Origin of the sequence: Dermabacter sp. HSID17554 (assembly GCF_003989295.1) — a bacterium.
GTDB lineage: Bacteria > Actinomycetota > Actinomycetes > Actinomycetales > Dermabacteraceae > Dermabacter > Dermabacter vaginalis.
The window spans coordinates 461,106-518,776 of record NZ_RBLW01000001.1 but is presented as its reverse complement, the minus strand read 5'-3'; the positions used below and the strand labels follow the sequence as shown (position 1 = coordinate 518,776).

Sequence of the window (57,671 nt, the reverse complement as noted above, 5' to 3'; positions counted from 1 at the left end):
TGCACCCGCGGGCAAGTCTGGGTGACGGCGGCGGCTGATCCACGCCGACGGCCCCGCGGTGCTCGGCGGACCCGCTACGCCTGATCTCCGTCGATCCGGCCTCCGGGCTCATCCTGCCGAGTACGCCGCCGCGTGGAACGGAGGTTTACGGGAACGGGGTACCTCACCATGTCGACAACGCGTTCACGGCGGAGCAGGAAGTCGCTCTGCGACAGTTTCTTGCGACCGACGAGCGCCAGAACGATCCTCGACCAGCGTCAGGCTCAGCGGCCGGAGGGCCCTGAGGCTGTGGGGTCGTGGCTGGTCGTCACTTCGCCCCGCGGGATGCTGCCCGATCCGGACAACATGGCGTCTGCAGTGCGGAGATCGCTTGAGCGCGCTGGGACGGTTCATACACTCCGGCGAACCGTAGAAAACCGTCTGATCAGCGCTGGGACAGATCCTCGCCTGATTGAACCTGTGATGGGGCACACGAGCGTCATCGCGCACAAGGCGTACTGGTACCGAGGCCTCGACCCAGCTGGAGCGCTTGACGGAGTCGAGGGGAACGCGCACACGCAAGCGGAGTAAACCTGCCGTTTCGACGTCGTCGCAGAGCATTCCCGGCATTATGTCTGGTCAGCGCCCCCAGCAGGACTCGAACCTGCAACCTACGGATTAGAAGGCCGTTGCTCTATCCATTGAGCTATGGAGGCATGCCGCGTGGGCGGATCCAGTGTACCGGGAGCGGGCAGTGGAGCCGAATGCGCGGTGACTCTCCCTCCACAGTGCCGCCCTCTCCACACGGATCGAAGGGGCCCTTTCCGAGGGTGTGAACGAAGGGCATGCTCGTGGGTGAGCGCCGCAGCGGGCGGCGAACGATCCCAAGGGGGGAACTTCAATGAACGCAATCATGACAACGATCCAGGGCAACGCGACCGCGGATGCCACGATCTTCAAGTTTGATGGTGGCGGCTGCCGCACGTCGGTGACCGTTGCCGTGAATGATCGGTACTACGACGTGCAGGCGAAGGAATGGAAAGAGCGCAAGCCTGAATACGTGCGCGTGCAGGTGCGGCGCGAATCGCTTGCGAACAACGTTGTGCTATCGGTGAAGCGCGGCCAGCCGCTCCTGTGCACGGGCCGTCTCGTGACGCAGACGTGGGAGGACCGCGACGGCAATACTCGCACGGAGCTGCTTTTGCATGCCGATCACGTCGCCATCGATCTCACCTACGGAACCGCCCAGTACGCCAAGAGCGCGCCATCGTGGGTGGATGAAAACACCGGTGAGGTGCGCACCACGTCTCCCGATGTCGGGGGTGAGGCTGCTGAGAGTGGGTCGAATGAAGCTGCGCACGCTCAACTCGAGAATCACGAAGGAGTCAAGGGGGAGTTGAGCGAGAGCGATCTCGAGGAGCTCACCGAGGTGGCAGAACCCAGCTACGCCTGAACGCGGTGGGGGTGTCGGCTTCCGCACGTGCGCCATGCGGGCGTGCGGGGTCCGACGCTTGCCTGCTTCACACGTTTACTCGGTTTGCATATCGGCGCTCGCACCAGGTGAGTCGATGCCGAGACTCGCACAGAGGGAAGCGACGAGCTCGGGGATGAGATCCCGGCCAACGCGAAGTTCTTCGCCCTCCCGAGCAACGGCGCTGAAGGTTTCGCCCGTGGTCAAGGCGCCTGCGGCGACGAACACGGGTGCGGGTGCCGTGCCGGGGGAGCCATCGATCGCGCCGCGGATGCGGGCCTGAACGTAGCCTCCTTCGCAGCCTTCGGGCCACAGGGCATTGCGGAGCTCATCGGCGACGTCGGCGTGCTGGGTGCCGGTCTCGATGCTCGTGAGATGATGCGGGTCGCCGCTCGCGCGGTCGAGCGTTTCCTTGGGGAGGAGGCTCGAGAGCTCCGGGCGCTCGTCGAGAAGAGCCTCGGTCGTGAACAGGGCGAAGCGCGCAATGTGCTCGGGGGCAGGGGAGTCGTTCTCACGCGTGTGACGCACGAGTTCGAGGACCGCGGCGGCGAGCGCCCCTTCGGTTTCGCTGAGGTTGAGGTCTCGCGTTTCTGAATGCACGGCGCTGGCTCCTTACTGGGACAATAGTGACACTTGCCTCAAGATGGGGTGAGTACTCATCCCACGATAGTTCCCCACGATGTGAGTCGAGGTCGCCGTTGAGTTTCACGAATCCTTTCCCCGGTGCTGCCCAGCCGAGTCCCAAGCCCGCGGGGCCCACGAATGAGAAGGGCGCGAAGAAGGTTTCGCCTCTCACGATCACGATCGTCGTGATCGTGGCGCTCATCGTGGTGTTTGCGTGGTTTGCCGAGGTGGCAACGAGCTATATGTGGTTCGATCAGCTGGGCTTTAATGGCTTTCTCGTAAAGAAATGGGTCACGCAGGGGCTCCTGTTCCTTGCAGGGCTCGTGGCTGTAGCCGTGCCGATTTTCGTATGCCTGTGGGCGAGTCACAAATATCGACCGCAGGTCATGCCCCTCACGCGCGAAGACATCGCGATCGCGGGTTTTCGCGATGCTGTTGAACCGCTTCGGAAGATCATCACGATCGCCGCGCCCGTCGTTCTTGGCATTTTTGGAGGCCTCACGCTTTCGCGTCAGTGGCAAGAGATCCTCCTCATGCTCAACCAGGAGCCGTTCGGCAAAACCGATCCGGTGTTCCACAACGACATCGCGTTCTACGTGTTCACGCTTCCGGTGATTGAAACGGCGCTCGGGCTCGTGAATTTCGTGATCCTTGCGAGCGCGTTCGCGGCAGTACTCGGCCACTTCATTTACGGCGGTATTGAGTGGGATCAGAAGAAAGGGCTCAACCTCACTCGTGCGGCGCGCACTCACGTGGGTGTCATCGCGATGGCCTACATGCTCGTACTCGCGGCGCAACACTGGTTTGAACGCTACGCGACCCTCACCGCCTCGCACGAAAAATTCGATGGCGCGGCCTACACCGACGTGCACGCGCTCATCCCCGGTAAGACCATCCTCGCGATCTCCGCGATCATCGTTGCGCTGGTGTTGCTTGCGTGGATCCTCAAGGGCAATTGGAAGCTGCCGGCCGCCGCGGCGGGACTTATTGTTCTCTCCACGGTCGCCGTTGGAATGGTGTACCCCTACCTCATCCAGACCTTCCAGGTGGAGCCCAACGAACGTAACCTCGAAAAGCCATTCATTGAAGAGAACATGGCGGCCACCCGTGCCGCATACGGCCTCGAAGAAGTCAATGAAGTCTCGTACCGTGCGAAGTCCGCAGCAACCTCGGGGCAGTTGCGTGAGGACGCCGCAACCACGGCGCAGATCCGCCTTCTCGATCCCGCGGTAGTTTCGCCGACCTTCGGTCAGCGCGAAGCGAACCGCCGCTACTGGGGTTTTGAAAACACTTTGAGCGTGGATCGTTACGACATCGATGGGCAAAAGCAAGACACCGTGATCGGCGTGCGCGAGCTTCGGCCCGATAAGCTCGAGCTCTCCTCGCAGTCGTGGGTCAACCAGCACGTCGTGTACACACACGGCTTCGGCGTAGCTGCTGCCTACGGCAACCAGCGCCGTCCTGATGGTGAGCCCGCCTTCTTCCAGTCCGGCGTGCCGGGCTCGGGCAAGCTCGGTGAGTTCCAGGAGCGCGTGTACTTCGGGCGCCACTCGCCGAGCTACTCGATCGTGGGTGCCCCAGAGGGTGCCGACCCGCAAGAGTTCGACTACCAGTCCGGAACGGACGGCGACGATCAGGGCCGTCAGGTGTCCAACACCTACACGGGCAACGGTGGCCCGAGCGTCGGCAACTTCTTCAATCGCATGCTGTTCGCGATTAAATTCCGCGAGTTCAACATTCTGATCTCGAGCTACGTGAACGAGGAGTCGCAGATTCTTTACGATCGCGATCCGCAGCAGCGAGTGAAAACCGTCGCGCCGTTCCTCTCCCTCGACACCGAGATGTATCCGGCGGTCGTGGATGGCAAGCTGAAGTGGGTCATCGATGCCTACACCACGAGCGACCGCTACCCGTACGCGCAAGCGACGAACTTCGATCAAGTCGTCACCGATTCGAAGGTCAATGGTGCGGATACCGCGGGTCTGCGCGAGCGCCGCGTGAACTATGTGCGCAATTCCGTGAAAGCCACCGTCGATGCCTTTGATGGCAGCGTGACGCTGTATGCGTGGGACACGGAGGACCCGATTCTCCAAGCGTGGGAGAGTGCCTTCCCGAATTCCGTGAAGCCCTCGAGCGAAATCTCGGGAGACCTCATGAGCCATCTGCGCTACCCGGCGGATTACTTCAAGGTGCAGCGGTCGATTCTTGGCAAGTACCACATCGATAAGGCTGAAGACTTTTACGTGGGCCAGGACTTCTGGCAAACCACTCCGGACCCCACTCAGGCGCGTGACGATGAGAGCGGCTCCGCACCGCTACAGGCTCCGCACTACCTCACGATGCAGATGCCTGACGAAAGCGAACCTCAGTTCACGCTTTCCTCGAGCTATATCCCGGAATCCGGTCAGGACGTTCTCACAGGTCTGCTTGCCGTGAACTCTGAAACAGGAGCGAAAGAGGGCAACCCCGCGAAGGACTACGGCAAACTCACGCTCCTTGTGCTCCCGAGTTCGAATCCCGTGAGCGCGCCTAGGCAGGTGCAAAACACCTTTAACTCGAACCCGCAGGTCTCCAACGAACTTAACCTGCTACGCCAGGGCAATTCGAAGGTCATCAACGGCAACCTTCTCACGCTCCCGGTTGGCGGCGGTTTGCTGTACGTGCAGCCTGTCTATGTGATGAGCTCGAGCTCGGGCGGCGGCACGTCCTATCCACTCCTGCGCAAGGTTCTCGTGAGCTTTGGCGACAAGGTGGGGTATGCCGACACGCTCGATGAGGCTCTCGACGCTGTTTTCGGTGGCGACTCGGGTGCGAGTGCGGGCGACGCCGAGGTTCCCACGACCGGTGAAGCCAAAGCCGTTGAGGATGCGGTCTCGGATCCTCATGCCGGTGGGGACGCCGGTGGTGATCCCCAACCTCAGCCGAGTGAGAAGCCTAGTGAATCTCCAGCGCCGCCGACGCCCGAAGGCGGTTCGGGCGATCCCAGAGCCGATCTCGATGCCGCGCTCAAGGATCTTGATGCGGCGTGGAACGATGCCGAGAAGGCACGCGCCGAGGGTGACTGGGCGAAGTACGGCGAAGCGCAAGAGCGCCTGAAGGACGCCATCGAGCGTGCAGATGCCGCTAATTCGCAGCTTGCCGGAGGTGGCAATTAGCGAAGGAACGGGAGTGTGAACGGGGCGTGAACGTGAACTACGAAACGTTTCGGCGCTGAAAACTAGACTCCTCGGGGGAGGCCTACTAAGTTAGAGATCACCGACGCGGGGTGGAGCAGTTCGGTAGCTCGCCGGGCTCATAACCCGGAGGTCGTAGGTTCAAATCCTGCCCCCGCTACGAGTAGCGGCCCTCATGAGTATCAAGCTCATGGGGGCCGCTTTTTCATGCCCACTCACTCACTCAGGGTGGAGAAAAACGACATGCCAGACCTCAAGGCGGCTTTCCTGCTCTATTTTGTCCACCTTTTGTCCACCCTGAAACCGGATGAGGGCGTCCGGTAGGGGGGCAGTTGCGAGTAGCGGTTCCGGGAACACTCCGGGGCGAGATCTCCCGTGGAAGTGAGGTGGCGTGAGGAGCTGAGGAGTACACTCATGAGCGGCGAGGACGCACGCACATGGCGTTATCCACCACGCCGAGCGCGCGGTTCCTTGCTAACCCACTGTCGCTTGTGAAGGAAAGAAAAGAATCGTGTCGTCGGTTTTTCGTACTCGTCCCATCCGCCGCCGCACCGCCCTCGTTGGCCTTTCGGCCGGTGCAGTCGCCGGCCTGGCCGCTTGCTCGAACTCGGGTGATGGCAAGAACAACGGCAAGGCCTCGGGTAAAGGCGGTCACGCACAGTCGTCGAGCGCACCTTCCGAGAAGTCTTCCGAGTGGACGAGTGCAGAGGCGTCCCTCATTGACATGACCGAGGCGACACTCAATCCCGAGGCCGAAGGCAAAACTGTCACGACCCCGCGCTTCGCAAAAGCCCGCAACCTCACTCAAGCCACCGAGGTGGTGCGCAACCGACTTCTGCGTGAGGCGCACTGGGATGATACTGACAAGGTCGACATCAAGGCTTCGATCCTCGCAGCCGCGCAGAACGTGGTGGGGGTCGCGGTTCTTGGGAGCCTTGGCACTTCCGAAGCGAACGTGCCCTGCACGATCTGGTACGACGCTCGCAAGAAGCAGTCGTTCGCCCCGACCGCCCTTATCGAGGCCGCGAAGTGGGGGGACTTTGCGAAAGCCGTGCACGATGCGGCTGCTGAAGCGAAGCTTGACCCGAGTGCCGTGGACCACGCACTGATCGAGAAGAGTGCCCCCTACGGCAATGGCCCGGCAATGGCCTTTAACCCTGACGGAGAACTCGTGCTCGCGTTCCGAGCGGGTGCGGCGGGCAGCGATCCCGCACGGCTCGTCATTGACGCGGAGGCTTTCCTCTCCGATCTCGGTAAACTCGCGAAGGACGCGAGCGTGACCCCCGCCCAGTTCACGGGTGAGCCGAGCGAAGAGCTTGAGCACTTCACGCCTAAGCGCCATGTGGCAAAACCGATCGATTCGCCGAACCGACCGTCGGACGGTTCGGAAAACCAGAGTTCGGCGGCCTCGGATGGCGGCGGTGCCGACGCTACCCAGGGCCAAAGCGATTCCACCGAGGTTCCCGAGCCCACCCCCGGCGGGGCGGTGCGCCCGAGCACGGCGATTGGCTACGACGTGTTCCTCGAGCACTGCGTTGCTCTGACGTACGATGACGGCCCCGGCGCTCGCACTCCCGAGCTCCTTGACGTCTACAAGAAGGCGAAAGCGGCAACGACGTTCTTCGAAATGGGCAACAGCATCAAAGAGCACCGTAAGACGACTCTCATGGTTGCGGCAGCGGGCTTCGAGCTGGGCAACCACTCGGTCACTCACCCCGACCTCAAGCGCAAGTCGCGCGAGCGCGTGGAGAAGGAGGTCAACGAGAACTCTGATCTTCTCGCGGAGGTCACGGGCTTCGAGCCGCTTCTCTTCCGCCCGCCGTATGGCAGCCACAACGAAACCGTGGATGAAATTGTTGCCTCTCGCGGCATGGCGATCGTGCAGTGGGACGTCGACACTCTCGACTGGAAAACGAAGGACACCGCGAAAACCATCACCGCGGCTGTTGAGGGCGCCGAAAAGTACACCGAGCCGATCGCTCTCATGCACGACATCCACGATGCGACCGTGGATGCGGCAGAGCAGATCCTCAGCCAGCTCAATGACGCCGGCTACATTCCCGTGACGGTGAGCGAACTGACCCTGAACACGGGTGGCCTCGAGGCCGGACACGCCTACTGTTCCGGCACCGGCAAAAAGCAGAACGGCTTCAACTGTAAGGGCTAACCCCTACGAGCCTTCGCGTGAGCGCCCGAGTGGCTGGTCAAGCACGTCGACGGAGAGGAACGCGCGGCGGAACTCTCGTCTGTTGAGTGTGACCCAGGCACCCGGGCGCCACGGGTTACGCAGCACGATCTCGCCGATATCGGGCTTCGCACCCACAACCGCCATGACATGCATCGGCGGGATAGCCCCCGACTGTCGCCCGCGCGAGAGCGCGGGGGAAAACATGTGGGTGGAGGCGACGACGGGCCGCCTCTGCGCGAGAAGATCCTCGACCTCGCCGGGGGAGGGCAGTACGAGCCGAGTCGACGCACTCACGCCGGTCAGCGCGGGAAATCCCCATTTCGCAAACCCCCGCGCGATCCATGCATACGACCCGGAGAATTCCGCGGCGCATGCTTTCTCGAGGATGCCCGGCCAGCCGGGGCCACCTCCTTCCTCAGTCGCGTAGGCGAAGCGTCCGCGTTCGTTGACCGGAAAGCGCATATTCACGCTGCGCCACGCCGGGGCTCCTTCCACGAACACACGCGCGAGCGCTTTGGACGACCCGGGCTGGACCTTGATGGCATTCGCAAAAAACTCGGGATCGACCGAGTGAATCGCGAGCATCGGCGCCATGAGCCAGCAATCGCCCAGGGCGCCCTGGCGCGGCCGGCGCGAGAAATTCAGAACACCGCTCCACGCTTCATAGCGGTCGGCGCGCGGCCCGAGTGGCGGCTCTCCGCTCTCGCGAACGTGCGGCGGAAAAAGTGTACTCAGCGTGCGGCGAATCAAGCGTCGGACCCCTTTCACGGAAAAGAAAAGCCCGGGCAGGAACGCAAAGCGCGCATGCCCGGGCCATTCGGGCGACTCATGCCACCCGGCTAGTGCATCAGTGCTTCTCGGCCTTCACGAGCTTCTGGCCCGTGCGGTCAAGCACGCCCGCAAACCATTCCTGGTCCACGTCGAAGGCCTTGTGGCCAGCGATGCGCTCGAACTCGATCGCGCGAAGCTGGTTGCCCTTCTCTTCATCGTGGCCGATCACGCCGGTGCCGCCCTCGAGGGCGACCTGCACGGCGAGGTCAGTCATCGACTTGATAAGGCGCAGATCATCGGCGTTGGCCTTCGCCGAACGAGCGAAGTAGCCGGACTTTTGCACCATGACCTTCTCGGCACCGAGGCGCTCCGCGAACTGCTTTGCAAACCACTGGCCGGGGTTGATCTTGTCGAGCTTGACGTGGCCGAAGGGGTCGCGCTCGACCTCTTCGCCCTTCGCCTCGAGCTCGGCGATGATCTCGGGGATGCCGGCACCCTCGGAGAGGAAGATGTTGACGCAGCCGACTTCATCCATGACCTTCTTGAGGCGTTCCGCTTCGCCTTCGATGTCGAGAGCAAGCTCCGGAAGGAACACGGCGTGGACGTCCCAGCGGCGCTCGTCGTGGCCGATCGACGGCAGCCACTGCTGCTTTGAGTGCCAGTCCTGGTAGTAGCGCGCGGCCTCGGCGGTCAGGTAACCGCATGCGCGGCCCATGATCTCGTGGATGATGAGCATGCGCGGGTTTGAGCCGTTCTCCGCAATGACATTCTGCGCGAAGAGGGAGGTCTGTTCGGCGGCGGTGCGAGCGCCAAGCGACTGGCGGATCGGAACGATGTCGTTGTCGATCGTCTTCGGAAGGCCCACGACCTGGAGCGGGTAGTTGTGATCGGCGAGGTACTTCGCGAGGTCAGCGGCGGTCGTGTTCGTGTCGTCGCCGCCGATCGTGTGGAGAACATCCACGCCATCGGCCTTGAGCTTGTTCGCGGCGACCTCGAGGGCATTTTCGCCTTCCTTGATGAGGCCGCGCTCCACGAGATTCTTCGTGTTCGTGAGCTTCACGCGCGAGTTGCCAATCGGCGAGCCGCCGTAGTTGTGCAGGAGATGCGCGTTCTTGCGGGCCTCATCGTCGATCACGATTTTTTCGCCGGAGAGCAGGCCCCAGTAGCCGTGCTTGTAGGCGATGATCTCGATCTCAGGGTTCAGCTCGTTGTAACGCTCGATCAGGCCGCCAACAGCGGACGAGAGGCACGGGGCGTAGCCGCCCGCAGTCAGGAGAGCAACGCGCTTGACGCTCATGAGGGTCCTTCCCAGGTGGTGTGATGCGCAGCGAAAGTGCCGCGCGTTTGCGCCCCCATCCTATCGTTTTCTCCCTTGCGACACCCGTGAAGGCGCCCCTAGTGAGAGGGGTGCAAAGCCTCGAGGATGGCGCTGTGAAGCGGCCCGTTGCTCGCGATAGCGCTCGTTCCGTAGGGGCCATCGACACCCTCGAGATCGGTGAAGCGCCCGCCTGCTTCGTGCACGATCGGAACGAGTGCCGCCATGTCATGAAGTGTGAGCGAGGGCTCGAGTGCGACGTCGATCCCGCCCTCGGCGAGGAGCATGTAGCTCCAAAAGTCGCCGAAGCCTCGCGTGCGCTCGACTCGCTGGAGGAGGTTCACAAATTCGCGCAGTCGCCCTGCGCGCGCCCAGCCCTCGAGACTTCCGTAGGAGAGCATGGCCTGCTCGAGTCGCGAGGTGGAGGACACGTGGATGCGCTGGGCGGAGGAGAGGCGCGGGCCCGTGAAGGCTCCGGTTCCGACGGTGGCCCACCACCGTCGATTCAACGCGGGCGAGGAGACGACGCCCGCGACAACCTCGCCATCCTCTTCCAGGGCGATGAGCGTGGCCCAGACCGGGAGGCCACGCGCGAAGTTTGCAGTGCCGTCGATGGGGTCGATGATCCATTTGCGGTGGCTCTCGCCGTGCGAGCCGAACTCTTCGCCGATGACCTGATCGCGGCTGCGGGCGCGCGAGAGCTGCGCGCGAACGAGCTCTTCGGCGGCACGGTCAGCATCGGTCACGATCGTGTGGTCGTCTTTGCGCTCGCGTGTGAGGTCCTCAGCTTTGAAGCGCGACATCGTGAGTTGATCGACGGAGTCGGCGAGAACGTGGGCGAGCCGAATGTCGTCCTGGTGTGCCGCGGCCATGAGAGATTCTCCTTAGCTGGGGTGGGCTGTTAGAGGGCCCACGGATCGTTGGTGCGAAGTGTGTCGTTGAGGCGCCTGAAGCTCGCGAGCCTTGCGGGCCCGGCGCTTCCTGCGTGGCCGTCGGCAACGAGTGCGTCAAGCGCGCAGCCCTCGTCAGCCGAAGCGTGCGTGCAGCCGCGCGGGCACTCCTCCATGAGCGGTGCGAGATCCTCAAATGCCGATTCGAGTTCCTCGGGGCTTACATGCCCAAGGCCGAAGGAGCGCACGCCGGGTGTGTCGATCACCCAGCCGTTGCCTTCGGGCAGGCGCAGAGCGAGGGCTGAACTCGACGTGTGCCGCCCTCGGCCCGTGACCGCGTTGACGTGACCGGTTGCCCGTTCGGTTCCCGGAACGAGAGCGTTGATGAGCGTCGATTTTCCCACGCCTGAGTGGCCCACGAGCACGCTCAAGTGCCCGGAAAGACGCTCGCGAAGCGCCTCAATGCCGGCGATGGTGCCGTCGGAATTCATGTGCGTGGTGACGTGCTCAACGCCGAGCGGAGCGTACTTCTTGAGGAATCCGTGGGGATCGGCGAGATCGGCTTTTGTGAGGCACAGCAGGGGAGTGATCCCCGCGACGTACGCGGCCACGAGGCAGCGGTCGATCATGCCGCCGCGCGGTTCGGGGTGAGCGAGGGCCGTGACCATCACGAGGGTGTCGGCGTTTGCGACGAGGGGGCGCTCGGAAGCGTCGTCGTCATCGGCACTTCGGCGAAGGAAGCTCGTGCGATCCTCGACCTCGACGATGCGGGCAATCGTGTCGGTGCGCCCCGAAGTATCGCCCGTGAGGCGCACAAGGTCGCCAGGCACGATCGGTGTGCGAGCGAGGGCACGCGCACGCATCGCGGTCACGGGGCGCTCGTTCTCGGCGCCCTCGTCGGCGATCGTGCGCCAACGCCCACGATCGACTCCCACGACTCGCGCTGTGACCGCGTTCGTGTAGCTCGGGCGCTCTTTCGTGCGTGGCCGTGAGCCGCGACGGTTGGGGCGCGTGCGCACCGAGGATTCGTCAAAATCCTCGAAGTTGGAGAGATTTCCCGCGCGCCTCACCATGTGTTCCCCGCGGGGCGTCCCGTATGCAGCATCGAGGTCCACATTCCAACGAAATCGGGCAAGGTTTTGTTCGTCGTCTGGACGTTAACGACGCGCACTCCCGGGACCCGCAGGCCAATGATGGCACCGGAGGTCGCCATACGGTGGTCGTCGTAGGTCTCGAATACCGTTCCGGTGAGGGGGCCGGGAGTGATCTCGAGGAAATCTTCGCCCTCGTGCACGCTTGCGCCGAGCTTCGTGAGCTCCACGGCGAGCGCGTGGACGCGATCGGTTTCGTGCCCGCGTAGGTGCCCGATACCCCTGAGTCGGCTAGGAGAATCGGCGAGGGCGGCGAGGGCCGCGATCGTGGGGGTGAGTTCTCCGACGGCTGCCAGATCCACATCGATCCCACGAAGGGGCCCGGTACCCGAAAACTCGAGGTCGGAACCGACGCGCTCGACGTGCGCGCCCATGAGGGGGAGAATACGGCGGAATTCATCGCCTGGTTGTGTGGTGTGGTCGGGCCAATTCTCGATCGAGATCGTGCCGCCCGCCACGAGGGCCGCGGCAATGAAGGGGCCGGCGTTCGAGAGGTCGGGCTCCACCGTGACCGGAGCGGGGAGCTGAAGCTCGCCCGGCATGACGGTCCACTCGTGGTGGCCGCTCTCAATTTTGTGCTTCGCCTCGATGCCGCATTCGCGAAGGAGCGCGAGGGACATCTCGATGTGGGGGAGCGAGGGGAGGCGTTCACCGACGTGGCGAACGGTGAGGGGAGAAGCCGCGCGGACAGCTGCGAGGAGTAGTGCCGAGACGAACTGGCTCGAGCCGCTTGCGTCGATCGACACTGTTCCGCCTGGCAGGCCCGCGCCGCGCACGGTAAAGGGCAGGAAACCTTCTTCGCCGTGGCACGTCACTTCGACACCCTGCTGCCGAAGCGCGTCGATGAGCGCGGCCATAGGCCGCACGAGAGCGCCCTTATCGCCCGTGAACGTCACGGGGCGCCCAGTGAGGGCAGCGAGCGGCGGAACGAAGCGCATCACGGTTCCGGCGAGGCCGCAGTGCACCTCGATCGGCTCCAAGGCATCGTGGCCCTCGCCCCGAGTGTGCGGGAATGCAAGCGGCGTGACGGTGAGAGCCTCGTTCGTCGTGCTCACGCTTCCGCCAAGGGCGCCGAGCGCCTCGATCATGAGGTGGGAATCCCGCGAAGAAAGAGCCCCCACGAGTGCGGTGGACGTGCTCGCGAGAGAAGCGAGCACGAGCCACCGGTTCGTGAGGGACTTCGAGCCGGGGACGCTGACGTGGGCATCAATGGGCCCGTAGGCAACGGGCGCCGTCCACTGAACGTCAGACACAGAAAACCTCGAACTCAGGCAGCCTTCTTGATCTTCTTCGCGAGCGTGCGGTCGAGCTCGTCAAGGCTCTTCGAAGACTTCTTCTTGTTCTTCTTCGCCGCCTTTTCGAGTTCGCGCTGCTTTTCGGCGGCCGACTTCTGCGCGCGCTCAATGGCTTTATCAACGCGGTAGGCGAGCGAGGGCTTACCATCGGTGTCCACGACGGCGAGGAGAACGCCGCCGAGGAGGCCCAGGTCACCGGCAATGGCACGCAGTTCTTCGGTGCGCTCGGTACCCTTGAGCTCCCACACCCGCTTGCGGCCTGCGAGACCAACGGTGGTCGAGAGTAGGAGGGTCGCCGAGGCGAGGCGCGGCTTCTTGTTGAGCGCGAAGGCGGCGCCAGCAACGGCAGCGAGACCACCGGCGGCGCGAAGGATCGTTTCGGCATCCGTTGGGAGCGGGCTCTTCGAGACCTGCTCGTCGATGTCAGCGATCGTGACGGGAAGGGCATCGAGAACGCGATCCGGGCGGATAGCGGTTTGCACACCCTCGAAAATGAACGGTGCGGCGAGAAGGGGGCGTGCGATGCGGCGAACGAGGGACATGCTTTCCTCAGCTTCCTTTTTGAGGCCATGCGAATCGGAACACGCAAAGACTATCGCACCGCATGAAACTCCCACCTGAACAGCGTAGAGTCGAAAGTAATGAGCGAAAAAGAAGCGTTCCCCGCTCGGGGGAACCACGTGGAGGATGCGGTGGAGCGAGCCGAGCAAGGCGCCGCAGCGAATGTGGAGAGTACGCCGGATACGGCGCTCAGCCCTGAAGAGTTTGAACGTGAGGCGCTGAGCCACATCGATGCGCTTTATTCAGGCGCGCTGCGCCTTACGCGCCATCAGCACGATGCCGAGGATCTCGTGCAGGACACGTACGTGAGGGCCTTTCGCGCCTCCACGAGCTTCAAAGCGGGCACGAATATGCGTGCTTGGCTTTTCCGCATCATGCACAACGCCTTCATTTCGTCGTACCGCAAGGCGCAGCGCCGGCCCAAGGAATCCGGCGGGGAGCAAGTTGAGGATTGGCAACTGGCCCGCGCAGCCTCTCACGACAGCACGGGGCTTCGAAGCGCCGAAACGGAAGCTCTCGCTCTCCTTCCCGAGGGCGATATCCAAGACGCCCTCAACGACCTTCGCGAGGACTACCGCGAGGCGGTTTATCTCGCCGACGTTGAGGGGTTTTCCTACAAGGAAATCGCCGAGATTATGGGCACGCCGATTGGCACCGTGATGTCGCGCATCCACCGCGGGCGCGGGCTCTTGCGGGCCTCGCTCGAGCAGTATGCGCGCGAGCGCGGCTACTTGCGCGATGCGAGCGACGCCGATGGCGGGGATCAGAAAGCATGAGGGGAATAAAGCGTTCCTTAGGAGCGTTCAACTTCGTGGTGGGCGCCGTGAAGTTCGGCGTCGCGCCGACCGATCCGCGACCACAGAAAGGTGCCACTCGTGTGTGATCCAGCGCTTGAGCGACTCATGGCTCGGGTTGATCGCGCCCTCACGGGGCGGCTGAGTGACGCCGAAGCGGTCGAACTTGAAAGCCACCTTGGTGAATGCGCGGCGTGCGCGCGAGAGATCGAGCAGGCTCGCCTCGTGCGTCAGCTTCTGCGCTCCTCATGCTCGGGGCGGGCTTCCGAAGAGTTACGCGAGCGCGTTCGTGGCTCGGCACGCACCCTCACGTATCGCGAGGTGCGCGTGAGCTACGGCGCCAATGGGAGCGTGCGAAGCGAATCGATCGCCGTGACCCGCACGAGCGAGGGCCCTACGCGAACCTAGGGGAGAAACCCTTTCGGAGATCGCGCGAAAGAGCGACAAACACAGCGAAACGCCCGGCTGAATCATTCAGCCGGGCGTTTGTACGGAATTCGCGTGCCGAGCGCGTTGCTCAGGCGCTGGGGCGCTTACCGTGGTTCGCGCTGTTCTTCCTACGCGACTTGCGCTTGCGTCCGCGCTTGCTCATGGCACTCTCCTTTTCGTTCGGTTCGCGTGGCAATGCCCGCACCGAGGTGCAAAGGCAACCCCGGCATTCTCTCATACTTTGCGTGCGCGGTTGCGGGGCCCTCGTGGTGAGGGGATCAACATCACGCGCGTGGTGCCGCTACTGGACGGCGAGGAACGCCGAGAATTCGCCGTGCAGCACGAGCCACGTGATAAGCCCATAGCCCGTCTGCGAGGGCAGGTCACGCTCCGAACGCGCGACGTCAGCGAGGTACTGATCGTGGTGGGCGAGCGCCGCCGCCGGGTCAACGTAAGGGATGCGGCGTCGTGCACACACGTCGTGGAAGGCATGCGAGAGTTCGATGATTGCGTCGGTGCGGGCGCGATCCCTCGAAGGGGCGGGCCCCACGACGAACGCGGGAATCCTGAGGTGCCCGAGGCCGTCGAGCACGGTCGCGAGGTTGAGGCGCGAGCGCGCAATGCTGATCCCGGCATCGAGATCGGCGCGGCCCAGGGCGAGCACCACGCGGTGCTGCGTGTCGTCAATGTCGCCCGTGTTGTGCGTGTCAAGCAGGCGCGTCACGTCATTTTCCCAGCGCCGTGCGAGCGCCGCGGTGGTCTCACCCGGGATCGCAACGGCGTAGGAGTCCACGAGGTCACCCGAGCCATTGTGTTGCGCGAGGGCGCGAGTAAACCATCCCATCGCGCGCTGGTCGCCGGCGCCGGCAAGCATTTCGTCGCCGAGGGCAATCACGCGAACGCGCGGCTTGGTGGGGGCGGGGGAAGAAGTCACGTGCGTTTCCTTCGGTTGGCGTCGATGGCGGTTCTGGCGGTTCAAGGGGGGGTTCCGACGCTTGCCTACGCCTTGTGTGCGGCGCTTGGCTCGCGCGGTTTTCCCGTTACCTCTCGAGTGTGTCCTTGGAGAAGGCGCGCTCGAGAAGTTCGCGTTGCTCTGCGATGTGTCTTTTCATGGTACCCGCTGCGGGGCTCGCGGAGGCGGGGCGCGCGAGGACGTGGAGGCGGCAGGAGAGATCACGCGGGAGGTTCATCGCGAGATGGCCCCACGCGCCCTGGTTGAGGGGTTCTTCCTGCACCCACGTGAGCGGTGCGTCGCCGAACGGCGCAAGCGCGTCGCGCAGGGCGTCGCTGGGAAGGGGAGAGAGCTGCTCGAGGCGAACGATCGCCGTTTCTTCATCGCCGCGACTGTGTCGCTCCTTTTCGAGCTCCCAGTAGATCTTTCCGGAGCATAGGAGCACGCGAGTGACACGCTCTGGAGTGCGGTGCTGATCGGGAATGACCGGCATGAATGTGCCGGAGAGGAACTCCTCTACGCTGCTCGCGGCGGCTCTATTGCGCAGCATCGATTTGGGTGTGAGCACGATGAGGGGGCGTTTGCGGGGTCGCTTCGCCTGGCGCCTCAGCAAGTGGAAGTAGTTCGCTGGCGTCGAGGGCGCGGCGATCCGCATATTGCTTTCGGCGCACAGTTGGAGGAGACGCTCGGGGCGTGCGGAACTGTGGTCAGGTCCCTGGCCTTCGAAGCCGTGGGGGAGGAGTAGGGTCACGCCTGAACGCTGGCCCCACTTTTGTTCGCTACTGGCGATGAACTCATCGATGATCGTTTGCGCGCCGTTCGCGAAATCGCCAAACTGCGCTTCCCACAAGACGAGGGAGTCGAGCGCTTCCACCGAGTAGCCGTATTCGAAGCCTAGGGCCGCGAACTCGCTGAGCGACGAATCGAACACGCTGAAGGTTGCCTGGTGGCGGTCGAGATGTTGGAGAGGGGTCCACGTGTCCTGAGTTTTGCCGTCGATGAACACGGCGTGGCGTTGCGTGAAGGTTCCGCGCCGGGAGTCCTGACCGGCGAGGCGCACGGGGCGGCCCTCAACGAGGAGCGAGCCAAACGCGAGAATTTCACCGAAACCCCAGTCGATGCCGCCCGTGCGGCTCATCGCGATGCGTCGCGTGGCGAGCTGCGCGATCTTGGGGTGCGGCGTGAAGTCATCCGGATAGGCGGCGTGCGCATCGGCGATCTTTTCCAGGATTTTGCGCTCTACGCCCGTGTCGAACGCGGCTGCTTCGTGAGACGGCTCGGTCGCTTGCTGTGAGTCGGGAAGCTCGAGGCCACGCACGCTCGCCCCGTGCACGTCGGCGCCCGCGCGCGAGCCGGCAAACGCATTCTCGAGGTGGGAGTGGAAGTTTTCGACGACCCCTTGGAGTTCGTCGTCGGAGAGGTCGCCCCGCTCGAGAAGGGTCTGCGTGAACAGATTGCGCACGCTCGGTTTGTTCTCGATGATCTTGTACATGAGCGGCTGCGTCATCGAGGGGTCATCGCCCTCGTTGTGCCCGCGGCGGCGGTAGCACACCATGTCGATCACGATGTCGCGGTGGAATCGCTGGCGATACGCAAACGCGATTTCGGCGGCGCGCACGACGGCCTCGGGATCATCGCCGTTCACGTGGAAGATCGGCAGCTGCGTGCCCTTCGCGATATCAGTCGAATAGAACGAGCTGCGTGAGGAAGCCGGCGAGGTGGTGAATCCGATTTGGTTGTTGACCACCACGTGAATCGTGCCGCCCGTGCGGTACCCGCGAAGCTCGGAAAGGTTGAGAGTTTCGGTCACGACACCCTGACCGGCAAACGCCGCATCGCCGTGCACGAGGATCGGAAGGATGGGGAAGTCGAGCGTGCGGTTCGTGGAGCGGTCTTGCTTCGCGCGCACGATCCCTTCGAGAACGGGGTTGACGGCTTCGAGGTGGCTCGGGTTCGCCGCGAGGTACACCTTTGTGCTGTGGCCATCCCACGATGTGAACGAACCTTCGGTGCCGAGGTGGTACTTCACGTCGCCCGAACCGAGTTCGTCGACGTCCTCGGTACCTTCAAACTCCTGGAAGATTTGGGCGTGGCTTTTGCCCGCGAGGTTTGCGAGCACGTTGAGGCGCCCGCGGTGGGACATGCCGATGCACACTTCATCCATTCCAGCGCGCGCGGCGCCCGACATGACCGTGTCGAGAAGCGGAATCATGGCCTCGCCGCCCTCGAGCGAGAAGCGCCGCTGGCCCACGTATTTCGTTTGGAGGAACTGCTCGAACGCCTCCGCGGCATTCAAACGATCCATGATGTGGGTGAGCTCTTGCTTGGTGAATGGATCGCGCGGGCGCTCGATTTGCGCCTGGAACCAGAGGCGCTCTTCGGGGTCGGTGAGATGCATGTACTCAACGCCCGTTGTGCGTGAATACGCATCGCGAAGTTTCTCGATGATCTCGCGCAAGGTCGCGCGTTCGGTTCCGCCGAAGCCGCGCGTGGGGAATGTGCGGTCGAGGTCCCACAGGGTAAGCCCATAGGTGGAAACGTCGAGATCCGGGTGCTTGCGCTGGCGGTACTGGAGGGGGTCGATGTCCGCGACGAGGTGCCCGCGCGTGCGATACGCGTGGATGAGGTCCATGACGTGCGCGAACTTTTCCTGATCGGAGTCCTTGAGCGGGTTGTCGGGAACCCACTGGATCGGCTCGTAGGGGACGCGCATCGAGGTGAAGATCCGCTCGTAGAAGCCGTCGAGCCCCATGAGCTTGTTGGCCATGACGCGCAGAAACTCGCCAGAGGTCGCACCCTGGATCACGCGGTGGTCGTACGTCGAGGTGAGCGTCATGACCTTCGAAACGGCGAGTTGGGCGAGGGTTTCAGGGCTTGCTCCCTGGAAGGCCGCGGGGTAATTCATCGCGCCCACGCCCACGATCACGCCTTGGCCCTTCATGAGGCGCGGAACCGAGTGCACGGTGCCGATCCCCCCGGGATTCGTGAGCGATACCGTCGTGTCCTCGAAGTCGGCGATCGTGAGCTTCCCGCTCCTCGCGCGTTTGACGATCTTGTCGTATTCGCGGCGGAACTGCCGGAAGGTGAGGCGCTGCGCGCCTTTGATATTGGGAACGACGAGGCCTCGGCGACCGTCGGCCCTGCGAATATCGATCGCGAGGCCGAAGTTGATGTCCTCGCGCGTGAGCAACGTGGGCTTGCCCTCTCGCGTTTCGAAGCCGTTGTTCATATCGGTGACTTCGCTGATGGCCTCGACCATGGCGTAGCCAATGAGGTGGGTGAAGCTCACCTTGCCGTCACGCATGCGGCGGAGGTGCCCGTTGATGACCTCGCGATTGTCGAACATGAGTTTGACGGGGATATCGCGCACGCTTGTCGCGGTAGGGATTGTGAGCGATTCGTCCATGTTTTTGACGATCGCGGCGGCGGGGCCGCGCATGCGGCTCGGCTCGGGTTCGGTGGGTTCGAATGGGGCAAGGGCGGGGAGTTCGGTGGTCGGGGTGCGGGGGCGGTCCGACGCTGACGAGATTCCGCTGTGGCTATGGGTGACCATCGAATCTTTCTCGCGCGAGCACCGCTCGGCAGGTTCGGCGACGGGGGCGGGAGGCTCGGGCTCTGCCTGCGCTTCAGTGTGTTCGGCATCGTGCGCATCTTCGCGCCTCGGTGCGTTCGCCGTTCGCGGGTGCGAAGAGAAGTAGGCGGCCCACGATGGATCGACGCTACCGGGGTCCTTCTCGAACTGCGCGCGTAGCTCGTCCACGAGCCACTGATTCGGCCCGAAGGAATCGCCCGATGCTTGTTCGTGGGCCTCGTGCACGGACCATCGCCTCTTTCACTGTGGGAGAATGTTTACGCCCAAGACTAACCGAGCGCGTGCTCGTCACGTTGGGGGGTGTTCGGGAGCAGAACGCGGATCGTCGAGCTCGGGTCCGCAGAATCGCGCCCCGGATGGTCGATCACCTCGATCGTTCCGCCATGAAGCTCCACGGCCCAGCGCGCGATCGCGAGGCCCAGGCCTGTGCCGCCGCTCTGATCGGGAGTTCCGCCGCGTTCGAAACGTTCGAAAACGGCTTCGCGATCTGCTTCGGCGATGCCGGGGCCCTGGTCACGCACCTCGATGGCGATCGAACCTGTGTTCTTGAACTCCCACGCGCGCACATAGATTGTGCCGCCGCTCGGCGAATGGCGCGAGGCGTTGTCGAGCAGGTTCGCGATGACTTGGTGAATGCGCGCGGGATCGGCGGTCACGCTTAACTCTTGCGGCTGAACGTCGATCACGAAGCGCACGTCACGCTCTTGCACACGTGCGGCAAGTTGGGCGCTGTCCACGGCTTCGTGAAGAAACGGCGTGAGGGCAATGCGCTCGCGCTCAATATCCACGACTCCGGCCTCGAGCCGTGAGAGGTCGAGGAGATGGGTGACGAGCCGCGTGAGGCGTTCAGTCTCGCTGAGCGCAATCTCGAGACTCTCGGGCGTCGCGGGGGTTACGCCGTCGACCATGTTTTCCAGCTGGCCGCGCAGAGCCGCGACTGGGGTACGCAGCTCGTGGGAGACGTTTGCCACGAGGTCGCGGCGGAGCTCATCCGTGCGGGCAAGCTCGGCGGACATCGTATTAAAGGCTGACGCGAGCTGCCCCACCTCGTCGCGAGATTTTGTGGTGACGCGCCTGCCGTAATCTCCGAGTGCCATGGCCTTCGCGGCGACGGTCATTTCTCTCAGGGGCCGCGTCATGCCCCGCGCGAGGATCTGTGTCACGACGAGAGCGGCGAGCACCGTGAGCGGGATGAAGAGCAGGGGATTGAGTCCCGCAGCTGAACCGGCCCAGCCAAGGAGTGCGGCGACGAGCACGGATACGGCAACGATGACGCCCAGTTTGACCTTGAACGAGCCAAAGCGCTGAAGGGGCGATAAGTCGAGGGCCTGCGTCGGAACCCTCACGCGAGCTCACCTTCCGGAACCTCAAGGGCATACCCCACCCCGTGGACGGTTCTCACGAGGTCGCTCCCGAGCTTCCGGCGAAGCGCCTTGACGTGGGAATCCACCGTGCGGGTGCCGGTCGCATCCACCCAATCCCACACGTCTTCGAGGAGTTGTTCGCGCGTGAGCACCGTTCCGGGCGCGAGCGCGAGACATACGAGAAGGTCGTATTCGGTGGGCGTGAGGTGTGCTTCGTTTCCGCCGCGTGCGACGCGTCGCGAGTCGCGGTCGATCACGAGGTCCCCGAGCTCAATCTTCGAGGGTGCGTCCGCCTCCGGTGTGGCGGCGTTTCGGCGCACGCGCCGCACGAGGGCCTTGAGGCGTGCCACGAGTTCGCGCATCGAGAAGGGCTTGGTCATGTAGTCATCTGCCCCCACGCCGAGTCCCACAAGCATGTCGGATTCCTCGTCACGGGCAGTGAGCATGAGTACCCCGAACTCGCCGAGGCCCCTCACGCGGCGGCACACCTCGAGTCCATCGAAACCGGGAAGCATGACATCGAGGACGACCGCATCGGGTTTAAAGTTCTCGATTGTCGCGACCCCCGAAGGGCCATCGTGGGCGATCGCGACGGTCCAGCCTTCGGCGCTCAAGCGGTCGCTGATCGTGCGCGCGATCGTGCGCTCATCTTCCACAACGACGATTCTGGCGTGCGATTCCGCGGCGTTCGCGGGTGTGGGTGAAGTGCTCATCATGATCTCAACCCTATTGCGCAAAATCTCGTGCGGCTGTGAAGGAAACGTGCACTATAGTGGCGCGTACGATGAACGAAAACGATTCACCACCTCGAAGTTCCATGCCCCCTCACCTTCGCCGCTCGAGCGGTACCTCGGCTTTGACGCTCGCGGGTGGTGAGCGGGCATGATGACCTGGATCCTCCTCGGCGTGGGCCTTCTCCTGACCGCCGGAACGGCCATCTTCGTGGCCTCAGAATTCTCCCTCGTGGCGCTCGATAAACACACGGTGGAAAAGGCCGTGGCGCGTGGCGATAAGGGGGCGAAGGGCGTGATGAATGCCCTCACCCACCTCTCGACGAACCTGTCGGGTGCGCAGGTAGGCATCACCATCACCACGCTCATTTTTGGTTTTGCGGTCAAAGATCCGCTGACCAACGTGCTCTCGAGCCTGCTGTCGTTCACGGGGCTCGAGGCCTCGATTGTGTCCACGACCGCGCTTGCGCTGGCGATGGTGCTTTCCTACGGCTTTTCGGTCGTGTTCGGTGAACTCATCCCGAAGAACCTTGCAATCGCGGCGCCATTTGAGACGGCCAAGATTGTGGCACCGATGCAGCACGGCTTCACGATCGCACTCAAGCCGCTCATCATCATGTTTAACGCGACCGCGAACTTCTTCTTGCGCCTCCTCGGAGTTGAGCCGCAAGAAGAGCTCTCGGCGGCGCGCTCACCCGCCGAGCTCGATTCGCTCGTGCGCCACTCGGCTCAGGCAGGCACCCTTGATGAGGGCACCGCGGTGCTACTTTCCCGCACGCTTCAACTTGCGGACCGAACGGCTGCCGACGTCATGACGCATCGCGGAGCGATGATCAGCATCGATATGAGCGAGCCGGCGTCGGAAGTGCTCGCCCTCACCGCCGATTCTGGCAAATCGCGTTTTCCCGTGACCGACGAGAGTGAAGACGACGTTGTGGGGATCGTGCAGGCCCGCCAAGCGATCAAGCTCCCGCCCTCCGAGCGTTCGCGCACGCGCGTGGAGGAGATCATGAGCGAAGTTGTGCGCGTGCCTGAAACGGTGGGCCTCGACTCACTTCTCGAGGATCTGCGTGCCCAAGGCGCACAGCTCGCCGTGGTGATCGACGAGTACGGCGGCACGGCCGGAATCGTCACGCTCGAAGACGTGATTGAAGAGATCGTGGGCGAGGTTTCCGATGAACACGACACCGATGAACCCGAGCGCTTTGCCCAGGGCGGGGTGGACGAGTGGACGGTTTCGGGGCTCATGCGCCCCGATGAGATTCGCCGTGACATGGGGGTCATCATCCCCGAATCTCCCGACTATGAAACCCTCGGCGGTCTTATCATGGACCGCCTCGAGCGGCTCCCGGAGGTCGGTGACGTGGTGGAGGTGCCGGGCGTGCGCTTCGAGGTCGTGGACCTCGATGGCCGCCGCGTGGACACCGTAGACATGAAATTACTTTCCGACGAGGCGCGTGCGCGCACGGAAGACGAGGAGGAGGGCAGCAATGAGTGACCTCGCCGCACTTCTGATTGGTCTCGCGATGCTCGCGGGCAACGCGTACTTCGTGGGTGCTGAATTTGCCGTGATGAGCGTGCGCCGCAGCCAGCTTGAGCCGCTCGCGGCCGAAGGCAAGCCCGGTGCGAAAACCGCGCTGTGGGCGATTCAGCACGTGTCGCTCATGCTCGCCACCGCACAATTCGGGGTAACCGTGTGCTCGGTGACGCTCGGTGCGGTAGCCGAGCCCGCTATTGCCCATCTCATTGAGCCGATCTTCGAAAGCTTCGGTGTTCCCGAGGCGCTCGTGCATCCGATCTCGTTCACGATCGCGCTTCTCATTGCGAGCTACTTGCACGTGGTGCTTGGCGAGATGGTGCCGAAGAACCTCTCGATTGCGCTTCCGGTGGGGGCCGCTCGTCTTCTCGCGCCGCCCCTCGTGTGGCTCACAAAGATTTTGCGTCCCGTGATTTGGCTCCTTAACGCCACCGCAAATGCGGCGCTGCGCCTCCTCGGGGTAGAACCGCAGAACGAAGTGTCATCGCAGTTCACGGCAGAAGATATCGCCGCAATCGTGGACGAATCAGAACGCGAAGGGCTTCTTGACGACGAACAGGGGCTGCTCAAGGGGGCGATCCAGTTCTCCGACCATGTCGCGGGCGACGTCATGGTGCCCATGGAGGACGTGGTGACGGTCGGCTACGGCATCACTCCGCAGAAGTTCGAGGAGATCGTGGCGCGTACCGGATTCAGCCGTCTCGGTGTGAAGAATGACGCGGGAGACCTCGTGGGCTACCTGCACCTCAAGGACATGATCGTGCTTGATGGCGAAGACCCCTCGGTGTACACGACCCCGGTGAGCCCGGGCAAGGTTCGCGCGGTCGTCTCGGTGGCCGACGATGACGACGTAGAGGAGGTACTGCGCGCCATGCAGTACAACGGTGCGCACATGGCCCGCGTTGATTCCGCGAACCACAGGAGTGTGGGTGCGGTGTTCCTCGAAGACGTTCTCGAGGAGCTCGTGGGCGAGGTCAATGACGTTATGCAGCGCCAGCGCCTAGCCGGTGCTCGCCCCGCGGGCGCTCGAGCGTAGACCCCTCGGTAAAGAGACGTGACGCGCCACACACAGCAATGTGTGTGGCGCGTTGCTGTGTGGGTCGAACGCGCGCCTGGGAAGTGATGCGCGAGACGCAGACAGTAAAAATTCGGCAATCACTCGTTCAGGTGGGCCGATTGGGGCTGTTCGTGGGCCTACGTTAGTAGTGGTCCTAAAAGCGGAGCTTCCCCATCCGTGAGGGCCTGCGCGGCACCCCCGCGCGAGCACTGATCATCAACGTGGTAAAAGGACGAACACCGTGGCGAAGCATCGCGCAGCCGGAAGGGCTCAGATGAGGCCCCTCCAGCCAGCACAGGGGACCAGGCGCAACTCGGAGGCCGCGAGCTCGGCCGTCAAGGTTGGTGTCGTAGGCGCCCTCGCCACGGCGACGATCGCCGTTCCGCTTGCTGCTGCCGCTGCCGATCAGGGCACGGTTCTCCCGTCGAGCGTCGAGGCCACGTCGGAGGCCATCGCCCCACAACAACAGGAAGTTGCTGAGGAAACGGCGGCTGTGCAGAGCGCCGCGCTTCCCGCGGCCGTGCAGAGTGACCAGATCAGCTACGCGGATACCGCGATTGAGGGGAACCTCGAGGCCGAAGTCGAGCAGACCGAAGTTGAAGCCGCTGGCCTCGGTGAGGTCGCCGGCGATGGCGAGTGGCAAAAGCCCACACCCGGTGCCCCCATCACCTCCCCGTTTGGTTACCGCGTTCACCCCACCCTCGGGTACCGCAAGATGCACGACGGCGTTGACTTCGGCGCGAACTGCGGCACCCCCGTGTACGCCGCCGAGTCCGGCACCGCCGCGCTCGCCGGTTACAAGAGCTCCGCGAGCGGCAATGCCGTCGTGATCGAGCACGGCAACGGCGTGGAAACCGAGTACTACCACCTTTCATCCGTATCTGTGCGCGCTGGCGACACGGTTGAGAAGGGCCAGCAGGTGGGCAAGGTTGGCTCCACCGGCCGTTCAACGGGCTGCCATCTTCACTTTGGCCTCAAGAAGGGCGAGAGCCACGTCGATCCGATGTCGCTGTGGCGTTGAGCCCGGTCGTTCTCGGAGTCGAGTCCTCGTGCGATGAGACCGGCTTCGGAATTGTCAGTGAAGGAAAACTTCTAGGTCAGGGGCTTGCCTCGTCCGCGTCGAAACACGCGGAATTCGGGGGAGTGGTTCCTGAAATCGCCGCCCGTGCCCACCTCGATGCGGTTGTTCCCACCCTCCGGATCGCGCTGCAGGACGCTGGCCTTGAGCCGAAAGACATCACGCACGTGGCCGCAACGTCCGGCCCCGGCCTCGCCACCGCCGTGCACGTGGGGCTTGCGGCGGCGAAGTCGATTGCGTGGGCCCTCGATAAGCCTCTTTATGGCGTGCACCACCTCGCTGGGCACGCTGCCGCGGACACGCTCGAGCATGGCCCGCTTCCCGAGCACAGCATCATCCTGATCGTCTCGGGTGGGCACACGTCGATCCTCGAGGTCCGCGACCTCGTGCGTGACCCGATCGTGCACCTCGGTGACACGCTGGACGACGCCGCGGGCGAAGCATTCGATAAGGTCTCGCGTCTGCTGGGCCTCGGCTACCCGGGCGGCCCCGCAATTTCGAAGGCCGCACTCGAGGGGGACCGCGAAGCTTTCCGTTTCCCGCGCGCGATGCTTCGTGCGGGCGATCATCCGTACACATTCTCCTTCTCTGGCGTAAAAACGGCCGTGGCCCGTACCGTCGAGCAGATCGAGCGCACGGGCGCGGCCGTTCCCGTCGCGGATATTGCAGCCTCGTTCGAGGAAGCAGTTGTGGACGTGCTCGTGACCAAGGCCGTGAAGGCGTGCCAGGAGAAGAAGCTGAGCACCCTCGTCATCGTGGGAGGTGTCGCCGCGAACCGGCATCTTCGCCAGAAGGCGCAGGAGCAGTGCGACAAGCTCGGTATCGAGCTGCGCGTGCCACCACCGCATTTGTGCACGGACAACGGCGCGATGATCGCCGCCGTCGGCGATCTGCTTGTGCGCAGCGGCGCCGAGCCGAGCGGCCTCGGTATCGCGGCGGATCCGTCGGCAGTTCTTCACGGCGCCCAGTTGCCCGTTCCCGCCTAGCGCATCACGTTTCGCGCCCCCAAGGCGCGCCCCGTGCCTGATCTTGCTAAACTGGCACGGTTGCCCGCGTAGCTCAGTGGATAGAGCGTCTGCCTCCGGAGCAGAAGGTCGTAGGTTCGAATCCTGTCGCGGGCGCCATCCCCCTTATTTCGTCGTGCTAGATTGTCCCCCATGATGGAGACCGAGTGGGCACCGGCCCTGACAATCAACGGTGAAACCTCGTACGAGGCGAAGCGTGAGTGCAAAATCGGCTTCGAGCACACCCTCGAGCGCATGGACGGCGAGAATCTCCATTCGCTCGTGCTATGGCACTACCCGGCAGACGAGGAGTTTGCCAGCCCCGACTATCTTGACCAGTACCTTCAGTGCGCGGGCACTGCCGAGCGCCTCACCATCGAGTTTCGTTACACCAGATCCGACGGCACCTACGTGCACTTTGTTCTCTGTCGCGAAGAACCGGAGGGCGATGAAACTTCGGCGATCCACCCCCGCTACCCGAGCATCCAGGTTTATCCCGAAGACGTCTGGACCGCAGCAGAAGCCGCCCCCATCTTCGATTACTACGCCCGCGAGGTGATGATTCCCGATTGGGTGCTGGGGCGGGAGATTGACGTGTAAATCTCAAAGGCTTCCCGTGCTGAGCGACCCTTTGACACGGTCTTAGGGGGTCGCCGAGGCAGAAATGGGGGATGGCGACCGCTGGTCGGCTCGAATCCTGGCATGGACTCCCCAAGGGTTCCAATGGCCTGCGATTTCACCGCCGAAATGGCGGTTGATTTTCAGGGCGTTATGGCGAATCTGCGCCCCATGTGGTGTAGCTTCCGCGGGTCAGCTTCGCAGCACGCCTGAGGAGTTTTGCGTCGGCGCCGGCGCCGAATCTCTGCTAATATGATGCCAACAGTTCAGCCCGCCACGGCACCAGTCGTGAGTGGGCTGGATTTCTATCTGGCAGGAGGGCGGGCCTTGTGAGCAGGTCGCTTAAACCCGCGACGAGCATCGACCAGCAGATCGAGATTCTGCGTTCTCGGGGGATGCAAGTGGACGACGACTTGGCTCGCCAGTGGTTGGCCAACGTGTCTTACTACCGGCTTTCTGCTTATTGGTACCCGGCGAGGGTGCGAAAGGGGCGTCTTGCGCGTTCTGACTGTTTTCGGCCAGATGTGTCCTTTGCGGATGTCGTTGCACTATACGAAGCAGATCGAAAACTGCGAACTTTGGTCCATGACGGTATGGAGCGAGTCGAGGTAGCGTTGCGTGCCCGAGTAGGGGAAGTGCTGTGCGACCCCGATCCGGTGGGGTACACCGACCCGGCTCGCTTCCGTCCTTCTTTTGATCACGCTAGCTGGTTGAACGTCGCCAAAAAACGGATCGGACGCGCGCGAAAGCATAATGAAGCAATAAGTCATTACAGAGATCATTACGCCGCCCAGTATCCTTTCTGGGTGCTTGCTGAAGTTCTTGACTTCGCTGACATATCCAAGGCTTTTGAAGGTTTGGGCAGCAAAGATCAGCGCGAGGTTGCTGAGGCGCTGGGGTTCGTTTTCGAGACAGAATCCCTGTCAAAGAACCAACAGCGCAAGGTCAAAGCTCGATCACCGATGGTGTCGTGGTTTGAGCAGTTGACGATCGTCCGTAACATCTGTGCGCATCACGGACGTTTGTGGAACAGGTCCTTGACACCAGCGCCGACTGCGGCGTTGAGAATGCAGCCGCGGTTCAGTCAACTTCCGGAGGGGCAAAGTGAGCGGGTTTTTGGTGCACTAACCGTGATGGCGCACATTCTTCGTATTGTTTCGCCGGGGACTTCCTGGCCCGAAAGGGTCATGGAACTCCTACGCGAGGAGTTTCTTGTCAACCGAATCGTTTCAACGTCGGCGATGGGAATTCCGCGGATCCTAAAAAACTGAACGCATAGAACTGTTGAAGTGCACACGACCTGGGCGTCCCCCTGGAAGGGGGACGCCCAGATCTTTGGCAGCCATCCGGGCTAGTCGGCTTCCGTGGCGGGTGGACTAGTCGAGCGTTCGTGCTACCGGTCATGGGTACGCGTCCAACCAGTCCAACATGGCGCGATACCCCTCATCGAGCACGGGTTAGGGATGAGGCGTCACTAATGAGGGCGAATGCGGGGACTCGTCGCTATGAGAGAATTAAACCGTCAGCTGCATGAATTACGGGAACGGGCGATGACCGACACTTCTGAACTCCTCGATTCGATCACTCCGAAACAAACGGCAAAGGTGAACGTGTTGGAGAGGGCAGTGTGGCAAACTGCCGACGATTTCCTTCGCCTCATCGTTCCCGCAGAGAACTACGGTGATTACATCATCCCGTTCACGGTGCTGCGGCGCCTCGAGGGGCGGCTCGAGTCGACGAAGCCTCAGGTGCTTGAGCTTGTGAGGCGTGAGTCGGCGAAAGGGACGCTACCGCATATCGTTGCCCTCAAGATCGAGAATCAGTTTGGTCTTCGGTTTTGGAATACGTCGGGCCTTTCGCTTGAACGGCTTGCGGCGTCCGACGATGAGCTGAAGTCAGGCCTCAAGCAGTATCTCAACGCGTTTTCGGCGAACATCCTCGGGATTTGGGATGCCTTCGAGTTCGATAAGCTCATCGATTTCCTCGCTCGCAACGACCAACTGTGGAACATGGTGAGCCACTTCGCTTCGATCGATATGAGTGATGCTGCCCTCCAGGATCAAACGATGGGGGACATTTTCGAGAACCTCATGTACCGCTCGTTCGCCCGCAAGGCGAAGGATGCCGGTGAGTTTTATACCCCGCGTGACGCTGTGCGGCTCATGACCTCGATTCTGTTCACATCCGATGACACCGAGCTTGAGGAAAGCGGCATTATCCGTTCGGTTTACGATCCGACGGCTGGCACGTGCGGCATGCTCATTACGGCGCGCAACGCGCTTCGCCAGATCAACCCGGGCATCGACGTCGTGATCGCGGGCCAAGAACTCAAGGAATCGTCGTACGCACTCGGCAAATCAGACCTGCTCATGCAGGGGTTCAAAGATCCCGAGGTTCTCAAGTCCGGTAACTCCCTGACCAACGATCAGTACAAGGATCAAAAGTTCGATTACATCCTCGCGAATCCTCCCTACGGGTCGTCGTGGAAGGCGTTCCAGGGAAAAATCAAGGAGCTCCAGGAGCTGGGAGATCCTCGATTCTCGGAGGGCCTGCCGTCGGTGAGTGATGGGCAGATGCTCTTCCTCATGCACATTGCGCACAAGCTTGCGCCTGCGAACGGCCCGACCAAGGGCGGGCGAGCTGCGGTGGTCACGAATGGCTCACCGTTATTTACGGGCGATGCTGAGTCAGGACCGGACGGCATCCGTAAGTTCCTCATCGGCGCCGAGGGTGGAACCGACATTCTCGAGGCGATCATCGCACTGCCGAACGACATGTTCTACAACACCGGCATTGCCACCTACGTATGGATCCTGGATCGCAACAAGGAGCCGCGTAGACGCGGGAAGATCCAGTTTATTGACGCGACCGAGATGTATGCGCCGATGCGTAAAAATATGGGTCAAAAGCGCGTGGAGCTGAGCGAAACCAATATTCGTGAGATCACGAAGCTCTATAAAGATTTCGAACCTAACGAGCGTTCCATCATCGTGACTCCCGATGAGCTCACCTTCCGCGATGTCCCCATGTTCAAGGTGGCACGCTATTCGGTGTCCGTCACCGACGAGACCGTCGAGCAGGCACTCGACCACAAGTCGGCCTTCCCCGAACACGAAGCCGTGATCCGCGAGATGGCGGGCAAGACGTACAACGAGCTGCCGAAGGCACTGAAGGCCTCGGCGAAAAAGCACGGCGTAAAAATGGGCGCGCCACTTTTGAAGCACATCATGAGTACCCTCGCCGTTGTCGACGAAAGCGCTCCGCAGTCGCTCGATGAGAAGGGGCGCTCTGTGATCGATGCGTCCAGTAAGCTCACCGAGCGAATTCCCTATACCGAGAACGTCACCGAACACATGCAGCGCGAAGTGCTCCCGTTCGTGCCCGACATGGAGTGGGACGAAAGCGCCGCAAAAGTGGGCACCGAACTCCCACTCACTCGCCTGTTTTACAAGCCCGAGGAAACCCGCTCTCTCGAAGAGCTCGACGCCGCCATCGCGGCCTCCCTCGAGCGCATCTATGCGAAGTTCAAGGAGATGGAAGCTCATGAAAACTGATATTCCATATGGTGCGCTCGAAGAATGCAGGTTCCCTTTAGTCCCTTTAGGCGCGATCGCGCACTTCACCTCGGGATGGACTCCGTCTTCAAAGAACTCTGCTTTTTATAGCGGCGTTAACAAGTGGGCAACTATCGCAGACTTGAATTCTCACTATATCTCGGATACACGCCAGAGGATCTCTGATGTAGCTGTGCGCGAGGCTGGACATCCGAAGCTATCTAACCCGGGTGATCTACTTTTTTCCTTTAAGCTTTCTGTGGGGATGACTTCAATTGTTAGCTCCCCAATGTATACGAATGAAGCTATAGCTACTTTTCGGCCCTCGAGGTATTTGGATGCTGGTTTCGCTTATTATGCGTTTCCTGTTTTCCTCTCTGCGGCGGCTAGACCAAATATATACGGGGCGCCGTTGCTAAGTGCTAGCCTAATCTCCCGTGCCAGGGTGCCTCGGTTGTCGTTGATGGATCAGCGGCGGATCGCGGACTACCTCGACGAAGAGGTTCGCGAAATGGATGCTCTTGTTGTTGAGCTTGATAATCTAGTCGATGATTTAGTTACTCGGCGTGCTCGTTTGATTGAAAAGCACGTTGCTCAATACGTGTCAGAAGCCTCTAGAGAGCGTGGCGGTTATCCGAAACATTCATTAAAATTCTTAATTAGCGACCATTTTGCGGGTGAGTGGGGTGTGGAAGCTGGGCAAAATGAGGTCGATGTAACTTGTGTGCGTGTGGCAGATTTCAATCGCGGAACTTCATCAGTCAGTAAAAATATCCCTACAACCCGTTCTTACTCAACAAAGGTCCTGAAGCAAAAATGTCTGTCTTCAGGCGATCTACTATTAGAAAAGTCGGGTGGTGGAGCAAAAACCCCAGTTGGATCCGTGGTGTTATATAGAGGTTCCGGCGCGGCGATGTGTGCGAACTTTATCGAAGTCTTGCGATTGAAAAATGGTCAATCCAATAGGTTTTGGGCATATGTGTTACGCTCGAGTTTCGTTAGAGGGAATACCGTCCCGTGCATAAAGCAGACTACAGGTATCCAGAATCTCGATATCCAACTATTTTTTGACCAAAAGTTTGTCGTCCCGCCAGATAAAAAACAAAGAGAAATCGCGGACGAACTTGACCGTGAGACTGCCGAGATGGACTCCCTCATCAAGGAAGCAACGGAGCTCATCGAGAACCTTAAGGCGCGGAAAACGGCACTTATTACCGAAGTGGTGACGGGACGGAAGAAGGTTTAGGTCATGGTGAACCCGATTCATGAAGAAGCGATGGAGCTGACGATCTGCCGGTCGCTTGCTACTCAGGGATGGAGCTGGGATGAGGGCGCAAACGACCGCGGCTTTGATCCGGAACTCGGGCTGTTTCCCGGTGACGTGCTCCATTGGCTCTCCACGCAGTATCCGGACGAATACGAGCGGGCGATCCCGGCAGAAGCAAGCGAGGTCGAACGTAAGGCACGCGAAACGCGACTGCTTCGTCGACTTGCGAAAGAACTCGACAGGAAACCGCGACTCGACGGGATCACACGCAAGGTTGATGGTGGCCTGCTCGGCACGCTGCGCGACGGTTTCTCCTTCACTCAGGCAGACCGTGGAACCGTCATCTTTCCCGACATGGCAGGGTTCTTTCCTTACGACCCCGCAAAAACAGACGCCGTGGAAAAGGCCGAGGTGAACCGGCTGCGGGTGCTCCAACAAGTCCACTTCGAAAAAGGCAACGGCGGAGAAATCGACCTCGTTCTCCTCGTCAATGGCATCCCCGTCGTCACGATGGAACTCAAAACCGACAACACCCAGTCGATCGCCGACGCCGTTGCCCAATACCGCCGCGACCGCATCCCCAAGAAATCCTCCCGTCCTCTGTTGAATCCGGGGCGCTGCCTCGTGCACTTCGCCGTCTCCTCGAGCGAAGTCATGATGACCACTGAGCTCAAGGGCAAAGACACCGTGTTCCTGCCGTTCAACCAGGGCACCGAAGAAGGCCGGGCCGGAAACCCCGCCAACCCCAACGGGTACCGCGTTGCGTACCTGTGGGAAAAGGTACTCACCCCCGAATTGCTCTTGCGAATTATCAGGGACTACGCGCTGTGGGAGCCATCCTCCAAAGGCACTGACGGCCGGCTTATATTCCCGCGCTTCCACCAGTTGCGCTCCGTGGAGCGTGTCACCGACGATATGCGCCGCGGAGTAGCCGGCAAGCGGTACCTCATCCAGCACTCCGCCGGATCCGGCAAAACCAAAACCATCGCCTGGCTTGCGCACCGCGCCAACAAAATGCTCCACGGGGACGGCACGAAGCTGTTCGACTGTGTCATTGTCGTCACCGACCGCACCTCGCTCGACCGCAACGTTGCCGACGGGCTCTCGCTCCTCCAGGCCGCCGAAGGCATGGTCCAAAACATTACGAGCGACGACACCTCGAAATCCGAAAAACTCCGGCATTACCTCTCGCAGGGCAAACGGATCCTCTCCACCACGATTCAAACGTTCCCCGCGCTTGCACAGCTCATCGAGGATTCGCCGGCACTTCGTGGCCGCAGGTGGCTCTTGATCATTGACGAGGCTCACTCCTCCCAGCACGGCAAAGCCTCACGTTCCCTCCTCGAAACTCTCTCGGACCTCCCCGGTGACGTTGCGGAAGCAGCGCAGCGCGCAGCCGAAGAGGCCGCTGATGAGGGGGAGGCAAACGACGGCGGCCTTACGCGCGTCGAAAAGGACCGCCGCACGATGCTCGAAGATTCGGCCGTCGCGAAAGCCACCAACATCACGATCGTGGCGTTCACGGCGACACCCAAAGCGCGCACCCTCGCGGTCTTCGGTGAAAAAGATCCGGAGAACCCCGACCGGCGCTACCCCTTCGACCTGTATTCAATGGCGCAGGCCATCGACGAAAACTTCATCCTCGACGTTCTGCAGAACTACATCTCCCTTGACCTTTACGCGAGGATTGAAGACAAGCTTGGCCGCGAAGACGACGTGGTGCTGGGGGAGGCCACAGCCGCGCTCGTGCGGTTCGTGCGCTCACACGAAAAAACTATCCACGCCAAAGCAGAGGTGGCCGTCGAGCACTTCCACAACAATGTGCGGCCCCTCCTCGGCTCGACGGCCAAAGCGATGGTTGTGTGTGACGATCGAATGGGCGCTTATACATGGTTTAGGGCCGTGCAAGACGTCATCGCGAGCGATCCAAAGTATCGAGGCATGCAGGCCCTCGTCGCCTTCTCGCAGCCGCTGAATGTTTCCCGCGATCCGTATAACGAGCACGTCGTCACCGAGTCCTCGCTCAACAACGAGAACAGGTCCGACGGTTCCAGGCGTATGGAAACGACCGCGATGTTCGACGGGGACAGTTACAAGTTCCTCATCGTCGCCAACAAATTCGTCACCGGCTTCGACGAACCGCGCCTTTCCGCAATGTACGTCGATAAACCCCTTTCCGGAGTGCTCGCCGTGCAAACTCTCTCGAGGCTTAACCGCACGATGCCCTCGAAAAACAAAACGAAAACTTACGTCGTGGATTTCGTGAACTCTCCCGAAGCGATCCTCGGCGCGTTTCAGCCGTACTATTCCCAAGCCACGATCGACACGAGCGTGGACCCGAACGCGTTGCCTGACCTTGGCCGCCTGCTTGATTCTTCGCCGTTTTACGACCAAGAAGAGATGGAAGCAGTCGCGAACGTTGTGCTCGACCGCGACATCGATGTGAGGCGTAAGGACTCGTTGATCCAAGGCCGCCTCGGACCGGTTGTCACGAGGTGGACGGACATGTACCGGGCCGCGATCGCGAACGACGACGCAGAAAACAAGGCGATTGCCACCGACTTCCGCGCAAACCTCGTGAAATACGTGCATGCGTGGGACTTCCTCAGCCAGTTCATCGACTTCCAAGAAGTCACGCTCCACAAGCGCGCGGTGTTTGCCGACATCCTCGCGCGCAACCTCAAGCTCGGAACCCGCGGTACAGAAGACGACTTTGTGACTGGTGTGGACATCGTCGCGACCGCAGTCACAGGCGACGTTGATCGTGGGGAAGCGCTTGAGCTTGACATCGATCAGGCGCGCGCGCCGCTTCCCGTCCCGGGATTCGACGGGCGAGTGTCTTCTGGCGGTGAAGGCGACCCGCTGCAGGGAGCGTTTCAACAAGCGGTGGAACAGGTCAACGAACTGTTTGCGGCAGCCGGAATCGACATTTCGGATTCCACGAGCAGACGCAATGTTTATGCAGTGTGGGAAAAGCTCACGGGCGACGAGGAGGTCGAACAGCTCGCGAGTAAAAACTCCGAGAGCGCCCTCTCAAAGTCCCATACGATGCGTCGCAAAGTTGTCGAAGCACTGTTTGATATCGATAGCGATCAAGAACAATTTAGCCAGATGATGCAGGGTAGCGAAGACGCACTCGACGTCTTCGTTAAGGCCATGTCGCGCCTCGCCGCCGCCGCAAATGAGGACAAGAAAAACGGCATTGAGCCGCGAGAAGAGGAATCCACGGTCGAAAAGCGGCTTCGCGGACTCCTCGACGTTCTGCGTGAGAACACCGACGGCAGCATCGTGGAGGAAAAACTCGCGATGAAACTCGATCAAGCACTCAAAACACGCGGCAGCACCAACGTGTTCGAGATCCTCCGTGCCGAGTTCGTCGCGAACGCCCTGCCCGTCGACGGGGTGCTCTTCGAGCGCGCCGCCACGTACGCGATGCAGAACTACTAGGCGCCGGGCCCCACGCGAGAGGTGAAACCTTGAGGCCTAAAGTTTCACGAACGCTTCGGCGATGACACTTTAGGCCTCAAGTGTCATGACCGCCTTACTCCGCACGCTTCGCGAGCAGCTCGGCGAGCAGCTCCTTGACCGCTTCCGGATCGGCGATGCGGAAGCTCGCCGCGGTCTCGCCGGGGCCAACCTTGATCGTGAGGTCGCTACTGCCGGCGCGATTGAACACGGACTCGTCGGTGACATCGTCGCCGAGATAGAGCCAGGCGTCGCACGCGCACGCGCGAGCGAGAGCGTCGATCGCTTCGCCCTTCGTTGCGGGGATCACCGAGAATTCCACGACGGCCTTGCCGGGCGTGACCTTCGCGTGGCGGATCGAGCGGGCATACTCGAGGGCTTCCTCAGTGGCGTTCGCGGCGCCGCGGCCCTTCGCATTGCGCGTGTGGAGCACGGCGGCCGTGGGCTTCTTCTCCACTTCGGTGCCCGGGTACTTGCGGGAAATCCGCTCGAGAGCTGCGGTGATCGTGGCGAGCTGCGAGCGGCGCTCGTCCGTCATGGAGAGCGACGACGAATCGAGAATTCCCGCATCCATGCTCTCCGGAAGCGCGCCCACCTCCGCTCCGTGCGAACCGATGAGCACCACTGAGCTTGGCATTTCCGTGAGCGAATCGAGATCCTCAAGGGAGCGACCCGACACGAGCGCGACGTTGGTGCCATCGAGGCCTGAGAGGGATCGAAGCGCCTGAAGCGACTCGGGGACGGCACGCGCCTCATCGCGATTCGCGACGATCGGCGCGAGCACGCCGTCGAAATCCGAGGCAATGAGCACTCGCGGAGTCGTGGCGAAAGCCTCGAGTGCAGAATCGAGCTCGGCGCGCGGCGGGCAAGCGTCGGAACTGAGAGTGGGGCGGGAGGGACCCTTCCGGGCCTCTGCGCCCCGGTCCCCACCGACCCTCTCGAGTGCCTCGAGGAAATCCGACGCCCACCGCTGCACGTCGTGATCGAACACCTGGCGGCGCAGCGAACGCATGTTGTCTTGCTGCTCCTCCTCGCTCATGGCGAGCGCGTGAAGGATCGCCGACTTGAGCTCGTCAATGTCGTGCGGGTTCACGAGGGTTGCGGCGCGAAGCTCATCGGCCGCGCCCGTGAACTCCGAGAGCACGAGCACGCCGCGCTCATCGATGCGAGAGGCGATGTACTCCTTTGCCACGAGGTTCATGCCGTCGCGAAGGCTCGTCACGAGCACCACGTCCGCACACATGTAAAGCGCGGTCATATCGGTGCGGGGGAACGTGCGGTGCATATACGAGATGGCAGGGCGGCCGATCGGCGCGAAATCGCCGTTGAGGCGGCCGACGGTCAGCTCGATTTCATCGCGAAGCTGCTTGTACGCGTCGACCCTCTCGCGCGACGGGGTCGCGACCTGGATCATCGTGACGTCGTGAGGATCGATCGCGCCATCGTTGAGGAGCTCGCCGTACGCCTTGAGGCGGTGGCGGATACCCTTCGTGTAATCGAGACGATCCACGCCGAGCACGACCTTCTTCGGGTTGCCGAGCTGCTCGCGGATCTCCTTCGCGCGCGCGAGCACAGCCGGATCCTTCGTAAGCTCGTCGTACACGCTCACGTCGATCGAAATCGGGAAGCAACGCGCCTCGACGGTGCGGTCCTCTTCGAGACCGAGTCCGGGCACGACGATCTGATGCTCACTCGCGCGATAACCGAGGATTTGACGCACGCACGTGGTGAAGTTGATGGCATCGCGCTCGCGCTGGAAGCCGAGAAGATCAGCACCGAGCAGGCCGCGCAGAACCGAATCGCGCTTCGGCAGCTGCGCGAACAGCTCGAACGGCGGGAACGGAATGTGGTTGAACCAGCCGATCGTGACATCGGGGCGCAGGCTGCGGATCATTTCGGGAACGAGTTGCAGCTGATAGTCATGCACCCAAATCGTGCCGCCCTCGGCGGTCGCGGCGGCCGCGGCCTTCGCAAACTTGCGGTTTGCCTCGACGTACACGTCCCACCAAGTGCGGTGGAAGTTCGGGTCGGCGATCACGTCGTGGTAGAGCGGCCACAGCGTGTCGTTCGAGAATCCCTCGTAGTACTTCTCGACCTCTTCGGCCGTGAGGGCGACCGGAACGAGATGCATCGTGTCGATGTCGAACGGGGCGATGTCCTCATCGGCACCGCCGGCCCAGCCCACCCACGCGGCTGATTCAGCGTTGCGCATGACCGACTCCATCGCGGTCACGAGGCCGCCGGGGCTCGTCACCCACTCGGTCGAACCATCGGGGGCGGTTTTGCGATCGACAGGGAGGCGATTGGCAACGACGACGAGGGATGCGCGGGACATGATGCTCCTTTACCGAGGCACGTGCTTCACGCCTCGACGCTATCAATTGTGAATGGGTGCTCGCGTAAAGTCCCGCATCTTTCCACGTGGACACGTGCACGCCACGACGTGCCCACGACCTAGGGTTTTGCTCACCGAACGCCATCCACAAGCAAGGAGCCAGCATGCGCGCACACGAAGCGGGAGCCCTCCACGGAAACGACCTGGTTCCCCAGTGGCTGCCGTACCCGAGCGACGTTAACCACCTGATCGACGGGCTCTGGAGCATGAACACGACCCGGAATGCGAGAGGCGAAGTAGAGATCGCGGGAGTGGGGGTCGGCGAGATCAAGGAACGATTCGGCACGCCCACCTTCGTGATTGACGAAGAGGACTTCCGCTCGCGCGCCCGACTCTTTCGCGACACGTTCGAGCGGGCTTTCGCGCCGCTTTCCGGCGTGGACATGAGCTATGCGGGCAAGGCTTTTCTTTCGACCGCGGTGGCGCGCTGGGTGCATTCCGAAGGACTTGGCCTCGATGTGTGCTCCGGCGGGGAGCTCGCGATCGCGCTGCGCGCGGGGTCCGACGCTCGCCGGCTCACGTTCCACGGCAATAACAAGAGCGATGCGGAGCTCAAGTACGCGATCGAGGCCGGGGTGGGGCGCCTCGTGCTTGATTCTCTCGAAGAGATCGACCGCGTGAGCGCCCTCGCTGCGACGGCGGGGACATGCCAGCGTGTCTTACTGCGCGTCACCTCCGGCGTTGAAGCGCACACGCATGAATTCATCTCGACCGCGCACGAGGACCAAAAATTCGGCATCTCCATCGCCACGGGGGAGGCCCTCGAAGCGATCCGGCGCGTCGAGGCCGCAAAAGCCCTCACGCTCGACGGGCTCCACTCCCACATTGGCTCCCAAATCTTTGACACGAACGGCTTCGAGGTCGCGGCAAGGCGCGTGCTTGCGCTCGCGAAGGAAGGGCGCGACGCGATTGGCAGGCCGCTGACTCACATTGTTCTAGGCGGTGGTTTCGGCGTGATGTACACGACTCAGAACACACCGCGCACGGCCGGGCAGCTCGCCGAACAGCTCGCCGCCATCGTGGACAACTCTTGCCGCGCGCTCGACCTTGAGGTTCCGCGACTCGGTTTCGAACCCGGGCGCGCGATCGCCGGCCCTTCCACGCAGACGCTCTACACCGTGGGTACGCTCAAGGACGTCGAGCTCGGCGCGGGTCAAAAACGCCTGTACGTGTCGATCGACGGTGGCATGAGCGACAACATCCGTACAGCCCTCTACGATGCCGACTACTCGTGCCTGCTCTCGAGTCGCACCTCCGCGGTTGAGCCGCGCGTCGTGCGCATCGTCGGCAAACATTGCGAAAGCGGCGACATCGTGGTGAAAGACGAATACCTCCCGGGCGACGTGAAGCGCGGCGACCTCGTTTCCGTGCCCGTCACGGGCGCCTACTGCTATGCCCTCGCCTCCAACTACAACATTGCACTCAAGCCAGCCGTCGTCTCCGTCAAAGACGGCACGGTCACCGAAATGATCCGCCGCGAAACCCTCGAGGACCTCCTCGCGCGAGACCTCGGGTAGCGGCAGAAAAGTGACAACCGTCGGACACCGCACCCCCGAAACTCGCTACGCTTGAAGCGACGCTACCCGCATCAGGTCCGTGCGAGTCACCGGTGAAGCGCCGCGGCAGCAGCGCGATGAAGAGAGGCAAGTGTGAGAATCGCGAGAGAACGCGTGACGGTGCAGCCGTGCGCGACCAGCGCCAACCTTGGGCCGGGCTTCGACAGCCTCGGCATTGCCCTTGACCTTCGCGACCGCTACACGCTCGAGGTCACCACGGGCGCCACCGAGGTGGTGATCCACGGCGAAGGGGCAGGTGAGCTGCCCGTCGACGACACGAATCTCATCGTCCGCACGCTGCGCGAAACCCTCGAATGGGTGGGTGCGCCCCAAATTGGCGTGCGGCTCACGTGCACGAACGTGATCCCCCAAGAAGCGGGCCTGGGCTCGAGCGCCGCGGCAATCGTGGGCGGTATTGCCCTGGCGCGAGGAATTCTCCAGGACCCAAACGCCATCGACGATCAGGCGATGCTCGAGATCGCCGCCTCGATCGAGGGGCATCCCGATAGCGTTGCCCCTGCCATCTACGGAGGTGCATGCCTCGCCTACACCGAGGGAGAAGAAGTTCGTGCCGTGCGCTTGCGCGTCGCGAATGCTGCCGACGGTCGCCCCGTTCTGCGCCCCCTCATCATTTCGCCGAACCGCACGCTCTCCACCATCGCGGCGCGTGCGAGCCTGAGCCCCGACGTGCGTCGCCGCGACGCCACTCACAACATTGCCCGCGCCGCGCTGCTTGTCTACGCCCTCGCGGAGGACCCCTCGCGCCTGTTCCAGGCCACCGCCGATCGCCTTCACCAGGATGCCCGGAGCGGGCAGATGCCCCAGAGTGTGAGCCTCGTGCATGTGCTGCGCTCGCAGGGCGTGCCCGCCGTAATCTCGGGGGCAGGCCCGACGGTACTTATTCCCACCGATGCCCCAGCCGACATCGCGCGTATCGTGAGCGAAGTGGTGGAAGACCCGGACGACTGGCGCCTCGCCCGCGTGCCCCTTGCACAAGAGGGCATTCGCACTGTGTTATCGTGAGGGTGCTCGGCCACGCGAACGTGGCCCCGCCCTCGTTGAAGGCTGGCGAACCGCCACCGCGTAAAGCCACAATCCTTCCCTCGGCGGTAGGCGATCGCATACGAGTCATTCTCATGGCGGCCGGGCATTCCTGACACCGACTGGTGCCCCTCCTTCGGCGTGAAAGCGTCACGAGCCTCTCGCCAAGCGCCCGAGCGCGCGTTTTTCCCCGAAAAGAGCACCGTCACCTCACGAAACTGGGAACAACCACGGGACACATACCTCAGAAAGGACCCCGGGTGAACGACAACTACACCGACGCCGCCGAGCTTTCGACAAAGAGGCTCCCGGAGCTTCAGGCCATCGCGACTTCCATGGGCATCCGCGGCGTGCGTAAGCTCCGCAAAGGCGAGCTGATCGAAGCCATCAGCACGGGCAAGGTACCGTCGGCCCCCGCCGCGCGCGCTCCCAAGGCGAGCGCCGCTGAAACCGCGGGCACGGCCGAACCTGCCCAGACGAACACGAAGAGCGCTGCGAGCGCTGAGCAGGCAGAGAAGCCCGCGCGCACCCGCAAAGACCAGAGCGAAAAGTCGAGCGACGACCAGGGCACCGCTCAGGACAACCGCGCTGCTGAAGCCCGCGACAACGACGACGAGCGCGGCGACCGCCACGCTCGCCGCCGGGGGGACAGCCCCCGCCGCGTCGAAGACATTAAACTCCCTGATTCCGAGACCGCGCGCGAGCGCCGCAAGGACGCGCGCGAGGACCGTCGCGATCGCCGCAGCGACCGCGGGCAGGGCGGCAATGACTCCGATCAAAAGAATCGTGAAGGCGAGGGCCGCCGCGACCGCCGCAACAACCGCGGCGATGGAGAAGACAACAACAACGACCGTCGCGGTCGCCGCTCGCGCGGTCGCGAGCGCAACCGCAATCGCAACCGCCGCGATCACGACAACAACGGCGAGCCGCAGGTGCGCGAAGACGACGTGCTCGTCAAGGTTGCGGGCATTCTCGACATTCGCGATAACTACGCTTTCGTGCGCACCACCGGCTACCTCCCCGGCCCGAGCGATATTTACGTGTCGATGAACCAGGTGCGTAAGTATGGCCTGCGTAAAGGCGACGCAATCGTGGGCCAGGTCAAGGCCCCCAAGGATGGCGAAGAGCAGCAGCGCCAGCAGGACTTCCACCACGGTGGTGGCGGCCGCGGGCGCGGACGAGGCAACAAGGCCCACTCGAAGTTCGCGGCACTTGTGAGCGTCGACACCGTCAACGGCATGACACCGGAGAAGGCGAAAGCTCGCGTTGAATTCAACAAGCTCACGCCGCTGTACCCCGATACGCGCCTTCGCCTCGAGAACAAGGCCACGAACTTCACGCCTCGCATCATCGACCTCGTTGCCCCCGTGGGTAAGGGGCAGCGCGGCCTGATCGTGGCACCGCCGAAAGCCGGTAAGACCATCATCCTGCAGCAGGTTGCCGAGGCGATCACGCAGAACAACCCCGAGGTTCACCTCATGGTTGTGCTCGTCGACGAGCGCCCCGAGGAAGTCACCGACATGCAGCGCACCGTCAAGGGTGAGGTCATTGCCTCGACCTTCGACCGCCCCGCTGACGACCACACGACCGTCGCCGAGCTCGCGATCGAGCGCGCGAAGCGCCTCGTGGAAATGGGCCGCGACGTGGTTGTGCTCCTCGACTCGATCACGCGCCTCGGCCGCGCCTACAACCTCGCGGCGCCAGCCTCCGGACGTATCCTCTCGGGCGGTGTCGACTCCTCGGCGCTTTACCCGCCAAAGCGTTTCTTCGGTGCAGCCCGCAACGTGGAAAATGGCGGCTCGCTCACGATCCTCGCGACCGCGCTCGTGGACACCGGCTCGAAGATGGACGAAGTGATCTTCGAAGAGTTCAAGGGCACCGGCAACTGGGAGCTCAAGCTTGACCGCAAGCTTGCCGAGCGCCGCATTTTCCCCGCCGTCGACGTCAATGCGTCAGGTACGCGCCGCGAAGAAGAGCTCATGGGCAACGAAGAGCTCGCGATCATGTGGAAGCTGCGCCGTGTACTCAGCCAGCTCGAGCAGCAGCAAGCGATCGAGCTTCTCCTCGAACGCCTCAAGAAGTCGCAGAACAACGGGGAGTTCCTGCTCGCCGTGTCGAAATCCACCCCGAAAGTTCCTCGCCAGGGCGAATAAGTCCAGGCGACGCTCATGGGAAGCGGCCTGTAAGCAGAGTTACAGGCCGCCAACTGGAGCTCCGGCTTCCTTTCATGGGAAACTGGACGGCGGTTCTGGTTCACGGCCCGCGTCGCGGAGCCGACCCAGCGGCCATGATTGAAAAGGAGACATCACATGAAGAAGGGGATCCACCCCGAATACGTGGAGACCACGGTGACCTGCACCTGTGGCAACACGTTCGTGACCCGCAGCACGAAAGCCGACGGAAAGATCAACTCCGAGGTGTGCTCGGCCTGCCACCCGTTCTACACCGGTAAGCAGAAGATTCTTGACACCGGTGGCCGCGTGGCCCGCTTCGAAGCACGCTACGGCAAGCGCAAGAAGTAGCTTTTCAAAGCGGCGCTGGCACCCCGCCTCCATGTGGGATGTCGGCGCCGCTTTCGCGTACGCGAAACCTCCACGCCCGCTACACCACGTCAAGAAAGACCCTCATGTTTGAGAATGTGTCCTCGCTCGTTGATGAATTCTCGGCCCTCGAGCAGCAAATGGCCGATCCCGCGCTTCACAACGACCACAACAAGGCCAAGCGCGTGGGGCGCCGGTACGCCGAGCTCGGTCCCGTGGTGAGGGCGTACCGCGAGTGGCTTGCGACGGGCGAGGACCTCGAAACGGCGCGCGAGTTTGCCGAAGAGGATTCGTCGATGGCGGAGGAAGCGAAGGCGCTTGAAGCCAAGCGCGAAGAACTCACGGCTACGCTTGAGGACCTGCTCGCGCCGCGCGACCCCAACGACGCGCGCGACGTGATCCTCGAAGTCAAGGCTGGTGCGGGCGGCGACGAGTCAGCCCTGTTCGCCGCAGATCTCGTGCGCATGTACGAGGCATACGCCACAAGGAATGGCTGGAGCACCGAGATCATTACCGAGACCGAGAATGACCTCGGCGGCTATAAAGATCTCTCGATGTCGATCCGCACGCGCGGCAATGTGGGTCCCGCTGAAGGCGTGTGGGCGCACCTCAAATACGAGGGCGGTGTGCACCGCGTGCAGCGCGTGCCCGTGACTGAATCCCAGGGCCGCATCCACACCTCGGCCGTCGGTGTTCTCGTTGTGCCCGAGGCCGACGAGGCAGATGAAGACGAGTTTCTAGCGGAACAACTCCACCCGAACAACCTGCGCATCGACGTCTACCGCTCGTCTGGCCCAGGCGGGCAGAGCGTGAACACGACCGACTCGGCCGTGCGCATCACGCACCTTCCCACGGGGCTCGTGGTGAGCTGCCAAAACGAAAAGAGTCAGCTCCAGAACAAGGAGCAGGCCATGCGAATCCTCCGCTCGCGCCTGCTCGATGCCGTGCACGCCGAGCAGGAAGCGGAAGCTTCCGCTACCCGTCGCTCCCAGGTGCGCACCGTGGATCGCTCCGAGCGCATCCGCACCTACAACTTTCCCGAGAACCGCATCGCCGACCACCGCACCGGGTACAAGGCCAACAACCTCGACCAGGTTCTCAACGGGGACCTTGAGCCGGTCGTGAAGTCCCTCATGGATGCCGATCGTGAAGCGATGCTCGCCGCCGCAGGCTCGAACGAGTAGGCACACATGACTCGCGGGAGGCTCAGCGTGTCGCAGCGCGTCGCGCTCGCGCGGCGCAATGCACGCTCGAGACTGCACGCGGCAGGCATTGACTCCGCCGAGGCTGAGGCACGGCTCATTGTCACCCACGCCGCGCGTGCGAGCACGTCCCTCGTGCTCCTCGACGAGCTCCCCGAAACCTTCGAAGCTGACGTCGACGCGGTGCTCACACGCCGCGAAAAACGCGAGCCCCTACAGCTGCTCCTCGGCGAAGCCCCCTTTCGCCGTCTCACCCTGGAAACCGCCCGCGGCGTGTTTCTCCCGCGGCCCGAGACCGAGCTCGCGCTCGACATCGCCCACACGTGGGTGCGCGACGAAGGCCAGCAAGCGTCGGACCCCCTGCGCGCCCTTGACGCCTGCACCGGAAGCGGAACCCTCGCCGCCGCGCTCCTCGACGAATTCCCCGCCGCCCGCGTGAGCGCGTTTGACGTGAATGAGCGCGCCGTGGAACTTGCGCAGCGCAACTGCGAAGCTGCCGGGCCAGGCCGCTCCGACGTCTTTTGCGCCGAATTGCCCACGGAGAAAAAAGAACTCGACAACTTTGTGCGAGCGTACATTCCCGAGAGGCCGCTCGACCTCGTCCTTGCAAACCCTCCCTACATCCCGGCACGCGAAATCCCTTCCGACCCCGAGGTGCGCGACTATGACCCGCACGAGGCGCTCTTTGGGGGAGGGGAGAGCGGACTCGACGTTCCCGGCGCCGTGATTGAGCTCGCCGCACGCCTCTTGCGTCCAGGTGGGCTCCTCGTGATGGAGCACGATGAAAGTCAGGGGGACGCGACTCGAGCGCTCGCCGGGGCCACAGGAAACTTCGAGATGATCCGCACCGCGTGCGACCTCACGGGACGCGACCGCTTCCTCGTGGCGCACCGCGCACCACAAGTGAGAGAATGAGGCACGTGAGCGTTTACGACTACACCGACGAATCCACGCGCGAGGCCGCCCTCGAGGCGGCAGCCACCGCCGTCAAGGACGGCAAACTGCTCGTGCTGCCCACCGACACCGTGTACGGGATCGGTGCCGATGCCTTTAACAAGGACGCCGTTCAAGCGCTCCTCGATGCCAAGGGCCGTGGCCGCCAGTTCCCGCCTCCCGTGCTGATCGGTGACCCGAACGTTATGCACGCCCTCGGCTTCGATATTCCTCCGATTATCGAGGATCTCGTGGAGGAATACTGGCCCGGCCCGCTCACCGTGATCGTCCAGGCCCAGCCCTCCCTGCACTGGGACCTTGGCGAAACCAAGGGCACGGTGGCGCTGCGCATGCCCAACCATGAGGCCGCCATCGCGCTCCTTAAGAGGACCGGTCCGCTCGCCGTGTCGAGTGCGAATAAGCACGGTGGTGAGGCCGCCAAGAGCGTCATGGACGCGGCCGTGCAGCTCGGTGATGCAGTCGAGGTGTACCTCGACGGCGGCAAATCGCGCATTGGTGAGTCCTCGACGATCATCGACGCGACAGTGAACCCCCCGAAGATCCTGCGCCGTGGTGCGTTGAGCGAAGAAGAGATCGTGGAAAAGTTCGGGGAAATCTTCACGCCCGAAAAGCCGCACGATCCCGAAGAGGTCGACCACGCCGAAGAATCTGTAGAGCCCGGAGAGGTTCAAGAAGCCGACGGCGCGAAGGCGCCCGAAGAAAAATCCACTGCCGGCGAGGATAAGGCCGACGCTTGAGGGTTTACCTCTTTCTTCTCCTGATCGCCGCGGCCGTCACCTATCTCGTGACGCCCGCGGCGCGCGTCGTTGCGAGGCGCATCGGCGCGATGACCGCCGTGCGTGACCGTGATGTGCATCAGGATGTCACCCCTCGACTCGGTGGGGTGGCGATGTTCGCGGGTGTCGCGGTCGCGATGGTGCTTGCCTCGAACGTTCCCTTCCTCGACCCCATTTTTCGCGGTTCCTTTAAAGTCTGGTCGATCCTCATTGCGGGCGGGCTTATTTGCCTGCTCGGCGGTCTCGACGACAAATTTGACCTCGACTGGCTCACGAAACTTGCCGGCCAAGTGCTCATCGCGCTGTTCGTCGCGTCGCAGGGAGTGCAGTTGACTACCCTCCCGATCGGGGGGCTCACGCTCATTTCCGCTCGGTCCTCGCTCATTTTGACCGTCATCGTGATTGTGGCGGCGATGAACGCCGTGAACTTTATCGACGGGCTCGACGGGCTCGCCTCCGGGGTCATGGCGATCGGGGGAGGAGCCTTCTTTATCTATGCCTACCTGCTCACGCGTGACGTCTCCTCAACCGACTACTCCTCGATGGCCGCGCTCATCACCGCGGTCATGATTGGTGCGTGCCTCGGATTCCTCCCGCACAACTTTTCAAAGGCGCGCATCTTCATGGGCGATTCGGGAGCCCTTTTCCTCGGTCTTTTGCTGGTCTCGGCAACCATCGCCGTGACCGGCCAGGTCGATCCGGCTCGCCTCGCCCCCTCCGATGCCTTCGGCCAGCTTCTTCCGATCCTCATGCCCGTGGGCGTCATGATCCTTCCCGCCCTCGACATGGTGCTTGCGGTCGTGCGGCGCGTGGGAAGCGGAAAATCCCCCTTTCATGCGGACCGTCGGCACCTGCACCATCGCCTGCTCAACCTTGGCCATTCGAAACTCGGCGCCGTGCTGATCATGTACACGTGGACCGCGCTCGTGTGCCTATGCCTTCTTGCGCCCGTATTTTTCGAGGTCAAGACCGCAATGATCATTTGGATCGGCTCACTCGTCATCGCTATAGTCGTGACCCTTGACCCCCTGCGGGCGCTCGCTCGCGCTCGAAAAAACCAGGACCTGGAGAAAACCTCATGAGCACCGCAGAAAAGAACCGCGCGCACAACAACGCCCTGGTGCAAAAAGCGATCGTTTCTGCGGTGGCCGTGGGCGCAGTGATCGCTGCCGTCGTCGTGCTTGTCGCTTGGGTGGGCTTTGACCCGCTTGCCCGAAACGGCGCCATCATCGGCGCTCTTCTTTCGCTCGTCATCACCTTGCCCGCACTCATCGTCGCGTACTGGGGTATCGCCCAGAGCCCCGTCATCATGCTCGGCACTGTCGCATGCACGTGGGGCGGCAAGATGCTCGTGCTGATTGTGTGTCTCATTCTGCTCAGGGAAGCAACATGGCTCTCTATGCCGTGGGTAGGAATTGCGCTTCTCTTTGGCGCGGTTGCCCCAACCGCGGTCGAAGGAGTGCTCCTTGCGCGTACGCGGCCGAAAATTGAGGTGTAAGAGGCACCAACCTGAGTCAAAAGTCCGCCTCCTCCTCTGTTATATTGATACAGAATGCTGAACGATTAGCGGCGAAGTCTGCATGTGTGCTGAAGGCGCCTGCACGGCAACGCGGCCGCGTCGAACAGATCGTCCCCTGCCCGTGGTGAACGCCGAGCGTGAGCCGACAACTCTGGAGTAAGAGCAGTTGATTCCTAGCGAAACTTCGCGACTCGTCGCCGAAGGTGGGCTGGATTTTCACATCCCCTCCCTCGCCGACTTTTTCCCTGACGCGCTTCTCTTTGCGGGCACCCCGTTTGAGTTCAATCGCGTGCAGCTCGTTCGCCTCATCGTAGTAGTGGGCTGCCTCGCGATTACCTACGCGATTGCCTCCCGGGCCAAGGTTGTGCCGGGGCGCATCCAAAGCGTTTTCGAGCTCTTCATGGGCTTCATTCGCGACAACGCGATCGAGCCCGTTCTCGGTAAAGCAAAGGGCCGCCGCTTCGCGCCCATGCTCTACACGCTCTTCTTCCTCATCCTCTCGATGAACCTCGCTGGTGTGACCCCGGGCCTCAACCTTGCCGGCACCTCCGTGATCGGCATGCCGTTCCTGCTCGCGATGTGGACCTTCGGCACCTACGTGTACTGCGGCATGAAGCAGCACGGCTTCCTCGGGTACTTCAAGCACGAGACCATGCCCCCGGGCGTTCCGAAGCCCGTGTACCTCCTCCTCGCACCCATCGAGTTTCTCCAGCTCGCCGTCGTGCGCTGGTTCTCGCTCACCGTGCGTCTTCTCGCCAACATGGTGTCTGGTCACATGATGCTCGTCGTGTTCATTTCCCTCACGCAGGCGATCCTCTTCTCAGGATCGTGGCTCATTGCCGCGACTCCCTTCGCGGGGGCCTTTGCACTCGGCATTTTCGGCTTCGAAATCTTCGTTGCTCTTCTGCAGGCCTTCATCTTCACCGTACTTTCCGCCGTGTACATCAACATGGCGACGAGCGAAAGCCACTAAGGCGCTTCGATTTTCCCGATTTTCCACCCCGAGCCTCGGCTCACAACCGAAACCCTGCCCGGCAACGCGGCAGAAAACTGAAAGGAATACCCTCGTGGGCACCACCATTCTCGCTGAAATCAACGGCAATCTCTCGTCGCTCGCCTACGGCATCGCGGCCTTCGGCCCGGCCCTCGGCATCGGTATGATCGGCGCCAAGACCGTCGAGTCAATGGCGCGCCAGCCCGAGATCCGCGGCTCGCTTCAGACCACGATGCTTATCGCCATGGCATTCGTCGAGATTATCGCGCTCCTCGCGATCGTCACCGGCCTCCTCTTCTCCTGAGGCTAAATCCGAATGTATCTGGCAAGTGGAGAACGGGAGGTCAGCAAGTACGACTTGCTCATCCCCCATGTCCCTGAAATTGTTTGGAGCGCCATCTTCATCCTCATCTTTGCCTTCGTATTCATGAAGTTCGTTCTCCCGAAGATGAATCGGGTCCTGGACGAACGTGCAGCGAAGATCGAGGGTGGAATCCGTAAGGCGGAAGAGGCCCAGTACGAGGCCGATCGCCTCAAGGCCATGCAGGAAAGCGAACTCGCTGCCGCACGCCGCGAAGCTGCTGAGATGCGCGAAAAGGCCCGCGAAGAGGGCTCGCGCATCATCGAAGAGGCTCGCACTCGCGCAAGCCTCGAGACCGAGCGCATGATCGGTGCGGGCAAGCAACAGATCGCGGCCGAGCAGGCGCAGGCAAGCGCCGAGCTTCGCGGCGAAGTTGGCTCGCTCGCAAGCACACTCGCTTCGAAGATCGTGGGCGAATCGCTTAGCGACGACGAGCGCTCGCGCCGCGTGATCGATCGTTTCCTCGACGAGCTTGAATCGTCGACCGCGGCGAAGTAAGGAAGGCACAGCACATGCGCGGAGTTTCCGCCAAGTCGCTCCACAGCGTGCTTAGGCGCGCCTCGGAGTCCACCTCGGCGAACGCCCCCACCACCGAGATCGCACACGAGCTTTTCGAAGCCGTGCGCGTCATCGACTCGAGCAATCAGCTCGTGCGCCTCTTGAGCGACCCCGGTCGCGACGAGGACCTCAAGGCCGATGTCGTGCGGCGCCTTTTCGGCGGCCGCGTCAGCGAGGCCGCTCTCGAGGTTCTTCTTGAGGCCTCGCGGTGCACATGGTCGGAGCAAAACCACCTCCTCGAAGGAATCGAGTTTGCGGGCGTCTCCCTCGTTCTCGATGAAGCTCGAGGGCAAGGTGCAGCGCACACCGTGGAAGAAGAACTCTTTCAGGTCGCGCGCCTCGTCGAGGACACCCCGGAGCTCTCCGAAGCGTTCGACTCCAAGCGCGACGACATCTCGGCGCGCGTGGGGATCATCGAGAGGCTCCTGAGTGGCAAGGTGGATTCGGCAACCGTCGCCATTGCCGCTCAAGCGGTGAGCTTCGAGCCCTCTGCCAAGGTTCCCGCCCGACTCCTCGGGTTCGCGAACTTTGCGAGCGCCGAACGTGACCGCCGTTCCGGCGTAGTCACGAGCGCGGTCGAACTGACTCCCGAGCAGCAGGAACGCCTCACGCGCATTCTTTCCGCCCGTTACGGCGGGGAGCTGAGCCTGAACTACGAGATCGACCCGAGCGTGATTGGCGGCCTCCGCATCACGATCGGTGACGACCTCTACGACGCCACGATCTTCGGCCGTGTTCGCGATGCGCGCGAACGCATTTCCGCCTAAGAATCACCAACGAGAACACGTACCACCCCTCCCGGTAGCACCGGGAATGACCAAGAAGGAAGCGGAGCGCGATGGCCGAGCTCACCATTCGTCCCGAGGACATCCGGGACGCACTCGACACTGCGGTGTCGAACTACCAGCCCCAGAACGCAGGTCGCGAAGAAATTGGCCGCGTTACCGAATCAGCAGACGGCATTGCACGCGTCTCGGGTCTGCCGAACCTCATGGCAAACGAGCTCGTGCGCTTCGAGGACGGCTCGCTTGGACTCGCCCTCAACCTCGAACTTCGCGAGGCCGGCGTCGTTGTTCTCGGTGAATTCACCGGCATCGAAGAAGGCCAGGAGGTGCGCCGCACCGGGGAGGTCCTTTCGGTCCCCGTTGGCGACGGCTACCTCGGCCGTGTCGTTGACCCGATGGGCCGCCCGATCGACGGCCTCGGCGACATCGAGACCACGGGCCGCCGCGCCCTCGAACTCCAGGCGCCGAGCGTCATGCAGCGTAAGAGCGTGAAGGAACCGCTCCAGACCGGCATCAAGGCCATCGACGCGATGACCCCGATCGGTCGCGGCCAGCGCCAGCTCATCATTGGCGACCGCCAGACCGGCAAGACCACGATCGCCGTGGACACGATCCTCAACCAGAAGGCCAACTGGGAAACGGGCGACCCGGATCAGCAGGTGCGCTGCATCTACGTTGCCGTGGGCCAGAAGGGCTCGACGATCGCCTCGGTGCGTGCGACCCTCGAGGAAAACGGCGCGCTCGACTACACCACTATCGTTGCCGCCCCTGCCTCCGACCCCGCGGGCTTCAAGTACATCGCTCCCTACGCGGGCTCGGCAATCGGCCAGCACTGGATGTACGAGGGCAAGCACGTTCTCATTGTGTTCGACGACCTCTCGAAGCAGGCCGAGGCCTACCGCGCCGTGTCGCTTCTGCTTCGCCGTCCGCCGGGCCGCGAGGCCTACCCGGGCGACGTCTTCTTCCTCCACTCGCGTTTGCTTGAGCGCTGTGCAAAGCTCTCCGACGACATGGGTGGCGGTTCGATGACCGGCCTGCCGATTATCGAAACGAAGGCCAACGACGTCTCGGCCTACATCCCGACGAACGTCATCTCGATTACCGACGGCCAGTGCTTCCTCCAGTCGGATCTCTTCAACGCCAACCAGCGTCCCGCAGTCGACGTGGGTATCTCGGTGTCGCGCGTTGGCGGTTCGGCACAGACCAAGGCCATGAAGGGTGTTTCCGGTACGCTCAAGATTTCGCTCGCGCAGTACCGCGACCTCGAGGCGTTCGCGATGTTCGCCTCGGATCTTGACGCGGCTTCGAAGCAGCAGCTTGCGCGCGGCGCTCGCCTTACTGAGCTTCTCAAGCAGGGCCAGGCAAAGCCCATGCCATTCGAGGAACAGGTGGTGTCGATCTGGGCCGGCACGAAGGGCAAGCTTGACGAGATCGAGGTCGAGGACATCCTCGAGTTTGAGGAGCGTCTGCACGAGTTCCTGCGCCACAACGGCACGATCCTCGAAACCATCCGCGAGACCAAGAAATTCTCGCCGGAAACCGAAGCGGAACTCGAGACCGTGATCGAGAACGTCAAGCGCGACTACTTCGCTGAGAAGCAGAAGGACGCCGTGTACGACAACAATGGCGTGATCGAAGACGAGGCCATCGAGCAAGAGTCGATCCTCAAGTCCTCCAAGTAGTGGCGGATGTTCGAGTAAGAGAACGTTAGTCACGAGGGAGAGATATGGGAGCCCAGCAAAGGGAATACAAGAAGCGGATCGGCTCCGCGAAGGGCATGAAGAAAATCTTCCAGGCCCAGGAAATGATCGCGGCTGCCCGAATCTCGAAGGCGCACGCACGCGTGCAGGCCACGACGCCCTACGCACAAGCGATCACCAAAGCGATCGCCTCGGTTGTGCAGCACTCGGAAGAGACGAACCACCCGTTCCTTGAAGCGGATCGTACTTTCTCGAATCGCGTGGGAGTTCTGCTCATTACCTCGGATCGCGGTATGGCGGGTTCGTACTCGCCGAGCGCCATCCGCGAGGCCGAGCACCTCACGAACAAGCTTCGCGACGAGGGCAAAGAACCGATCATGTACGTCGTTGGCCGCAAGGGCGATTCGTACTACCGGTTCCGTAACCGACCGGCGGAGAAGTCGTGGATCGGTGTCAAGGAAGAAGACCTTCCGAAACTCGGTCGCGAAATCGCCTCACTCTTCCGCGAGGCTCTACTCACGGAAGAAATCGAGGACCATCTCGACGAGCTCTACGTCGTGGGGCACCGGTTTACGAACCGATTCCGCCAGGATGTGAATGTCGTGCGCCTCGTGCCGCTGCAGTTGAGTGCCGAAGGCGCCGAGAGCCGATTGACGAAGCAGTACCCGCTGTACGAGTACACGCCGAGCGCTGATGAGGTGTTCGAACAGCTCGTGCCGCGCTACGTCGAGTCGCGCATCATCAACATCCTTCTCCAATCGATCGCGTCGGAACACGCGAGCAGGCAGAAGGCCATGAAGACTGCGACCGACAACGCGGAAACGCAGATCCAGAAGTTCACGCGCCTCGCAAACTCCGCTCGCCAGGCCGAGATCACGCAGGAAATCACGGAGATCGTGGGCGGTGCGGACGCCCTCAATGCCTCCGGCAGGAAAGAACGCTGAGCACGAAAGCACATTTGGAGTAAAAGAATGACCATCACCGAAAATGCCCCGGCACAGACCGAGGCTAGCGCCGCCATCGGTCGTGTCGCTCGCGTGACCGGCGCCGTTGTCGACGTCGAATTCCCCGCGGGCCAGATCCCCGACATGTACAACGCTCTCGTCACCGAGATTGAGCTGCCCACGGGCGATGAGGATGGCGGCACTAGCACGCAGACCCTCACCCTCGAGGTCGCCCAGCACCTCGGCGACGGCATGGTGCGCGGTATCGCGCTCAAGCCGACCGACGGTCTCGTGCGCGGCCAGGCCGTGCGCGACACGGGCGCACCCATCTCCGTTCCCGTTGGCGACTTCACCCTCGGACGCGTTTTCGACGTCGTGGGCAATGTGCTCAACGGCGACAAGGGTGAGAAGCTCGAGATTAACGAGCGTTGGCCCATTCACCGCAAGGCCCCGAACTTCGATCAGCTTGAGTCGAAGACTCAGATGTTTGAGACCGGCATCAAGTCGATTGACCTCCTCACCCCGTATGTGCAGGGTGGCAAGATCGGCCTGTTCGGCGGCGCCGGCGTGGGCAAGACCGTTCTTATTCAGGAGATGATCTACCGCGTGGCGAACAACCACGACGGCGTCTCCGTGTTCGCCGGTGTTGGCGAGCGCACGCGTGAGGGCTGGGACCTCATCGAGGAAATGACCGAATCGGGCGTGATCGAGAAGACCGCTCTTGTGTTCGGCCAGATGGACGAGCCGCCGGGCACGCGTCTTCGCGTGGCACTTTCGGCTCTCACGATGGCGGAGTACTTCCGCGACGTGCAGAACCAGGACGTGCTCCTGTTTATCGACAACATCTTCCGCTTCACGCAGGCGGGCTCCGAGGTGTCGACCCTCCTTGGCCGCATGCCTTCGGCGGTGGGCTACCAGCCGAACCTCGCGGACGAGATGGGTGTGCTCCAGGAGCGCATTACCTCGACGCGCGGCCACTCGATTACGTCGATGCAGGCGATCTACGTTCCCGCTGACGACTACACCGACCCGGCTCCGGCCACGACGTTTGCGCACCTCGATGCGACGACCGAGCTCAGCCGTGAGATCGCTTCGCGTGGTCTGTACCCCGCGATCGATCCGCTTGCGTCGACCTCGCGCATCCTCGACCCGCGCTACATCGGCCAGGATCACTACGATGTCGCGGTTCGCGTCAAGCAGATTCTTCAGCGCAACAAGGAACTTCAGGACATCATCGCGATGCTCGGTGTCGATGAGCTCTCGGAAGAGGACAAGGTCATCGTCGCGCGCGCACGCCGCATCCAGCAGTTCCTTTCGCAGAACACCCACATGGCGAAGCAGTTCACGGGTGTGGACGGCTCGGACGTGCCGCTGCGCGACACGATCGAGGGCTTCAAGGGCATTTGCGACGGCGAGTTCGACCACATCGCCGAGCAGGCGTTCTTCAACGTTGGCGGTATTGACGACGTGCTGAAGAACTGGGACCGCATCCAGAAGGAAACCTCGAAGTGAGTGCCATGAAGGTCAACTTCGTGTCGGCCGAGGGCAGCATCTGGGAAGGCGAAGCCGAGTACGTTTCGGTGTTCGCCATCGACGGCGCGATGGGCATCATGGCCGGCATGGAGCCGCACCTTGCGCTCCTGAGCGAGGGCCCCGTGGTGATTACCGAAGTCGGTGGAACGAAGCACGAGTTCCAGGTCACGGGCGGTTTCTGCTCCGTTGACGACGAGGCCGTGAACGTCGTTGCCGACGAGGTCCTCACCGAGGAGGCAGCGCGCGAGGCGGCTCTTGCGCGCTCCACTCCGTCGTCAGAGCTCGAGGGTGACGCCGCTTAAGCGTCCGCGAGACTTTTTCACGAAGGCCCCGCCTGCCGAGTGCAGGTGGGGCCTTTGCGTGTATCGGGGGTTAGTGCACCCAGGTTCCGCCGTGCATGACCCGTTCGGGCTCGAGCCCCTCGGCGCTCACGAGCGCGAGGTCTGCGCGAGCACCCTCACGAATCTCGCCGATATCGTCGCGTCCCAGTACCGTCGCGGGGGTTGCGGTTGCGGCGAAAACAGCGCGCTCAAGAGGCACGCCTGCCTCGAGGTGGGCGAAGCGCACGACGTCGAGTAGGTGGGCGGTGCCTCCCGCGATCGCGCCGCCTTCGGTGAGGGTTGCAACGCCGTCTTTGACCGTGACGGGAAGCGAGCCAAGAACGTAGTCGCCGTCGGCCATTCCCGTCGCGGCCATCGCGTCGGTGATGAGCATGATGTGCCCGTCGCCGATGAGGTCGAACGTGTAGCGCACGGTGTCGGCGGACGTGTGGACGCCGTCGGCGATGAGCTCGGCGACGACCGTGCCGGCGGCGGCCTGGTCGATAGCGGCGAATGCAGGGCCGGCGTCGCGATGGTGGATGGGGCGCATCGCATTGAACAGGTGGGTGGCGGTTGGCTTCAGGGAACGGGCGACGGGTCCGACGCTTGCCAGCTCTTCTTGAGCCCTCTGGATCGCGGTGACCATCTGCTCACCGGTGCAGTCCGTGTGGCCATAGCTCGGGAGGGCGCCGTGCGCGATGAGGGCGCGGGACACGCTGCCATCGAGATCGGCTTCGGGGGCGATTGTCATGGTCGCGATGGCGCCGCCGCCTTCCTCTAGTAGCTCGAGGGTGCGCGCGGCGTCCCCCTCAGCGATGAACTGGGGGTCGTGAGCGCCCTTGCGAGCGTGGGAGATGAAAGGGCCCTCGAGGTGAATTCCGGCCAACTCTCCGGCCTCGATGAGCGACCGTAGCGCGCGCACCCTCGACATGAGCGTGTCCTGCGCGGCGGTCACGAGTGAGGCAACAATGCTCGTCGTGCCGTGTGCGCGATGCTCCGCGATGGCCGGCGCCGCCTGCGCCGGGTTCTCGGTGTCAGGGAAGGAGAATCCACCGCCGCCGTGGCAGTGGAGGTCCACGAGTCCCGGGAGAATAAGGCCGTCGTGGCGCACGTGGTCGTCGAAGGTGAGGCCGCTTGGCACACCACGTGCCGGGCCGGCGTAGGTGATCGTGTCGTCCTCGAGGAGGATCGCGGCATCCGGAACGAAGGAGCCGGAAAGGAAGGCGGTGCCGTCGATGCGCGTGACCATTTAGAAGAGCCTCAATTCAGAGTTATCGATTCCACGAAGTTCGTCGTAATCAAGGGTGAGACATTCGAAGCCGCGGTCTTTCGCGAGCGTGCGCGCTTGCGGCTTGATTTCTTGCGCGGCAAACATTCCCGTCACGGGCGCGAGAAGCGGATCGCGGTTAAGGAGCTCAACGTAGCGGGTCAGCTGCTCCACACCGTCGATTTCACCGCGTCGCTTGATTTCGATCGCGACCGTTTCGCCTTCGGGGTTCTTGGCGAGGATGTCCACGGGGCCGATCGCGGTGGGGTATTCGCGGCGCACGAGCTTCCAGCCCTCACCGATGCTTGCCATATTCTCGGCGAGGAGCGCCTGCAGATGAGCCTCGACGCCTGCCTTTTGGAGACCAGGGTCGATTCCGAGATCGCGGCTCATCTCCTCGAAAATCTCGAACACCGTGATTTCAAGGCTGTCACCGGTCTTCTTATGCGTAACCTTCCACATTTCGAGGGCGTCCTCGGCCTCGGCGGGTTCGATCGCGAGCGTGCACGGCGGTGCCATCCAGTTGAGGGGTTTATAGCTGCCGCCGTCGGAGTGGACGAGCACACTTCCGTCAGCTTTCACCACGAGAAGCCGAGGGGCTCGCGGGAGGTGCGCCGTAAGCCGACCGACGTAATTGACAGAACATTCCGCTAGAACTAATCGCACCGGTAAAGCCTACGTGATGGGTCTTTGAACGCTCTTTACATGAAGTGTTGGCCTGCCCACTACCATTCGCGGCCTTCAGACCATCGCCGGGAAACTTCGACAAAATAGGTGGGTACTGTGAAAAGCAGCATTCATGACGTCGGAAGAGCGAAAGGTCGTGTCCTCGTGCGAAAGTGGCTAGCGGGCATCCTCATCCTCCTCGGTCTTGCGGGACTCGCGCTCGGATGGGCCGGCCAAACCGTGTGGGCACCAAAGGAGAACCACACCGCGAAAGCAAGCTTCAATAATCCCGGGGCAGCGGTCGTGATCAACCCCGGAGTGCTGTACGTAGGAGGGCAGAAAGGCACCGTGACGATTAAGTCGAGCGGTGACTACTTCATGATTTCTGCCCCCGAAGGCACCGTGAAGGAATACCTCGCAAAATCGAAGTACACGGCGATCACGGGTGCTTCGAACTGGTCGACCCTTGCCACGAGCACCGAGAATGCCGATCAGAGCGAGGGGACCCAGGGCGTCCAGAACTCGGATCTGTGGTCCGAAGTCGAGGAGAAAAAATCGGGAGAGACCTTTGCCATCGAGGAGTGGTCGAAGGCGGAGCTCGATCCGAAGAACCGCCAGCCGTATCGGGCAATTCTCCTCGCGAACGATAGCGATGCCTCGACCATCACCGAGGTCCAGATTACGTGGCCGTCTCACGCCTCGAACCCGTGGACGCCGTACGCGTATGCCGTCGGCGCCGTGCTGCTCATCATCGGTCTCGTGCTGCTCCTCATCGCGTTCAATTCGCGTCCTGAGCGTGATCTGGAACTCGAAGAAGCGCTGCGGGACCGGCCCGTTCTCAACGAGGGCGAAGGAGAGTCCGACGCTAGCTCCACCTCGGGGGAGGCTTCAGGTGAGGAGGAGCCGTCGGTGCAAGAGGCCTCATCGCAGGGTTCACGCGTCGCGGAGGCAGGCGTCGGAACCGGTGAGCCCGCCGAATCGGAGCTGACCCCCGAGGCTGACGCCTCCCACGAATCTCAGATTGCCGCTGAACCCGGGCGGGCGCTCGAGCCGGAACCGGCCCCTGAGGCTAAGGCATCGCACGGACCTGAGCCGGTCGAGGCTCGGGAGACGGAAACCGAGTCTGCCGCAGCCGCTGTTGCCGAAACGGCGGAGGATTCCGAACCCGCTCCAGCCGTCGAGGCGACCACCGCCAATACTCCCGTGACGGTTGCGCGTCCAGGCCGCCGCCGCGGCACGCCCGATGACGTGACCGACCGGCTCAAGGCTCTTGAGCTCGATAAGAGCGAGACCAGCGCGGGAGGCGCGAGTGTGCGCCCCGGCCGCAGGCGTGCCAACGGAAGCAACGCCACAACCACGATGACCGACCCCATTGCCACACCGATCGAGGAAGAATGATGACAGGACTTTCGAGGCGCAGCCTCCTCGGGCTGACCGCGCTCACCGCCGCAGGTGCGCTGAGTGCATGCGGAAGCGAAACGAAACCGCCCAAGGTCGATCCCGGCCCCAAACTCGCGAGCCCCACCCCTGAACTCACGGGAACGAAGCTCGGTGAGATCCTCACGCAGTACGCGAGTGCACTTGAAAAGGCTGACGGAGAGAAGAATGCCGATCTCCTCGCCCCGCGCATCTCGGGAAGTGCCGCCGAGTTTCGCCGCGCGACATACGACATTATCGGGAAGGTTCCCGAACACGAAAGC

49 protein-coding genes and 3 tRNA genes (2 of these 52 cut by a window edge) are annotated in these 57,671 nt (G+C 62.6%); 36 read left to right on the top strand and 16 right to left on the bottom strand.

Going from position 1 to position 57,671, the window contains the following annotated elements; translation table 11 throughout:
- Positions 1 to 38, top strand: partial view of a LacI family DNA-binding transcriptional regulator gene (locus tag D8M36_RS02370; protein WP_161970185.1) — the 3' portion only. 928 nt of this gene lie to the left of the window's left edge; only the last 38 of its 966 coding nucleotides appear in the window; its start codon lies beyond the left edge, outside the window; the stop codon is at positions 36 to 38.
- Positions 39 to 622: 584 nt separating this feature from the next.
- Here the strand turns inward: D8M36_RS02370 and D8M36_RS02360 are convergent.
- Positions 623 to 695: transfer RNA gene (locus tag D8M36_RS02360), tRNA-Arg, on the bottom strand.
- A 185-nt stretch (positions 696 to 880) separates the two neighbouring features.
- On the opposite strand from D8M36_RS02360, the gene D8M36_RS02355 reads away from it, so the two are divergent.
- Positions 881 to 1,432 (top strand): single-stranded DNA-binding protein, encoded by a 552-nt coding sequence (locus D8M36_RS02355; protein WP_126846417.1) that lies wholly within the window; start codon positions 881 to 883, stop codon positions 1,430 to 1,432.
- A 75-nt stretch (positions 1,433 to 1,507) separates the two neighbouring features.
- Here the strand turns inward: D8M36_RS02355 and D8M36_RS02350 are convergent, their stop codons facing one another.
- Entirely contained in the window at positions 1,508 to 2,050 is a 543-nt protein-coding gene (locus tag D8M36_RS02350) for a hypothetical protein (protein ID WP_126846415.1), read from the bottom strand.
- A gap of 98 nt (positions 2,051 to 2,148) precedes the next feature.
- Here D8M36_RS02350 and D8M36_RS02345 point away from each other — a divergent pair, with 98 nt between their 5' ends.
- The 3 genes from D8M36_RS02345 (at position 2,149) to D8M36_RS02335 (ending at position 7,414) form a co-directional block, all read left to right on the top strand.
- The gene (locus tag D8M36_RS02345) at positions 2,149 to 5,229 is read left to right on the top strand and encodes a UPF0182 family membrane protein (RefSeq protein WP_126846413.1); all 3,081 of its coding nucleotides are present in this window, start codon (positions 2,149 to 2,151) and stop codon (positions 5,227 to 5,229) included.
- Positions 5,230 to 5,333: 104 nt separating this feature from the next.
- Positions 5,334 to 5,407 (top strand) — tRNA-Met (locus tag D8M36_RS02340).
- Positions 5,408 to 5,758: 351 nt separating this feature from the next.
- The gene (locus D8M36_RS02335; RefSeq protein ID WP_126846411.1) at positions 5,759 to 7,414 is read left to right on the top strand and encodes a polysaccharide deacetylase family protein; all 1,656 of its coding nucleotides are present in this window, start codon (positions 5,759 to 5,761) and stop codon (positions 7,412 to 7,414) included.
- A 3-nt stretch (positions 7,415 to 7,417) separates the two neighbouring features.
- Here the strand turns inward: D8M36_RS02335 and D8M36_RS02330 are convergent, their stop codons facing one another.
- From D8M36_RS02330 to D8M36_RS02305, 6 genes are all read right to left on the bottom strand, one after another.
- Positions 7,418 to 8,185 carry a C2 family cysteine protease gene (locus D8M36_RS02330; RefSeq protein WP_126846409.1) on the bottom strand — a complete coding sequence of 256 codons (768 nt, stop codon included), beginning with the start codon at positions 8,183 to 8,185 and terminating at the stop codon, positions 7,418 to 7,420.
- 97 nt (positions 8,186 to 8,282) lie between these two features.
- Positions 8,283 to 9,503: a pyrophosphate--fructose-6-phosphate 1-phosphotransferase gene (locus tag D8M36_RS02325; protein WP_126846407.1), complete on the bottom strand. Its 1,221-nt coding sequence runs from the start codon at positions 9,501 to 9,503 to the stop codon at positions 8,283 to 8,285.
- A gap of 98 nt (positions 9,504 to 9,601) precedes the next feature.
- Positions 9,602 to 10,393, bottom strand: a complete 792-nt coding sequence (locus D8M36_RS02320; RefSeq protein ID WP_126846405.1) for an inositol monophosphatase family protein — start codon at positions 10,391 to 10,393, stop codon at positions 9,602 to 9,604.
- Between the two features lie 29 nt (positions 10,394 to 10,422).
- The gene (rsgA, locus tag D8M36_RS02315; protein ID WP_126846403.1) at positions 10,423 to 11,484 is read right to left on the bottom strand and encodes a ribosome small subunit-dependent GTPase A; all 1,062 of its coding nucleotides are present in this window, start codon (positions 11,482 to 11,484) and stop codon (positions 10,423 to 10,425) included.
- The gene (gene aroA, locus D8M36_RS02310; RefSeq protein WP_126846401.1) at positions 11,478 to 12,815 is read right to left on the bottom strand and encodes a 3-phosphoshikimate 1-carboxyvinyltransferase; all 1,338 of its coding nucleotides are present in this window, start codon (positions 12,813 to 12,815) and stop codon (positions 11,478 to 11,480) included. Before aroA ends, rsgA begins: the two co-directional genes overlap by 7 nt.
- Positions 12,816 to 12,829: 14 nt before the next feature.
- Positions 12,830 to 13,399, bottom strand: a complete 570-nt coding sequence (locus D8M36_RS02305; RefSeq protein ID WP_126846399.1) for a hypothetical protein — start codon at positions 13,397 to 13,399, stop codon at positions 12,830 to 12,832.
- 99 nt (positions 13,400 to 13,498) lie between these two features.
- Here D8M36_RS02305 and D8M36_RS02300 point away from each other — a divergent pair, with 99 nt between their 5' ends.
- Together D8M36_RS02300 and D8M36_RS02295 are read left to right on the top strand one after the other, a co-directional pair.
- Positions 13,499 to 14,194 (top strand): sigma-70 family RNA polymerase sigma factor, encoded by a 696-nt coding sequence (locus D8M36_RS02300; protein ID WP_126846397.1) that lies wholly within the window; start codon positions 13,499 to 13,501, stop codon positions 14,192 to 14,194.
- Between the two features lie 99 nt (positions 14,195 to 14,293).
- Positions 14,294 to 14,620: an anti-sigma factor family protein gene (locus D8M36_RS02295; RefSeq protein WP_126846395.1), complete on the top strand. Its 327-nt coding sequence runs from the start codon at positions 14,294 to 14,296 to the stop codon at positions 14,618 to 14,620.
- A gap of 109 nt (positions 14,621 to 14,729) precedes the next feature.
- Here the strand turns inward: D8M36_RS02295 and D8M36_RS10450 are convergent, their stop codons facing one another.
- The 5 genes from D8M36_RS10450 to D8M36_RS02275 form a co-directional block, all read right to left on the bottom strand.
- Entirely contained in the window at positions 14,730 to 14,804 is a 75-nt protein-coding gene (locus tag D8M36_RS10450; RefSeq protein WP_371327113.1) for a 50S ribosomal protein bL37, read from the bottom strand.
- Between the two features lie 138 nt (positions 14,805 to 14,942).
- The gene (locus D8M36_RS02290) at positions 14,943 to 15,575 is read right to left on the bottom strand and encodes a GDSL-type esterase/lipase family protein (protein WP_126846393.1); all 633 of its coding nucleotides are present in this window, start codon (positions 15,573 to 15,575) and stop codon (positions 14,943 to 14,945) included.
- A gap of 106 nt (positions 15,576 to 15,681) precedes the next feature.
- Entirely contained in the window at positions 15,682 to 19,410 is a 3,729-nt protein-coding gene (locus D8M36_RS02285) for a multifunctional oxoglutarate decarboxylase/oxoglutarate dehydrogenase thiamine pyrophosphate-binding subunit/dihydrolipoyllysine-residue succinyltransferase subunit (RefSeq protein ID WP_126846391.1), read from the bottom strand.
- Between the two features lie 44 nt (positions 19,411 to 19,454).
- Positions 19,455 to 20,531 (bottom strand): HAMP domain-containing sensor histidine kinase, encoded by a 1,077-nt coding sequence (locus D8M36_RS02280; RefSeq protein WP_126846389.1) that lies wholly within the window; start codon positions 20,529 to 20,531, stop codon positions 19,455 to 19,457.
- Positions 20,528 to 21,265, bottom strand: coding sequence for a response regulator transcription factor (locus D8M36_RS02275; protein WP_153246495.1), 738 nt, complete (start codon positions 21,263 to 21,265; stop codon positions 20,528 to 20,530). The genes D8M36_RS02280 and D8M36_RS02275 overlap by 4 nt, the downstream gene beginning before the upstream one ends.
- Before the next feature lie 166 nt (positions 21,266 to 21,431).
- On the opposite strand from D8M36_RS02275, the gene D8M36_RS02270 reads away from it, so the two are divergent.
- From D8M36_RS02270 to D8M36_RS02225, 10 genes are all read left to right on the top strand, one after another.
- Entirely contained in the window at positions 21,432 to 22,778 is a 1,347-nt protein-coding gene (locus tag D8M36_RS02270; protein WP_238638347.1) for a hemolysin family protein, read from the top strand.
- Positions 22,771 to 23,853: a hemolysin family protein gene (locus D8M36_RS02265; RefSeq protein ID WP_065248030.1), complete on the top strand. Its 1,083-nt coding sequence runs from the start codon at positions 22,771 to 22,773 to the stop codon at positions 23,851 to 23,853. The genes D8M36_RS02270 and D8M36_RS02265 overlap by 8 nt, the downstream gene beginning before the upstream one ends.
- A 262-nt stretch (positions 23,854 to 24,115) precedes the next feature.
- On the top strand, positions 24,116 to 24,895 hold the full coding sequence (locus D8M36_RS02260; RefSeq protein WP_236886221.1) for a M23 family metallopeptidase: 780 nt from the start codon (positions 24,116 to 24,118) through the stop codon (positions 24,893 to 24,895).
- Entirely contained in the window at positions 24,886 to 25,938 is a 1,053-nt protein-coding gene (tsaD, locus tag D8M36_RS02255) for a tRNA (adenosine(37)-N6)-threonylcarbamoyltransferase complex transferase subunit TsaD (RefSeq protein WP_126846372.1), read from the top strand. The genes D8M36_RS02260 and tsaD overlap by 10 nt, the downstream gene beginning before the upstream one ends.
- A gap of 62 nt (positions 25,939 to 26,000) precedes the next feature.
- Positions 26,001 to 26,076 (top strand) — tRNA-Arg (locus D8M36_RS02250).
- A gap of 33 nt (positions 26,077 to 26,109) precedes the next feature.
- Positions 26,110 to 26,556 (top strand): hypothetical protein, encoded by a 447-nt coding sequence (locus D8M36_RS02245; RefSeq protein ID WP_126846354.1) that lies wholly within the window; start codon positions 26,110 to 26,112, stop codon positions 26,554 to 26,556.
- A gap of 347 nt (positions 26,557 to 26,903) precedes the next feature.
- Complete coding sequence (locus D8M36_RS02240; RefSeq protein WP_238638346.1) at positions 26,904 to 27,845, top strand: Abi family protein; 942 nt, start codon at positions 26,904 to 26,906, stop codon at positions 27,843 to 27,845.
- A 279-nt stretch (positions 27,846 to 28,124) separates the two neighbouring features.
- Complete coding sequence (locus D8M36_RS02235) at positions 28,125 to 30,128, top strand: type I restriction-modification system subunit M (protein WP_126846352.1); 2,004 nt, start codon at positions 28,125 to 28,127, stop codon at positions 30,126 to 30,128.
- Complete coding sequence (locus tag D8M36_RS02230) at positions 30,118 to 31,374, top strand: restriction endonuclease subunit S (RefSeq protein ID WP_161970184.1); 1,257 nt, start codon at positions 30,118 to 30,120, stop codon at positions 31,372 to 31,374. Before D8M36_RS02235 ends, D8M36_RS02230 begins: the two co-directional genes overlap by 11 nt.
- Positions 31,375 to 31,377: 3 nt before the next feature.
- Complete coding sequence (locus D8M36_RS02225; RefSeq protein WP_126846349.1) at positions 31,378 to 34,842, top strand: type I restriction endonuclease subunit R; 3,465 nt, start codon at positions 31,378 to 31,380, stop codon at positions 34,840 to 34,842.
- Between the two features lie 94 nt (positions 34,843 to 34,936).
- On the opposite strand, the gene D8M36_RS02220 is transcribed toward D8M36_RS02225, so the two are convergent.
- A complete protein-coding gene (locus tag D8M36_RS02220) occupies positions 34,937 to 37,195 on the bottom strand; it encodes a bifunctional alpha,alpha-trehalose-phosphate synthase (UDP-forming)/trehalose-phosphatase (protein ID WP_126846347.1) in 2,259 nt (752 codons plus the stop codon).
- 164 nt (positions 37,196 to 37,359) lie between these two features.
- Here D8M36_RS02220 and lysA point away from each other — a divergent pair, with 164 nt between their 5' ends.
- The 17 genes from lysA (at position 37,360) to D8M36_RS02135 (ending at position 54,020) form a co-directional block, all read left to right on the top strand.
- A complete protein-coding gene (lysA, locus tag D8M36_RS02215; protein ID WP_126846345.1) occupies positions 37,360 to 38,772 on the top strand; it encodes a diaminopimelate decarboxylase in 1,413 nt (470 codons plus the stop codon).
- A gap of 132 nt (positions 38,773 to 38,904) precedes the next feature.
- Positions 38,905 to 39,834: a homoserine kinase gene (thrB, locus tag D8M36_RS02210; RefSeq protein WP_126846343.1), complete on the top strand. Its 930-nt coding sequence runs from the start codon at positions 38,905 to 38,907 to the stop codon at positions 39,832 to 39,834.
- 278 nt (positions 39,835 to 40,112) lie between these two features.
- Positions 40,113 to 42,005 carry a transcription termination factor Rho gene (rho, locus tag D8M36_RS02205; RefSeq protein ID WP_126846341.1) on the top strand — a complete coding sequence of 631 codons (1,893 nt, stop codon included), beginning with the start codon at positions 40,113 to 40,115 and terminating at the stop codon, positions 42,003 to 42,005.
- A gap of 156 nt (positions 42,006 to 42,161) precedes the next feature.
- On the top strand, positions 42,162 to 42,374 hold the full coding sequence (gene rpmE, locus D8M36_RS02200) for a 50S ribosomal protein L31 (RefSeq protein WP_016664822.1): 213 nt from the start codon (positions 42,162 to 42,164) through the stop codon (positions 42,372 to 42,374).
- A gap of 104 nt (positions 42,375 to 42,478) precedes the next feature.
- The gene (gene prfA, locus D8M36_RS02195) at positions 42,479 to 43,576 is read left to right on the top strand and encodes a peptide chain release factor 1 (RefSeq protein WP_065248023.1); all 1,098 of its coding nucleotides are present in this window, start codon (positions 42,479 to 42,481) and stop codon (positions 43,574 to 43,576) included.
- A 6-nt stretch (positions 43,577 to 43,582) separates the two neighbouring features.
- The gene (locus D8M36_RS02190) at positions 43,583 to 44,509 is read left to right on the top strand and encodes a N5-glutamine methyltransferase family protein (RefSeq protein ID WP_126846339.1); all 927 of its coding nucleotides are present in this window, start codon (positions 43,583 to 43,585) and stop codon (positions 44,507 to 44,509) included.
- Positions 44,506 to 45,285 carry an L-threonylcarbamoyladenylate synthase gene (locus tag D8M36_RS02185; protein WP_074299574.1) on the top strand — a complete coding sequence of 260 codons (780 nt, stop codon included), beginning with the start codon at positions 44,506 to 44,508 and terminating at the stop codon, positions 45,283 to 45,285. Before D8M36_RS02190 ends, D8M36_RS02185 begins: the two co-directional genes overlap by 4 nt.
- Positions 45,282 to 46,406 carry a glycosyltransferase family 4 protein gene (locus D8M36_RS02180; protein WP_074299575.1) on the top strand — a complete coding sequence of 375 codons (1,125 nt, stop codon included), beginning with the start codon at positions 45,282 to 45,284 and terminating at the stop codon, positions 46,404 to 46,406. Before D8M36_RS02185 ends, D8M36_RS02180 begins: the two co-directional genes overlap by 4 nt.
- Entirely contained in the window at positions 46,403 to 46,822 is a 420-nt protein-coding gene (locus tag D8M36_RS02175) for a hypothetical protein (protein WP_074299577.1), read from the top strand. The genes D8M36_RS02180 and D8M36_RS02175 overlap by 4 nt, the downstream gene beginning before the upstream one ends.
- Before the next feature lie 187 nt (positions 46,823 to 47,009).
- A complete protein-coding gene (gene atpB / locus D8M36_RS02170; protein ID WP_126846337.1) occupies positions 47,010 to 47,816 on the top strand; it encodes a F0F1 ATP synthase subunit A in 807 nt (268 codons plus the stop codon).
- A gap of 94 nt (positions 47,817 to 47,910) precedes the next feature.
- Positions 47,911 to 48,141 carry an ATP synthase F0 subunit C gene (gene atpE / locus D8M36_RS02165; RefSeq protein ID WP_065248019.1) on the top strand — a complete coding sequence of 77 codons (231 nt, stop codon included), beginning with the start codon at positions 47,911 to 47,913 and terminating at the stop codon, positions 48,139 to 48,141.
- A 12-nt stretch (positions 48,142 to 48,153) separates the two neighbouring features.
- Entirely contained in the window at positions 48,154 to 48,696 is a 543-nt protein-coding gene (locus tag D8M36_RS02160; protein ID WP_074299578.1) for a F0F1 ATP synthase subunit B, read from the top strand.
- Between the two features lie 14 nt (positions 48,697 to 48,710).
- Positions 48,711 to 49,523: a F0F1 ATP synthase subunit delta gene (locus tag D8M36_RS02155; RefSeq protein WP_074299580.1), complete on the top strand. Its 813-nt coding sequence runs from the start codon at positions 48,711 to 48,713 to the stop codon at positions 49,521 to 49,523.
- A gap of 71 nt (positions 49,524 to 49,594) precedes the next feature.
- Complete coding sequence (gene atpA, locus D8M36_RS02150; RefSeq protein WP_126846335.1) at positions 49,595 to 51,223, top strand: F0F1 ATP synthase subunit alpha; 1,629 nt, start codon at positions 49,595 to 49,597, stop codon at positions 51,221 to 51,223.
- 44 nt (positions 51,224 to 51,267) lie between these two features.
- Positions 51,268 to 52,185: a F0F1 ATP synthase subunit gamma gene (locus D8M36_RS02145; RefSeq protein ID WP_126846333.1), complete on the top strand. Its 918-nt coding sequence runs from the start codon at positions 51,268 to 51,270 to the stop codon at positions 52,183 to 52,185.
- 27 nt (positions 52,186 to 52,212) lie between these two features.
- Positions 52,213 to 53,697: a F0F1 ATP synthase subunit beta gene (atpD, locus tag D8M36_RS02140; RefSeq protein ID WP_126846331.1), complete on the top strand. Its 1,485-nt coding sequence runs from the start codon at positions 52,213 to 52,215 to the stop codon at positions 53,695 to 53,697.
- 5 nt (positions 53,698 to 53,702) lie between these two features.
- The gene (locus tag D8M36_RS02135; protein ID WP_238638363.1) at positions 53,703 to 54,020 is read left to right on the top strand and encodes a F0F1 ATP synthase subunit epsilon; all 318 of its coding nucleotides are present in this window, start codon (positions 53,703 to 53,705) and stop codon (positions 54,018 to 54,020) included.
- Between the two features lie 70 nt (positions 54,021 to 54,090).
- Here the strand turns inward: D8M36_RS02135 and D8M36_RS02130 are convergent, their stop codons facing one another.
- Both D8M36_RS02130 and nucS read right to left on the bottom strand, forming a co-directional pair.
- A complete protein-coding gene (locus tag D8M36_RS02130) occupies positions 54,091 to 55,287 on the bottom strand; it encodes an N-acetylglucosamine-6-phosphate deacetylase (RefSeq protein ID WP_126846329.1) in 1,197 nt (398 codons plus the stop codon).
- Entirely contained in the window at positions 55,288 to 55,971 is a 684-nt protein-coding gene (gene nucS, locus D8M36_RS02125; protein WP_126846327.1) for an endonuclease NucS, read from the bottom strand.
- Between the two features lie 117 nt (positions 55,972 to 56,088).
- Between nucS and D8M36_RS02120 the strand changes: the two genes are divergently transcribed.
- Entirely contained in the window at positions 56,089 to 57,369 is a 1,281-nt protein-coding gene (locus tag D8M36_RS02120) for a hypothetical protein (protein WP_126846325.1), read from the top strand.
- On the top strand, positions 57,366 to 57,671 hold the start of the coding sequence (locus D8M36_RS02115; RefSeq protein ID WP_126846323.1) for a hypothetical protein. Its footprint extends 732 nt past the window's final position; only the first 306 of its 1,038 coding nucleotides appear in the window; it begins with the start codon at positions 57,366 to 57,368; its stop codon lies beyond the right edge, outside the window. The genes D8M36_RS02120 and D8M36_RS02115 overlap by 4 nt, the downstream gene beginning before the upstream one ends.

Coding starts and splice junctions, on each gene's coding strand:
- D8M36_RS02355 (WP_126846417.1), top strand. CDS start 881: ATGAACGCAATCATGACAACGATCCAGGGCAACGCGACCGCGGATGCC.
- D8M36_RS02325 (WP_126846407.1), bottom strand. CDS start 9,503: ATGAGCGTCAAGCGCGTTGCTCTCCTGACTGCGGGCGGCTACGCCCCG.
- D8M36_RS02320 (WP_126846405.1), bottom strand. CDS start 10,393: ATGGCCGCGGCACACCAGGACGACATTCGGCTCGCCCACGTTCTCGCC.
- rsgA (WP_126846403.1), bottom strand. CDS start 11,484: ATGGTGAGGCGCGCGGGAAATCTCTCCAACTTCGAGGATTTTGACGAA.
- D8M36_RS02305 (WP_126846399.1), bottom strand. CDS start 13,399: ATGTCCCTCGTTCGCCGCATCGCACGCCCCCTTCTCGCCGCACCGTTC.
- D8M36_RS02300 (WP_126846397.1), top strand. CDS start 13,499: ATGAGCGAAAAAGAAGCGTTCCCCGCTCGGGGGAACCACGTGGAGGAT.
- D8M36_RS02275 (WP_153246495.1), bottom strand. CDS start 21,265: ATGATGAGCACTTCACCCACACCCGCGAACGCCGCGGAATCGCACGCC.
- D8M36_RS02270 (WP_238638347.1), top strand. CDS start 21,432: ATGATGACCTGGATCCTCCTCGGCGTGGGCCTTCTCCTGACCGCCGGA.
- D8M36_RS02265 (WP_065248030.1), top strand. CDS start 22,771: ATGAGTGACCTCGCCGCACTTCTGATTGGTCTCGCGATGCTCGCGGGC.
- D8M36_RS02245 (WP_126846354.1), top strand. CDS start 26,110: ATGATGGAGACCGAGTGGGCACCGGCCCTGACAATCAACGGTGAAACC.
- D8M36_RS02235 (WP_126846352.1), top strand. CDS start 28,125: ATGACCGACACTTCTGAACTCCTCGATTCGATCACTCCGAAACAAACG.
- D8M36_RS02230 (WP_161970184.1), top strand. CDS start 30,118: ATGAAAACTGATATTCCATATGGTGCGCTCGAAGAATGCAGGTTCCCT.
- D8M36_RS02225 (WP_126846349.1), top strand. CDS start 31,378: ATGGTGAACCCGATTCATGAAGAAGCGATGGAGCTGACGATCTGCCGG.
- D8M36_RS02220 (WP_126846347.1), bottom strand. CDS start 37,195: ATGTCCCGCGCATCCCTCGTCGTCGTTGCCAATCGCCTCCCTGTCGAT.
- lysA (WP_126846345.1), top strand. CDS start 37,360: ATGCGCGCACACGAAGCGGGAGCCCTCCACGGAAACGACCTGGTTCCC.
- rpmE (WP_016664822.1), top strand. CDS start 42,162: ATGAAGAAGGGGATCCACCCCGAATACGTGGAGACCACGGTGACCTGC.
- prfA (WP_065248023.1), top strand. CDS start 42,479: ATGTTTGAGAATGTGTCCTCGCTCGTTGATGAATTCTCGGCCCTCGAG.
- D8M36_RS02190 (WP_126846339.1), top strand. CDS start 43,583: ATGACTCGCGGGAGGCTCAGCGTGTCGCAGCGCGTCGCGCTCGCGCGG.
- D8M36_RS02185 (WP_074299574.1), top strand. CDS start 44,506: ATGAGGCACGTGAGCGTTTACGACTACACCGACGAATCCACGCGCGAG.
- D8M36_RS02175 (WP_074299577.1), top strand. CDS start 46,403: ATGAGCACCGCAGAAAAGAACCGCGCGCACAACAACGCCCTGGTGCAA.
- D8M36_RS02160 (WP_074299578.1), top strand. CDS start 48,154: ATGTATCTGGCAAGTGGAGAACGGGAGGTCAGCAAGTACGACTTGCTC.
- D8M36_RS02155 (WP_074299580.1), top strand. CDS start 48,711: ATGCGCGGAGTTTCCGCCAAGTCGCTCCACAGCGTGCTTAGGCGCGCC.
- atpA (WP_126846335.1), top strand. CDS start 49,595: ATGGCCGAGCTCACCATTCGTCCCGAGGACATCCGGGACGCACTCGAC.
- D8M36_RS02145 (WP_126846333.1), top strand. CDS start 51,268: ATGGGAGCCCAGCAAAGGGAATACAAGAAGCGGATCGGCTCCGCGAAG.
- atpD (WP_126846331.1), top strand. CDS start 52,213: ATGACCATCACCGAAAATGCCCCGGCACAGACCGAGGCTAGCGCCGCC.
- D8M36_RS02135 (WP_238638363.1), top strand. CDS start 53,703: ATGAAGGTCAACTTCGTGTCGGCCGAGGGCAGCATCTGGGAAGGCGAA.
- D8M36_RS02130 (WP_126846329.1), bottom strand. CDS start 55,287: ATGGTCACGCGCATCGACGGCACCGCCTTCCTTTCCGGCTCCTTCGTT.